The 55,419-nt window shown below is 66.3% G+C and carries 50 protein-coding genes, 2 tRNA genes and 1 other RNA gene (1 of these 53 only partly in view); 32 read left to right on the top strand and 21 right to left on the bottom strand.

Annotated features, from left to right (window positions below):
- The 6 genes from P8X75_08555 to P8X75_08530 all read right to left on the bottom strand — a co-directional run.
- Window positions 1-670: the beginning of a monovalent cation/H+ antiporter subunit D gene (locus P8X75_08555; protein MEJ1995252.1), read on the bottom strand. It extends 881 nt beyond the left edge of the window; the window shows 670 of its 1,551 coding nt (coding positions 1-670); the start codon lies at window positions 668-670; its stop codon lies beyond the left edge, outside the window.
- Window positions 670-1,032 (bottom strand): Na+/H+ antiporter subunit C, encoded by a 363-nt coding sequence (locus P8X75_08550; GenBank protein MEJ1995251.1) that lies wholly within the window; start codon window positions 1,030-1,032, stop codon window positions 670-672. The genes P8X75_08555 and P8X75_08550 overlap by 1 nt, the downstream gene beginning before the upstream one ends.
- 1 nt (window position 1,033) lies before the next feature.
- Window positions 1,034-3,904 (bottom strand): monovalent cation/H+ antiporter subunit A, encoded by a 2,871-nt coding sequence (locus P8X75_08545; protein MEJ1995250.1) that lies wholly within the window; start codon window positions 3,902-3,904, stop codon window positions 1,034-1,036.
- A gap of 236 nt (window positions 3,905-4,140) precedes the next feature.
- Window positions 4,141-5,379 carry a threonine synthase gene (locus tag P8X75_08540; GenBank protein ID MEJ1995249.1) on the bottom strand — a complete coding sequence of 413 codons (1,239 nt, stop codon included), beginning with the start codon at window positions 5,377-5,379 and terminating at the stop codon, window positions 4,141-4,143.
- A 35-nt stretch (window positions 5,380-5,414) separates the two neighbouring features.
- Window positions 5,415-6,401 (bottom strand): dipeptide epimerase, encoded by a 987-nt coding sequence (locus tag P8X75_08535; protein MEJ1995248.1) that lies wholly within the window; start codon window positions 6,399-6,401, stop codon window positions 5,415-5,417.
- Between the two features lie 10 nt (window positions 6,402-6,411).
- Window positions 6,412-7,410, bottom strand: coding sequence for a DUF1611 domain-containing protein (locus tag P8X75_08530; GenBank protein MEJ1995247.1), 999 nt, complete (start codon window positions 7,408-7,410; stop codon window positions 6,412-6,414).
- Window positions 7,411-7,552: 142 nt separating this feature from the next.
- Here P8X75_08530 and P8X75_08525 point away from each other — a divergent pair, with 142 nt between their 5' ends.
- The gene (locus P8X75_08525) at window positions 7,553-9,337 is read left to right on the top strand and encodes a gamma-glutamyltransferase family protein (protein ID MEJ1995246.1); all 1,785 of its coding nucleotides are present in this window, start codon (window positions 7,553-7,555) and stop codon (window positions 9,335-9,337) included.
- 104 nt (window positions 9,338-9,441) lie between these two features.
- The gene (locus P8X75_08520) at window positions 9,442-9,717 is read left to right on the top strand and encodes a hypothetical protein (GenBank protein MEJ1995245.1); all 276 of its coding nucleotides are present in this window, start codon (window positions 9,442-9,444) and stop codon (window positions 9,715-9,717) included.
- Window positions 9,718-9,744: 27 nt separating this feature from the next.
- Here the strand turns inward: P8X75_08520 and P8X75_08515 are convergent, their stop codons facing one another.
- The 3 genes from P8X75_08515 to P8X75_08505 are packed head-to-tail and all read right to left on the bottom strand — an operon-like array spanning window position 9,745 to window position 11,871.
- Window positions 9,745-10,059, bottom strand: a complete 315-nt coding sequence (locus tag P8X75_08515) for a hypothetical protein (GenBank protein MEJ1995244.1) — start codon at window positions 10,057-10,059, stop codon at window positions 9,745-9,747.
- Entirely contained in the window at window positions 10,056-10,769 is a 714-nt protein-coding gene (locus P8X75_08510; protein MEJ1995243.1) for a methyltransferase domain-containing protein, read from the bottom strand. The genes P8X75_08515 and P8X75_08510 overlap by 4 nt, the downstream gene beginning before the upstream one ends.
- Window positions 10,770-10,773: 4 nt before the next feature.
- Window positions 10,774-11,871: an aminotransferase class I/II-fold pyridoxal phosphate-dependent enzyme gene (locus P8X75_08505; GenBank protein MEJ1995242.1), complete on the bottom strand. Its 1,098-nt coding sequence runs from the start codon at window positions 11,869-11,871 to the stop codon at window positions 10,774-10,776.
- A gap of 109 nt (window positions 11,872-11,980) precedes the next feature.
- Between P8X75_08505 and P8X75_08500 the strand changes: the two genes are divergently transcribed.
- The 4 genes from P8X75_08500 (at window position 11,981) to P8X75_08485 (ending at window position 16,628) form a co-directional block, all read left to right on the top strand.
- The gene (locus tag P8X75_08500) at window positions 11,981-13,135 is read left to right on the top strand and encodes an acyl-CoA/acyl-ACP dehydrogenase (GenBank protein MEJ1995241.1); all 1,155 of its coding nucleotides are present in this window, start codon (window positions 11,981-11,983) and stop codon (window positions 13,133-13,135) included.
- An 18-nt stretch (window positions 13,136-13,153) separates the two neighbouring features.
- The gene (locus P8X75_08495) at window positions 13,154-13,981 is read left to right on the top strand and encodes a MaoC family dehydratase N-terminal domain-containing protein (GenBank protein MEJ1995240.1); all 828 of its coding nucleotides are present in this window, start codon (window positions 13,154-13,156) and stop codon (window positions 13,979-13,981) included.
- Window positions 13,982-14,125: 144 nt separating this feature from the next.
- On the top strand, window positions 14,126-15,148 hold the full coding sequence (locus P8X75_08490; GenBank protein MEJ1995239.1) for a lipid A deacylase LpxR family protein: 1,023 nt from the start codon (window positions 14,126-14,128) through the stop codon (window positions 15,146-15,148).
- A gap of 85 nt (window positions 15,149-15,233) precedes the next feature.
- Window positions 15,234-16,628 (top strand): FAD-linked oxidase C-terminal domain-containing protein, encoded by a 1,395-nt coding sequence (locus P8X75_08485; protein MEJ1995238.1) that lies wholly within the window; start codon window positions 15,234-15,236, stop codon window positions 16,626-16,628.
- Between the two features lie 81 nt (window positions 16,629-16,709).
- Here P8X75_08485 and P8X75_08480 read toward each other — a convergent pair whose 3' ends face one another.
- Entirely contained in the window at window positions 16,710-17,315 is a 606-nt protein-coding gene (locus tag P8X75_08480) for a cell wall hydrolase (GenBank protein MEJ1995237.1), read from the bottom strand.
- A 545-nt stretch (window positions 17,316-17,860) separates the two neighbouring features.
- Here P8X75_08480 and P8X75_08475 point away from each other — a divergent pair.
- Window positions 17,861-21,676, top strand: a complete 3,816-nt coding sequence (locus tag P8X75_08475; GenBank protein MEJ1995236.1) for an AsmA family protein — start codon at window positions 17,861-17,863, stop codon at window positions 21,674-21,676.
- On the opposite strand, the gene P8X75_08470 is transcribed toward P8X75_08475, so the two are convergent.
- The 5 genes from P8X75_08470 to ssrA all read right to left on the bottom strand — a co-directional run bounded on the left by P8X75_08470 (window position 21,666) and on the right by ssrA (window position 25,087).
- Window positions 21,666-21,923 carry a ribbon-helix-helix domain-containing protein gene (locus tag P8X75_08470; GenBank protein MEJ1995235.1) on the bottom strand — a complete coding sequence of 86 codons (258 nt, stop codon included), beginning with the start codon at window positions 21,921-21,923 and terminating at the stop codon, window positions 21,666-21,668. The genes P8X75_08475 and P8X75_08470 overlap by 11 nt on opposite strands.
- Window positions 21,924-21,927: 4 nt before the next feature.
- Window positions 21,928-23,349: a class II fumarate hydratase gene (gene fumC, locus P8X75_08465; protein ID MEJ1995234.1), complete on the bottom strand. Its 1,422-nt coding sequence runs from the start codon at window positions 23,347-23,349 to the stop codon at window positions 21,928-21,930.
- A 33-nt stretch (window positions 23,350-23,382) separates the two neighbouring features.
- Window positions 23,383-23,976, bottom strand: coding sequence for an alpha/beta fold hydrolase (locus P8X75_08460; protein MEJ1995233.1), 594 nt, complete (start codon window positions 23,974-23,976; stop codon window positions 23,383-23,385).
- Between the two features lie 29 nt (window positions 23,977-24,005).
- Window positions 24,006-24,560, bottom strand: coding sequence for a ClpXP protease specificity-enhancing factor SspB (locus P8X75_08455; protein MEJ1995232.1), 555 nt, complete (start codon window positions 24,558-24,560; stop codon window positions 24,006-24,008).
- A gap of 137 nt (window positions 24,561-24,697) precedes the next feature.
- Window positions 24,698-25,087: a transfer-messenger RNA gene (ssrA, locus tag P8X75_08450) on the bottom strand.
- A 157-nt stretch (window positions 25,088-25,244) separates the two neighbouring features.
- On the opposite strand from ssrA, the gene thyX reads away from it, so the two are divergent.
- A complete protein-coding gene (gene thyX / locus P8X75_08445; protein ID MEJ1995231.1) occupies window positions 25,245-26,180 on the top strand; it encodes an FAD-dependent thymidylate synthase in 936 nt (311 codons plus the stop codon).
- 4 nt (window positions 26,181-26,184) lie between these two features.
- On the opposite strand, the gene apbC is transcribed toward thyX, so the two are convergent.
- Window positions 26,185-27,375 (bottom strand): iron-sulfur cluster carrier protein ApbC, encoded by a 1,191-nt coding sequence (gene apbC, locus P8X75_08440; protein ID MEJ1995230.1) that lies wholly within the window; start codon window positions 27,373-27,375, stop codon window positions 26,185-26,187.
- Window positions 27,376-27,541: 166 nt separating this feature from the next.
- Here apbC and hflK point away from each other — a divergent pair, with 166 nt between their 5' ends.
- The 4 genes from hflK (at window position 27,542) to P8X75_08420 (ending at window position 31,593) form a co-directional block, all read left to right on the top strand.
- The gene (gene hflK / locus P8X75_08435) at window positions 27,542-28,750 is read left to right on the top strand and encodes an FtsH protease activity modulator HflK (GenBank protein ID MEJ1995229.1); all 1,209 of its coding nucleotides are present in this window, start codon (window positions 27,542-27,544) and stop codon (window positions 28,748-28,750) included.
- A 22-nt stretch (window positions 28,751-28,772) separates the two neighbouring features.
- Window positions 28,773-29,663 carry a protease modulator HflC gene (locus P8X75_08430; GenBank protein MEJ1995228.1) on the top strand — a complete coding sequence of 297 codons (891 nt, stop codon included), beginning with the start codon at window positions 28,773-28,775 and terminating at the stop codon, window positions 29,661-29,663.
- 44 nt (window positions 29,664-29,707) lie between these two features.
- The gene (locus P8X75_08425) at window positions 29,708-29,890 is read left to right on the top strand and encodes a DUF2065 domain-containing protein (protein MEJ1995227.1); all 183 of its coding nucleotides are present in this window, start codon (window positions 29,708-29,710) and stop codon (window positions 29,888-29,890) included.
- 242 nt (window positions 29,891-30,132) lie between these two features.
- Window positions 30,133-31,593, top strand: coding sequence for a DegQ family serine endoprotease (locus P8X75_08420; protein ID MEJ1995226.1), 1,461 nt, complete (start codon window positions 30,133-30,135; stop codon window positions 31,591-31,593).
- 81 nt (window positions 31,594-31,674) lie between these two features.
- Here the strand turns inward: P8X75_08420 and P8X75_08415 are convergent, their stop codons facing one another.
- Window positions 31,675-32,190: an adenine phosphoribosyltransferase gene (locus tag P8X75_08415; protein MEJ1995225.1), complete on the bottom strand. Its 516-nt coding sequence runs from the start codon at window positions 32,188-32,190 to the stop codon at window positions 31,675-31,677.
- 160 nt (window positions 32,191-32,350) lie between these two features.
- Here P8X75_08415 and P8X75_08410 point away from each other — a divergent pair, with 160 nt between their 5' ends.
- From P8X75_08410 to P8X75_08380, 7 genes are all read left to right on the top strand, one after another.
- A complete protein-coding gene (locus P8X75_08410) occupies window positions 32,351-33,706 on the top strand; it encodes an aspartate aminotransferase family protein (protein MEJ1995224.1) in 1,356 nt (451 codons plus the stop codon).
- Window positions 33,706-34,533 carry a 3-keto-5-aminohexanoate cleavage protein gene (locus P8X75_08405; protein ID MEJ1995223.1) on the top strand — a complete coding sequence of 276 codons (828 nt, stop codon included), beginning with the start codon at window positions 33,706-33,708 and terminating at the stop codon, window positions 34,531-34,533. The genes P8X75_08410 and P8X75_08405 overlap by 1 nt, the downstream gene beginning before the upstream one ends.
- Window positions 34,534-34,946: 413 nt before the next feature.
- Window positions 34,947-35,924, top strand: a complete 978-nt coding sequence (locus P8X75_08400) for a TAXI family TRAP transporter solute-binding subunit (protein ID MEJ1995222.1) — start codon at window positions 34,947-34,949, stop codon at window positions 35,922-35,924.
- 204 nt (window positions 35,925-36,128) lie between these two features.
- Window positions 36,129-38,777: a TRAP transporter permease gene (locus P8X75_08395; protein MEJ1995221.1), complete on the top strand. Its 2,649-nt coding sequence runs from the start codon at window positions 36,129-36,131 to the stop codon at window positions 38,775-38,777.
- Window positions 38,778-38,796: 19 nt separating this feature from the next.
- The gene (locus tag P8X75_08390; GenBank protein ID MEJ1995220.1) at window positions 38,797-39,222 is read left to right on the top strand and encodes a universal stress protein; all 426 of its coding nucleotides are present in this window, start codon (window positions 38,797-38,799) and stop codon (window positions 39,220-39,222) included.
- 6 nt (window positions 39,223-39,228) lie between these two features.
- Window positions 39,229-40,065 carry an SUMF1/EgtB/PvdO family nonheme iron enzyme gene (locus P8X75_08385; GenBank protein ID MEJ1995219.1) on the top strand — a complete coding sequence of 279 codons (837 nt, stop codon included), beginning with the start codon at window positions 39,229-39,231 and terminating at the stop codon, window positions 40,063-40,065.
- Window positions 40,066-40,187: 122 nt separating this feature from the next.
- On the top strand, window positions 40,188-40,940 hold the full coding sequence (locus tag P8X75_08380) for a hypothetical protein (protein MEJ1995218.1): 753 nt from the start codon (window positions 40,188-40,190) through the stop codon (window positions 40,938-40,940).
- A 4-nt stretch (window positions 40,941-40,944) separates the two neighbouring features.
- Here P8X75_08380 and P8X75_08375 read toward each other — a convergent pair whose 3' ends face one another.
- On the bottom strand, window positions 40,945-41,457 hold the full coding sequence (locus P8X75_08375; protein MEJ1995217.1) for a rhodanese-like domain-containing protein: 513 nt from the start codon (window positions 41,455-41,457) through the stop codon (window positions 40,945-40,947).
- A gap of 141 nt (window positions 41,458-41,598) precedes the next feature.
- On the opposite strand from P8X75_08375, the gene P8X75_08370 reads away from it, so the two are divergent.
- Window positions 41,599-41,675, top strand: a tRNA-Pro gene (locus tag P8X75_08370).
- A 69-nt stretch (window positions 41,676-41,744) separates the two neighbouring features.
- Here P8X75_08370 and P8X75_08365 read toward each other — a convergent pair.
- A complete protein-coding gene (locus P8X75_08365; GenBank protein MEJ1995216.1) occupies window positions 41,745-42,764 on the bottom strand; it encodes a polyprenyl synthetase family protein in 1,020 nt (339 codons plus the stop codon).
- Window positions 42,765-42,943: 179 nt separating this feature from the next.
- On the opposite strand from P8X75_08365, the gene P8X75_08360 reads away from it, so the two are divergent.
- The 6 genes from P8X75_08360 to ppdK all read left to right on the top strand — a co-directional run bounded on the left by P8X75_08360 (window position 42,944) and on the right by ppdK (window position 50,129).
- Window positions 42,944-43,165, top strand: a complete 222-nt coding sequence (locus tag P8X75_08360; GenBank protein MEJ1995215.1) for a DUF2007 domain-containing protein — start codon at window positions 42,944-42,946, stop codon at window positions 43,163-43,165.
- Window positions 43,162-43,926, top strand: coding sequence for a methyltransferase (locus P8X75_08355; protein MEJ1995214.1), 765 nt, complete (start codon window positions 43,162-43,164; stop codon window positions 43,924-43,926). The genes P8X75_08360 and P8X75_08355 overlap by 4 nt, the downstream gene beginning before the upstream one ends.
- Window positions 43,927-43,959: 33 nt before the next feature.
- The gene (locus P8X75_08350; protein MEJ1995213.1) at window positions 43,960-44,280 is read left to right on the top strand and encodes a hypothetical protein; all 321 of its coding nucleotides are present in this window, start codon (window positions 43,960-43,962) and stop codon (window positions 44,278-44,280) included.
- Between the two features lie 101 nt (window positions 44,281-44,381).
- Window positions 44,382-45,338 carry a glycine--tRNA ligase subunit alpha gene (locus P8X75_08345; GenBank protein MEJ1995212.1) on the top strand — a complete coding sequence of 319 codons (957 nt, stop codon included), beginning with the start codon at window positions 44,382-44,384 and terminating at the stop codon, window positions 45,336-45,338.
- Complete coding sequence (gene glyS / locus P8X75_08340; protein MEJ1995211.1) at window positions 45,338-47,434, top strand: glycine--tRNA ligase subunit beta; 2,097 nt, start codon at window positions 45,338-45,340, stop codon at window positions 47,432-47,434. Before P8X75_08345 ends, glyS begins: the two co-directional genes overlap by 1 nt.
- Window positions 47,435-47,453: 19 nt before the next feature.
- A complete protein-coding gene (ppdK, locus tag P8X75_08335) occupies window positions 47,454-50,129 on the top strand; it encodes a pyruvate, phosphate dikinase (GenBank protein MEJ1995210.1) in 2,676 nt (891 codons plus the stop codon).
- Between the two features lie 33 nt (window positions 50,130-50,162).
- Here the strand turns inward: ppdK and P8X75_08330 are convergent, their stop codons facing one another.
- Window positions 50,163-50,447 (bottom strand): hypothetical protein, encoded by a 285-nt coding sequence (locus P8X75_08330; GenBank protein ID MEJ1995209.1) that lies wholly within the window; start codon window positions 50,445-50,447, stop codon window positions 50,163-50,165.
- Between the two features lie 168 nt (window positions 50,448-50,615).
- Between P8X75_08330 and P8X75_08325 the strand changes: the two genes are divergently transcribed.
- From P8X75_08325 to P8X75_08305, 5 genes are all read left to right on the top strand, one after another.
- Window positions 50,616-50,870, top strand: coding sequence for a hypothetical protein (locus P8X75_08325; protein ID MEJ1995208.1), 255 nt, complete (start codon window positions 50,616-50,618; stop codon window positions 50,868-50,870).
- Window positions 50,860-51,648: a trypsin-like serine protease gene (locus P8X75_08320; protein ID MEJ1995207.1), complete on the top strand. Its 789-nt coding sequence runs from the start codon at window positions 50,860-50,862 to the stop codon at window positions 51,646-51,648. The genes P8X75_08325 and P8X75_08320 overlap by 11 nt, the downstream gene beginning before the upstream one ends.
- Window positions 51,649-52,267: 619 nt before the next feature.
- Window positions 52,268-52,699, top strand: coding sequence for a hypothetical protein (locus P8X75_08315; GenBank protein MEJ1995206.1), 432 nt, complete (start codon window positions 52,268-52,270; stop codon window positions 52,697-52,699).
- A 121-nt stretch (window positions 52,700-52,820) separates the two neighbouring features.
- Window positions 52,821-53,636 carry an aspartate dehydrogenase gene (locus P8X75_08310; protein ID MEJ1995205.1) on the top strand — a complete coding sequence of 272 codons (816 nt, stop codon included), beginning with the start codon at window positions 52,821-52,823 and terminating at the stop codon, window positions 53,634-53,636.
- A gap of 151 nt (window positions 53,637-53,787) precedes the next feature.
- A complete protein-coding gene (locus tag P8X75_08305; protein MEJ1995204.1) occupies window positions 53,788-54,939 on the top strand; it encodes a fatty acid desaturase in 1,152 nt (383 codons plus the stop codon).
- 35 nt (window positions 54,940-54,974) lie between these two features.
- On the opposite strand, the gene P8X75_08300 is transcribed toward P8X75_08305, so the two are convergent.
- A tRNA-Thr gene (locus tag P8X75_08300) sits at window positions 54,975-55,049 on the bottom strand.
- A gap of 142 nt (window positions 55,050-55,191) precedes the next feature.
- On the opposite strand from P8X75_08300, the gene P8X75_08295 reads away from it, so the two are divergent.
- Window positions 55,192-55,344, top strand: coding sequence for a hypothetical protein (locus P8X75_08295; GenBank protein MEJ1995203.1), 153 nt, complete (start codon window positions 55,192-55,194; stop codon window positions 55,342-55,344).
- Window positions 55,345-55,419 lie beyond the last annotated feature (75 nt).

Below are 55,419 nucleotides of genomic sequence, written 5' to 3'. Positions count from 1 at the left end.
AGAGCGCCGCCTTCACGGCGAAGACGATCATCAGCAGCATGGCGGCGACCCGGACCAGGGCCGCGTCTTCGACCGCGATCTCCTGCATGCGCAGGGTGAGATCGGCGAGGTTGAGGGTGCCGGTCGTGGCGTAAAGGACGCCGAGCGCGAACAGGAAGAGGGTCGAGCCCGCTAGGTTGATCACGATGTACTGCAGCCCGGCGCCGAGACGCTGCTGCCCGCCGCCGTGGATCATCAACCCGTAGGAGGCGATCAGCAGCACCTCGAAGAAGACGAAGAGGTTGAAGACGTCCCCGGTCAGAAAGGCGCCCGCCACGCCCATCAACTGGAACTGGAAGAGGGCGTGGAAGTGCCGTCCGCGCGAGTCCCAGCCGGTCGCGGCCGCATGCCAGAGCACGATCAGCGCGAGCACCGAGGTGAGGAGCACCATCAGCGCCGACAGCCGGTCCAGGACCAGCACGATGCCGAAGGGCGGCTGCCAGTCGCCCAGGCGGTATACGAAGGTCTCCCCACCCAGGGTCATGGACAGCAAGTAGGCCGAGATGCCGACGAGGCAGGCCGTGCCCGCGAAGGAGGCGGCGCGCGCCAGCACGATGTCGTGGCGCATGACGAAACCGATCATGGGGGCGAGCAGGGCCGGCAGCAGCACCGGTGCGATGATCCAATGCATTACGACCGCGCCTCCCCATCGCCGGGGTCGGAGGCTTCCTCGTCTATGTTCACTCTGTCGTTGCCCCGCTCGAGGTAGGCCGCCAGCGCCACCAACACCAGGACCGCCGTCATGCCGAAGGAGATCACGATGGCCGTCAGGACCAGGGCCTGGGGCAGCGGGTCGGTATAGGCCGCGCCCTCGTACTTGGAGAGGATCGGCGGCAGGTTGATCGCGAGCCTGCCGGAGGAGAACAGGAAGACGTTCACGGCATAGGACAGCAGCGCCAGCCCCAGAATCACGGGAAAGGCCCTCAGGCGCAGAAGGAGGTAGACCCCGCTTGCGGTCAGCACGCCGACGGAACTTGCGACCAGCAATTCCATATCAGGCCTCTTCCTTCGCGTGGTGGATCCGGTTCTTCGGGTCGTAGTCCATGGGGTCCACGTTGACCGTCTCGCCCGCGTAGCGCGCGATCCGCGACAGGCTGTAGAGCATCAGCATCACCGCGCCCAGGACCGTCAGGAACACGCCCAGGTCGAACAGCGCCGCCGTCGCCAGCTCGAACTCCTCGATGGGCGGGAGGTGCACGTAGCCGAAATCGCTGGTCAGGAAGGGCGTGCCCGCCACCATCGCGCCCGCGCCCGTCAGGCCCGCGATCACGACGCCCCAGCCGATCATGGCGTGGTATTCGATCCGCTTGCGGGCCTGCGTCCAGGCAAAGCCCGACGCCATGTACTGCATCAGCAGCGCGATCGAGATGACCAGGCCCGCGACGAAGCCGCCGCCCGGCTGATTGTGCCCGCGCAGGAAGATGTAGATGCCCACCATCACCGCGATCGGCATCATGACCCGTGTCGCGATAACCATCATCAGCGGGTGGCGGTCCGGCGAGCGGTCCTGGGAATAGTCGGTGTTCCGGAGCCGCCGGGCGGCCGGCCCGTTCAAGAGCGTCTCCATCAGGGCGAAGATCAGCAAACCGGCGATCCCCAGCACGATGATCTCGCCGTAGGTGTCGTAGCCACGGAAGTCGACCAGGATCACGTTGACCACATTGGTGCCGCCGCCGCCTTTGTAGGAATTGGCCAGGTGATAGTCGGAGATCGTGCTGATGTCGCGGACCATGAAGGCGTAGGCCAAGGCCCCGATGCCGAGACCGGCGGCCCCGGCGATCCCGGCATCGCGCAGGCGCAGCGCAGTGCTGCTTTCCGCCGGCGTCTCCTTCGGCAGGAAGTGCAGCGCCAGCAGCAGCAGCATGATGGTCACCGTCTCGACCGAGATCTGGGTGAGCGCCAGATCGGGCGCTGAGAGGTAGATGAAGCCCGCGGAGAGCATCAAGCCGATGATCCCGATCAGCACCAGGGCGCGGAAGCGGCGGCGGTGCATCACCACCAGCGAGAGCGAGGCCACCATCAGCAGGATCCAGCCCGCCAGGACGACCGGCGGGACGGGCAGGAGATCGCGCGTCGGCTCGGTCATGCCGCCGCCTGACCAGGCCGCGTAGCCCAGGAACACGCTGGCCAGGACGAAGATCGCGAGATAGCGGCTGATGGCGCCGTTGTGCGTTGCCTCGCTCACCCAGCGCGCCGCGCCGACGCAACCGGCGATCAGGCGGTCGAAGATGACCTTGGCCTCGGGGCGCGGCAGGGCGTTCCAGACGCCGTCGAGCGGACGGTGCAGGCTCAGCAGGCCGAGGCCGCCGAGCACCGCTGCGATCGACATGAAGAGCGCCGGCGTGATGCCGTGCCAGATCTTGAGCGAGTAGTAGGGCAGCTCCGGGCTGCCGATCACGGCCCCGCCCGCGACCGCGACCAGCGGGCCGACGATGAGCGCGGGCAGGATACCGATCACCACCACCAGCACGGCCAGCAGACCGGGTGCCGCCCACATGCCGAAGGGCGGATCGTGCGGCTTGTGCGGATAGTCGTCGCGGACCGGGCCCAGGAAGACATGGGCGATGAAGCGGAAGGAATAGGCGACCGAGAGCAGCGCGCCCAGCGTGGCCAGCACCGGCACCGCCAGGTGGCTCCCCGCCCAGGCGGTGTGCGCCGCCTCCTCCAGCATCATCTCCTTGGAGAGGAAGCCGTTGAACAGCGGGATTCCGGCCATGGAGAGCGCCGCCACGGTGCCGATCACGAAGGTGACGGGCATCAGGTGCCTCAAGCCGCCCAAGCGCTTGATGTCGCGGGTGTGCGTCTCGTGGTCGACGATGCCGGCGACCATGAAGAGCGAGGCCTTGAAGGTCAGGTGGTTGATGATGTGGAACACCGCCACGACCGCCGCCAGAGGGCTGCCGAAGCCCAGCAGCATGGTCAGCAGGCCCAGGTGACTGACCGTGGAGAAGGCCAGCAACGCCTTCAGGTCGTCCTTGAACAGCGCGATCAAGGCGCCCAGCACCATCGTGATCAGCCCCGTGGTGGCGACGATGTAGAACCAGGCGTCGGTCCCGGAAAGCACGGGCCACATCCGGGCCATCAGGAAGACGCCGGCCTTCACCATGGTGGCCGAGTGCAGGTAGGCCGAAACCGGGGTCGGCGCCGCCATGGCGTGCGGCAGCCAGAAATGGAACGGGAACTGCGCGGACTTCGTAAAGGCGCCCAAGAGGATCAGGATCAGCGCTGGCAAGTACCACTCGGAGGCGCGGATCTGCTCCCCCGCGGTCAGGATGTCGGTCAGGTTGTAGCTGCCCACGATGTCGCCCAGGATCAGCATGCCGCCGATCATCGCGAGCCCGCCCGCGCCGGTCACCGCCAGCGCCATGCGCGCGCCCTGCCGTCCCTCCGGCAGGTGCTTCCAGTAGCCGATCAACAGGAAGGAGGAGAGGCTCGTCAGCTCCCAGAAGATCAGCAGCAACAGGATGTTGTCGGAGACGACGATACCCAGCATCGCGCCCTGGAACAGAAGCAGATAGGTGTAGAACTGCCCCATCGGGTCGTCGCCCGACAGGTAGTAGCGCGCATAGAGGGTGATCAGCAGGCCGACGCCCAGGATCATCCCCGCGAACAGCAGACCCAGTCCGTCCAGGAAGAAAGTGGCCGACAAGCCCAGTTGCGGCAGCCAGGCGAGCTCCGCCTGGATCACCTTGCCCTGCATCACCTCGGGCGCCAGAACGCACAGCATCACCAGCGCCAGGGCCGTGGGCGCCGCCGTGAACCAGGCGCAGGCCGTCCGCCCCGCGCGGATCATGAGCCCCGGCACCAGCGCGCCCAGGAACGGCAGCGCTGCGATGATCAGAAGGAGGTTGCTCTCAACGGCCATTGCTACCTAGTCCGCCAGATCCTGGACAGCGAGAGCGGGCACGCGACGGTCCCGCGCGAACACCTCTCTCTTGAAAACTGATAGGTGAATTGGCTCCAAAGCTCCCCCCGGTCCAGTACCTGCACCCCGGTTCTCCCCCTGATCCGGCGCCCTTTTCAAGGATGGCGGACCCGACCCCCGGAACAAGTCCCGGACATCAAAATGGTTCGGAAACTTATTTGGTTCTCGCCGCTGGCTCAAGCGCCAAGCGTCCCGCCGAAGCGCGAGAAGTCTATCGGCTTGCTGCGGTCGAGGGTCTGGTGAGTCTCCGGCATGGGATATTTCAGGCCGCTTGCGCAGTTGTAGAGCACGGCCTTGTCGCTGGGCTTTATGAGCCCCTCGGCCAGCGCCCTTTCATAGGCGGCCAGGGTGGCGGCGCCCTCGGGGCAGAGCAGCAGGCCCTCCTCGCGCGCGCAGCGGTCGCGGGCCTCCATGATCGCCGCGTCGTCGAGCGCCATGGCGAAGCCGTTCGATTCCCGCACCGCCCGCAGAATCAGGAAGTCCCCGACCGCCACCGGCACGCGGATGCCGGCTGCCACCGTGTGGGCGTTCTCCCAGAGAGGGGCGTGCTCTTCGCCGTCCTCCCAGGCCTTGACGATGGGCGCGCAGCCGCTGGCCTGCACCGCCACCATCTTCGGGCGCTTGGAGCCGATCCAGCCCATGTCGGCCAGTTCCTGGAAGGCCTTCCACATGCCGATCAGGCCGGTGCCGCCGCCGGTCGGGTAGAAGATCACGTCGGGCAGACGCCAGCCCAGTTGCTCGGCCAGTTCCAGCCCCATGGTCTTCTTGCCTTCGATCCGGTAGGGCTCCTTCAGGGTCGAGAGGTCGAACCAGCCGGCCTTCTCCTTGCCTTCCCCGACGATCTTGCCGCAGTCGTTGATCAGGCCGTTGACCTTGTAGACGTCCGCGCCCTGCAGCGCGATCTCGCGCAGGTTGATCTCCGGCGTGTCCTCCGGCGCCAGCACGGTCGCCTTGATGCCCGCCTTGGCCGCATAGGCCGCCATGGCCGCGCCCGCGTTGCCGTTGGTCGGCATGGCGAGGTGCTTGATGCCCAGCTCCTTGGCCATGGAGACCGCCAGCGCCAGGCCACGCGCCTTGAAGGACCCGGTCGGAAGGCGCCCCTCGTCCTTGACCAGCAGCTTGCCGTTCGACGGGCCGAGACGGTCGAGCGGGATGAGCGGCGTCATGACCTCGCCGAGCGATAGGCAGTTCTTGGTCTCGCGCACCGGCAGGAACTCCCGGTAGCGCCAGAATCCCATGCCCTTGCGCTCCTTCAGGGCGCGCTTGGAGATGGCCGCGGCCAGCGCCGGCAGGTCGTAGCGCACCAGAAGCGGCCGTCCGGCCTTGGAGAGACCCTGGACCTGATCGGCCTCATAGGTCTCTCCCGTCAGGGAGCATTCCAGATGGGTGACGAAGGTCTCGACGTTCAGATCCATGGGCCCGCGGCTCCCTCGGGGTCGGTTATCGGCGATCAGCCCCAGAGGGCGGCTTCGGGCGGCGCCATGACGCTGCCGGAAAAGGCGATCGCCGGCTGATTGTCCTCGGCGATCCAGAGCGGCCCGTCCAGGTCGGTGTAGTCCGCGCCCTGAGCCAGCAGCATGGCGGGGGCCATGGCGAGCGAGGTCGCCATCATGCAGCCGATCATGATGCCGTAACCCTCGGCCAGCGCCGCCTCCTTCAGGGCCAACGCCTCGGTCAGGCCGCCGGCCTTGTCGAGCTTGATGTTGGCGATGTCGTACTTGCCCTTCAGCTTGGGCAGGCTGGCCCGGTCGTGACAGGACTCGTCCGCGCAGAGCGGCACGGGCCGGTCTTCGCCCAGAAGCGCATCGTCCATATCGGCGTGCAGGGGCTGCTCGATGAGGGCGACGCCCAGCTCTGCCAGCTTCGGCGCCAGATCCCTGTACTGTAGCAGGCTCCAGCCCTCGTTGGCGTCCACGATAACCGTGGAGTCCGGGGCGTTCGCACGTACGGCACGTACACGGTCCAGGTCTTCCGGCCCCGCCAGCTTCAGCTTCAGGAGCGGGCGCTGGGCGTTGGCCTTGGCGGCCTCGCCCATCTTCTCCGGCGTGTCGAGGGAAAGGGTGTAGGCGCTGACCACGCCCTCCGGCGCGGGGATGCCCGCAAGCTCCCAGGCCCGCTTGCCGCTGCGCTTGGCCTCGAGGTCCCAGAGCGCGCAATCCAGGCCGTTCCGGGCCGCTCCGGCGGGCAGTAACTCCTGCAGGGCCTCCCGGTCGAGCCCGGCGGACAGCGAGCCGCGCAGCGACTCGATCTCCGCCATGACGCTCTCGAAGCTCTCGCCGTAGCGCTTGTAGGGAACGCATTCGCCGCGCCCCTGGAAGCTGCCGTCATCGAGCCGGACCATTAGGACTTCCTGCTCCGTACGCGAGCCGCGCGAGATGGTGAAGACCCCGCGCATGGGCCAGGACTGACGCTCCAGTTTCAGGTTGACGGCGGGCATGATCCGCCGCTCAGCCGAGGTTCGCGGCAATGCGCGCGACGCCGTCGCGCACCGGGTCGACGCTGGGCAGGCCGTACTGCGCCTCAAGCTCGGCGAGGTAGCCCTTGGCCTCTTCCGCCTCCAGCCCCGAAGTGTTGACGCAGATGCCGACGAAGCGGCAGTCCGGGTTCACCATGCGGGCCATGGTTAGGTTGACCTCCATGCACTCGCCCAGGTCGGGCAGCTTGTAGTCCGGCAGGCCGCGCATGTGGGCGCGCGTCGGCTCGTGGCAGAGGATCAGCGCATCAGGCTGGGAGCCGTGGATCAGGCCCAGCGACACGCCGGCGAAGGAGGCGTGGAAGAGAGAGCCCTGCCCCTCGACCACGTCCCAGTGGTCCTCGTCGTTCGCGGGACAGAGCCACTCGACGCAGCCGGAGATGAAGTCGGCCACCACGGCATCCACGGAGACCCCATCGCCGGCGATGAAGATGCCGGTCTGGCCGGTGGCGCGGAAGCTGGCCTTCATGCCTTGCGCCTTCATCTCCTTTTCCATGGCGAGGGCTGTGTACATCTTGCCGACCGAGCAGTCGGTGCCGACCGCCAGCAGGCGCTTGCCGGGCCGCTTGGTTCCGGCGGCCACGTCGAAGCTGCGGGTCGGGTGACGCACGTCGAAGAGCTTGCGGCCGTTGCGCTTGGCTGCCTCGGCGATCTCGGGCACGTCGGCGACCTTGTTGTGGAGCCCGGCGGCCACGTCCATGCCGAGGTCGAGCGCCTTGACCAGCTGCTCCACCCAGGTCTTGCCGATCACGCCGCCCCGGTTGGCGACACCCACCACGACGGTCTTGATGCCGGCCTCGGCGGCCTCTTCGATGGTCATGTCGGGCAGTTTCAGGTCGGCCTTGCAGCCTTCCAGCCGGAACTGGCCCTTGCACCACTCGGGACGCCAGTGCGCGACGCCGCCTGCCACCTTCGCGGCCAATTGGTCGGGGGCATCGCCCAGGAACATGAGATAGGGGTGTTCGATCGCCATGACGTCAAAAAATCCTTCCGCTTTTGGAAAGCCTGTCAGAGGGAGCTATCTGTAGCTCCAGATGTTGCAAAGTCGCTGGAAGGGCGGCTTTATAGCGCCTATCAAGCGACGGGACGCGAGATTTAGCAGGGAGCAACCGGACTTGTCCACTTTCACCACTCGGCCCGAGATCAAGGGCACCTTCGGCGTCGTCGGCAGCACCCACTGGCTGGCGAGCGCCGCCGGCATGGGGATCCTGGAAAAGGGCGGGAACGCCTTCGATGCGGCGGTCGCCATGGGCTTTGCGCTGCAGGTGGTGGAGCCGCACCTGAACGGCCCCGGCGGCGAGGTGCCGATCATCTTCCATTCGGCCAAGACCGGAAAGGGCGAGGTTCTCTGCGGCCAGGGCACGGCCCCGGCGGGCGCCACCATCGAGCATTACCGGCGCGAGGGGCTGGACCTGGTCCCCGGCACGGGCCTTTTGGCGACCGTGATCCCCGGCGCCTTCGACGCCTGGATGCAGTTGTTGCGCGACCACGGCACCATGAAGCCGGCGGAGGTCCTGAGCTACGCCATCGGCTACGCCGAGAAGGGCTATGCGCTGGTGCCGCTGATCTGCGCGACCATCGAACGGGTCGAGGATCTCTTCCTGACCGAATGGGAGGGCTCGCGCGCCCTTTACATGGCCGACGGAAAGGTGCCGGAGCCCGGCACGCTGTTCCGCAACCGCCAGCTCGCCGAAACCTATAAGCGCATCGTCGCCGAGGCCGAGGCCGCGGGCGGCGACCGCGAAGCGCAGATCGAGGCGGCCCGCCGCACCTGGTCCCAGGGCTTCATCGCCGAGGCGATCGACCGCTTCGCCTCCTCCACGCCGACCATGGATTCCTCCGGCGAGCGTCATCTGGGCGTCATCACCGGCCAGGACATGGCGGACTGGCAGGCGCACTACGAAGAGCCAACCTCGGTCGACTACCACGGTTATCGCTTCTGCAAGGGCGGCTTCTGGAGCCAGGGGCCGGTGTTCCTGCAACAGATGCGACTGCTGGAAGGCTTCGACCTCGCCTCGCTCGACCCAAAGGGCCCGGAGTTCGTGCACCTCATCACCGAGGCCTGCAAGCTCGCCATGGCCGACCGGGAGGGCTACTACGGCGACCCGAAGTTCGTCGACGTGCCCGAAGCGACGCTGCTTTCGCGGGCCTATGCCGAAGAGCGCCGCAAGCTGATCGGCGATACCGCCTCGCTGGAGATCATTCCCGGCAGCATCGAGGGCTACGAGCCCAGGGTGATCTACGGCCTGGACGAAGACGACGACGATTTCGACGCCACCGGCGCGGGCGAGCCCACGGTGCAGACCGATGGCCAGACCAAGGGCGACACCTGCCACATCGACGTGATCGACCGTTGGGGCAACATGGTCTCCGCCACGCCCTCCGGCGGCTGGCTGCAGTCCTCTCCGGTGATCCCGGAGCTGGGCTTCTGCCTCAACAGCCGCGCGCAGATGTTCTGGCTGGAGGAGGACGTGCCCGCCGCGCTGGCCCCCGGCAAGCGCCCGCGCACCACGCTGTCCGTCAATCTGGTCTACCGGGAGGAAGAGCCCTACATGGTCTTCGGCACGCCCGGCGGCGACCGTCAGGATCAGTGGACGGTCGGCTTCCTGCTGCGCCACCTCCATCACGGCATGAACCTTCAGGAATCCATCGACTGCCCCATGTGGCAGACCGACCACTTCCCCTCTTCCTTCTGGCCCCGGAACGCCGATCTGGGCTCGCTGACGCTCGAAGACCGCTTTCCCAAGGCGACGGTCGAGGGCCTGAAGGAGCGGGGTCATAAGGTGACGCTGGTCGACGGTTGGTCCCTGGGGCGCATCTCGGCGGCCACCAAGGAAGGCGATCTGCTGAAGGCAGCGGCCAATCCCCGGTTCAACCAAGGCTACGCCATCGGGCGCTGAGCCTCTTCGGCTCGCGGGCGATGTCCTTAAAATGTCCTATTAAAAATGGTTAAAGAAGCGTTAATATAATTGGACGTTTTCTCATGGCTGCTTAGGATTTCGCCATGATTGAGGTTAAGTCACGAGACCAGGAAGCACAGCCTCTGACCCGCGCGCTCGAGCATATCGACGGTGCGGGGCTGGCCGATTCCGTCTTGAAGGGCATGATCCGGCGGGGGGCCCGCCGTCAAGAGGTGGTCGCCCGGCTGCGCCGTCTGGCCGACGCTCTGCACGGTCTGGCCAATGAGTTCGAAAGCAGCTCCTCGGGTGAGGAGTATTTCGAAAGCCGACGCCGCCAGATACTGGCGCGCATGACCCGCTTCGGCGGCGGACTTTACTAGACCGGACTCTTCGATAACCCTTGGGCGCTATTGCTGGCGTCGGCGTCCCGCTGGGCCGCCGCGCCGTTTGGCTTGGATGCGCCGTCCTTCCGCCGCTTCCTTCAAGAGCGCAATGAGTCTGGCGTGTTGGTCGTTGGCGGCCTTCATCTCCGCAACCGCGTAGTCCTCGATCAAGCGCTTCGCGGCGGCGGCTACGTCCGCGTCGACGCCCAGCCTCAGGGTCCAGGCGAGAAACACGTCCTCGGCCGGGCCGGGGAACTCCTCGCCCATTTCCAGGGACATCTTGATGATCCCTTGCGGGTCTTCCGGGCTGTCGAAGCTGCTTTGGTATCGAATGATCATCGGGCGGCGGCTTTCCTGCGGCGCAAGACGGTGAAGCGGTAGGGCAGCCAAAAGAGACAGCCGCCCGTCTCCGGACGCTCGTCCACAACAGCGTCGAAATCTCGCCTGATGGCGTCCTCCGCCGCTTCCAGAGCGTCGCGCCGGGCGGGATCGATGCGCAGCAGCTCCGCCAGCAGGCTGTCCACGCCGGCGACCTTCCAGGCGCCCAGATACTCGCCGCGCGCCAGCAGTTCCCAGTCCGGCAGGGCGGCGGCGCGCTGCAACGCCTCCTCCGCCTTGGCGCGCACGAAGGTCTCGTCATCGACCGGCGCCAGCAGGTCGTGCAAAGCGCCCTCGGCGATGGGCTCCAGCACGTAGAGCGGCGCGCCCGGCTTCAGGACCCGTGCGGCCTCCGCCAGTCCGGCGTCCATGAGATCCAGCGGCAGGTGATGCAACGCATTGAAGAAGATTGCACCGTCCAGGCTGCCGCTTTCCAGCGGCAGGCTCTGAGCGCCCGCCTGAAGGTAGCGCTCACTGCCCACTGGCCCCGCCGCCTCGGCCTTCTCAAGCTGTGCGCCGTTCGGGTCGATGCCGATAACCCTGGCGCCGCGCTTGGTGAGCGAGCGCACGAGCGAGCCCTCGCCGCAGCCGATGTCGGCCAAGAGGTGCCCCTCGATGGGAACGAAAGCGGCGAGCCGCTCCATGTGGCGTGCCTTCGGTCGCCCGGTCATGGCGCTAGAGGCTTGCATAGGCATCGGCAAAGCGCTCGGCCAGCAGCGCGCGTTCGGCCTGCGTGCCGACGCTGACCCGTACGTGGCGGCCCAGGCGCGGCACGCCGGGACGGCGCACGAAGACGCCGGCCTCGTGCAGCAGCCGCACCATGGTCTGGGAGCGGTCCTCGCTGCCGACGTCGATCGCCACGAAGTTGGTGTGGCTGGGGATGAAGGGGAGGGAGAGGCTCGCCGCCAGGGCCTCGTAGTCCTTGCGCGCGGCCGCCACCTCCGCGATCACGCCGGAGACGAAGCCTTCGTCGCCGAGCGAGGCCGCCGCCGCGAGCTGGGAGAGCCGCCCCACGCCGAAATGCATGCGGATCTTGTCCAGCGCCGCGCCGACCTCTGCGGTCGCGAGGGCATAGCCGATGCGCAAGCCCGCCAGGCCGTGCGCCTTGGAGAAGGTGCGAAGCCGGATCAGGCGCGGGTCTTCCGCCTGAAGCGGCAGCAGCGCCTCCTGCGGCATGAACTCGTAGTAGGCCTCGTCCAGCAGCAGCAGGCAGCCTTCGGGCAAGCGCTCCAGCAGATCGGCGATGGCCTCGCGGCCCAGGAGGGTGCCGGTGGGATTGTCGGGATTCGCGAGGTAGAGCAGCTTTGCCTTTTCCTCCCGCGCGGCGGCCAAGAGCCCGTCCAGGTCGTTGTGGAAGTCCTCCCGGTAGGGCACCTCGATCAGCCGCCCGCCGTAGCCCCGGACGTGGTAGTTGAAGGTGGGATAGCCGCCGAGCGAGGTCACGATGGCGTCGCCCGGATCGACATAGGCGCGGACCAGGAGCCCCAGCAGGCCGTCGATGCCCTCTCCCACCACGATGTTGGCGGGCTCGCAGCCGAGGGCGGCGCAGAGCGCCTGCTTCAGCTCGAAGTGCTCGGCATCGCAGTACCAGCTTGCGCGGGCGGCCTCTTGCTGAAGGACCGCAACGGCGTCCGGCGAGACGCCGAAGTTGCTCTCGTTCGCGCCGAGCCGCAGCTCATAGGGGCGCCCCAACTGCCTTTGCAGCGTCTCGGGTCCGACGAAGGGGGTCGAGGCAGGCAGCCCGGCTAGGATGCTGGCGTAGGCGGCGGTCATGGTGCTGTTGCCTCCTTCCGGGGCTTTGCTTTTCCTCCCGGCACCCTTGCCGGGTGCGCGTCTTCTCGTCTAGACCAGAGAGCAGCTCAGGCCAAGGGAGGAGTGGAGTATGACGCAGGAGAGCTTTCAGGACATCCGCGATGCCGTGCGTCAGCTTTGCGAGGAGTATCCCGCGGACTACTGGCGCAAGCTCGATCGGGAGAAGGCCTACCCCAGCGCCTTCGTGAACGCGCTGACCGAGGCGGGTTATCTCGCCTGCCTGATCCCCGAGGAGTACGGCGGCTCCGGCCTGCCGCTGGCCGCGGGCACCGCGATCCTGGAGGAGATCCAGGCGAGCGGCGCCAACGCGGCGGCCTGCCATGCCCAGATGTACACCATGGGCACGGTGCTGAAGCACGGCTCGGACGCGCAGAAGAAGACCTGGCTGCCCAAGATCGCCAGCGGCGAGTTGCGGCTCCAGGCCTTCGGCGTCACCGAGCCGACCTCGGGCACGGATACGCTTTCCCTGCGGACCACGGCGGTCCGGAAGGGCGAGCGCTATGTGGTGAACGGGCAGAAGGTCTGGACCAGCCGCGCCGAGCACAGCGACCTTATGCTTTTGCTGGCGCGCACCACGCCCAAGGAGGAGGTGGAAAGGAAAGGCGAGGGGCTCTCCGTCTTCCTGGTCGACCTGCGCGAGGTTCTGGGCAAGGGCGTCGAGATCCGGCCCCTGCGCGCCATGATCAACCACTCCTCCACCGAGGTCTTCTTCGACGATCTGGAGATCCCGGCCGAGAACCTGATCGGCGAGGAGGGCAAGGGCTTCCGCTACATCCTGGACGGCATGAACGCCGAGCGCATCCTGATCGCCTCGGAATGTATCGGCGATGCCCGCTGGTTCATCGAGAAAGCCAGCGCCTATGCCGGAGAGCGCCGGGTTTTCAACCGCCCGATCGGGCAGAACCAGGGCGTCCAGTTTCCCATCGCCCGCGCCTTCGCCCAGAAGGAGGCCGCCGCCCTGATGGTGCAGCGCGCCGCCGCGCTCTTCGACGGCGGTGAGAAGTGCGGGCCCGAGGCCAACATGGCCAAGCTGCTGGCCTCCGAGGCCTCCTGGGCGGCGGCGGAGGCCTGCCTGCAGACCCACGGCGGATTCGGTTTCGCCGAGGAGTACGACGTGGAGCGCAAGTGGCGCGAGACGCGGCTCTATCAGATCGCGCCGATTTCAACCAATATGATCCTCTCCTATCTGGCCGAGCATGTGCTGGGCCTGCCGCGCAGCTACTGACCGGAGCCGCAGACGCCCATGAGCAGCCCCGCCCTCACCGACTGGATCGGCAGGCAGGAGGTGGTGGACGACCGCCTGGACCTGACCCGCGCCCGGGCCATGCAGGCGACCCTGGACCTGAGCGAGCGGCCGCTGGAGCTGGGCGACACCCTGCCGCCGCTCTGGCATTGGCTCTACTTTTGGCAGATCGCGCCGCTTTCCGGTCTGGGTCCCGACGGTCACCCGGCACGCGGCGGCTTCCTACCGCCGGTGCCCTTGCAGCGCCGCATGTGGGCCGGGGGGCGACTGGAGTTTCCGGGCCGCCTGCCGCTCGGCCAGCGCGCGACCCGCCGCTCGACCATCAAGGACGTGCAGGAAAAGGAAGGCAAGAGCGGCAGGCTGGTCTTCGTCACCGTCCGTCACGAGTTGGCCGCCAGCGGCGATCCCGCGGTGATAGAGGAGCAGGACATCGTCTACCGCGACGCACCGGAAGGCCCCTTCGCGCCGCCGCCCGGCAAGGCCTGCGAGCTGGAGGCCGACTGGCGCGCCGAGGTCGAGGCGACGCCGACGCAGCTGTTCCGCTATTCGGCCCTGACCTTCAACGGCCATCGCATCCACTACGACCCCGACTACGCGCGGGAGGTCGAAGGCTACCCCGGCCTGATCGTGCACGGACCGCTCCTGGCGACCCTGCTGCTGGGGCGCTACCTGAAGGAGCGCCGCGGGCGCGCGCTGACGCGCTACAGCTTCCGGGCCTTGCGGCCCATCTTCGACATCGCGCCCTTCAAGGTCTGCGGGCGCGCCGATGGGCAGCTCTGGATCGAAGACCCCGAAGGCATGATGGCCATGCGGGCCGAGGCCGGTTAGAAATCTGTCACAGGAAAAACACGGCGGTCCCGGCTTGAAGCCTCTGGCCGCCGACCCCTAGTTCTTGAAGGCTTCGCCGTCCAATGGCCCGACGGGCCCGGTCTTACCCGCCAACAAAAGGAGCGCGGTCTCTTGCGCCATGCGATGAAACCTTTTGCGTCCCTGGGCTTTCTCTGCGCCGTCTTCCTCTGCGCCGTCCCTCTGGCCGCCAGGATGGCGCTGGCGGAGGATGAGATGCCGACCCCCGACGACCGCTGGGCTGTTTCCGGCGTCCTGGAGAACGATCTCTTCGCCGGGACCGACCGCCACTACACCAATGGCGTGCTGGCCAGCGCCCTCTCGCCGCAGGACGAGACCCTGGGGCTCCCCGCCGACTGGTGGAACGTCCTTCCCGGTCACCGGGGCGGGGCGAGCAAGGCGCGGATCGGCTTTCACCTCGGCCAGTCCATGTTCACGCCCGAGGACATCGGCGTTTCGGCGCCGCAGCCCGACGACCGTCCCTATGGCGCCTGGCTTCATGGCGGGGTCTCGATGGTCTCGGAGAGCGCCCACGAGTTGCGCGCGCTGACCCTCGATCTTGGCGTGGTCGGGCCGGCGGCCTTTGGGGAGGAGGCGCAGTCCTTCGTCCACGACGTGATCGGGTCGGACGAACCCCAGGGCTGGGACAACCAGATCCGCAACGAGCCGACCATCACGCTGGCTTATGACCACAGGTGGCAGAACGTCTTCGAGTTGAGGCCGGAGAACGGCATCGGGGTCGATCTGATGCCGCATGTCTCCGGCGCGCTGGGCAACGCCTACACCTATGCGGGCGCGGGCGCGACGCTGCGCTTCGGCCAGAATTTGCCCGATGATTTCGGGCCCCTGTCGATCCGTCCCGGGTCGATTGGTTCGCCGCTCTACCGGCCTTCGGGCGGCTTTTCCTGGTACCTCTTCGCGGGCGCCGAGGGCCGCGCGGTGGCGCGCAACATCTTCCTGGACGGCAATAGCTTCAAGGACAGCGCCTCGGTCTCCAAGAAACCGCTGGTCGGGGATCTGGTGCTGGGCGCCTCGATGGCCTACGAGCGCGTGCGCCTGACCTACAGCTTCGTGATGCGCTCCAAGGAGTTCGACGGGCAGGACGCGCCCGACAGGTTCGCCTCCCTGACCCTGACCCTGAAGTTCTAGGGGCTTGCGCGGCTGGCCTTCGCGCCCAGATTCTCTATTCTAAGGCGGCCAATCGAAGGCAGCCGAACGAACGCAAGGAGGTTCGATGTCCCTGCCCGCCCTGAAACACCGAGACGCCGCACCGGCGCTGGACGCGCTGCGCCAGCTTCTGGGCGACCGCCTTTCCACGGCTGCGGCGGTGCGCGAGCATCATGGCAAGGACGTTTCCTATCATGAGGGCGCCGCGCCGGATGCCGTGGCCTTCGCCGCCTCCAACGAGGAGGTGGCGGAGATCGTCCGGATCTGCGCCGCTCACAAGGTGCCTGTCGTACCCTTCGGCACCGGCACCTCGCTGGAGGGGCACATCGCCGCCCTGGCGGGCGGCGTCTGCCTCGACCTTTCACAGATGAACCAGATTCTTGAGGTCAATGCCGCCGACCTCGATTGCCGGGTTCAGGCTGGAGTGACCCGCAAGCAGCTCAACGAATACCTGCGCGACCAGGGACTGATGTTTCCGATCGATCCCGGGGCGGACGCCTCGCTGGGCGGCATGACGGCGACCCGCGCCTCCGGCACCAACGCCGTGCGCTACGGCACCATGCGCGAGAACGTGCTGGGCCTGACGGTGGTGACGGCGGACGGCCGGGTGGTGAAGACGGGCGGGCGCGCCCGCAAGTCCTCGGCCGGCTACGACCTGACCCGGCTTTTCGTCGGTTCCGAGGGCACGCTCGGCGTGATCACCGAGGTGCAGTTGCGCCTGCACGGCATCCCCGAGACCATCGCCTCGGCGGTCTGTTCCTTCGAGACCCTGGCAGGCGCGGTCGACAGCGTGATCGCGACCATCCAGATGGGCATTCCGGTGGCCCGCATCGAGCTGCTGGACGAGGTGCAGATGGCGGCCAGCAACCGCTACTCCGACCTCGACTACCCGGAGCAGCCGACGCTGTTCTTCGAGTTTCACGGCTCCGAGGCCTCCGCCAAGGAGCAGGCCGAGAGCGTCGCCGCGATCGCCGAGGAGAACGGCGGCGGAGCCTTCCGCTGGGCGACCCTGGCCGAGGAGCGCAACAAGCTTTGGCAGGCCCGCCATGACGCCTACTACGCCGCGCTGGCCTTGCGCCCGGGCGCGGGCGGCTGGGCGACGGACGTCTGCGTGCCCATCTCCCGGCTCGCCGAGTGCATCGCCGAGACCAGGCGCGACATCGACGAGAGCGGCCTGACCGCCCCCATCGTGGGGCACGTGGGGGACGGCAACTTCCACCTGATCTACCTGCTCGATAAGGACGACCCGGAAGAGATCAAGCGGGCCGAGGCCCATAACGACCGCATGGTGATGCGGGCGCTTGCGCTCGGCGGCACCTGCACCGGCGAACACGGCATCGGCTACGGCAAAATGGAATTCCTGAAGGCCGAGCAGGGCGAGGCCGTGTCCTTGATGCGCAGCGTCAAGCAGGCGCTCGACCCGGACAACATCATGAACCCTGGAAAGATATTCAGCAGCTAAGAGGCTCTTTTAAATCAGCGCTGAAGCAGAAAGGGCCGGCTACGAAAGCCGGCCCTGTTTCATGCTTGCCTTGAATGCCGGTCAGCGGCGGACGGTCTGTGCGCCCGGCTGCGCCCCTGCGTTCTTTTCCGAACGGCGGATGCCGTCGACGGGGTGATAGAAGATGTGACGGCCGATCTGCGGCCCGCGCACCAGCCGGGGACCCCAGTTCGGGTCGACATAATCGGCGTGGTAGCTGAGCGCGCCTTCGGTCGGGTCCTGGCTGTAGCCCCAATAGATCGCGCGGGCGATCGCTTCGGAACGGGACCAGGCCTCCGGATTGGCGGGGTTGTCGCTGACGCCGTCGCACCAGAAGGAGAACTGGCAGCGGTGGAGCGTTTCGGCCCCGCCCTGCTTCATCACGCCGCAAACGGTGTCGGGATAGCGCTCGTCGGCAACGCGGTTCATCACGACGTGGCCGACCGCGACTTTGCCCTCGTCGGGCTCCCCGCGCGCCTCGTGATAGAGCGTCATGGCCAGGCAGTTCAGTTCCTCGGTGGCGATAATGCCTTCCTCGGAGTTGTTCTTGTTGTTGGCGGTCGCGCCCGAAAAGGTGACGCAGATACCCAGGGCCAGGATCGCGGCGGCGAGCGCGATCGGACCGGCCTTGGCCGAATGAGTCAGGGCGAAGAATGGCGATGTCGTCATCTGTCGCAGTCCTACGTAAGGGGTCGTGGAATCATCTTCAAAAAAACGCCCACCTCTCGGATCATGGGAGAGGAGGACGTCCGTTAACTGATCTTTAATCTAATCACGCCGGCCAAATGGTCAAGCCGATGGGGCGCGATGCATGCCAGTCATGCGCAAGGATAGAGACAAAGAATTGGAGCAGAAATAAGACAGAGTGGGCCGCGGAAATGCCACATTTTATACTTTGTACTGCCGTTCGCAGGCATTACTCAGAGTGTAGTTCCTAAGTATTGGTATTGTGACATATCGGCCACAGACAGCTCCGTGCAGACCAGAGCTTAACGAAAGGTTAAAAATTCCCATGGGATTCCAAGGGATAATCCTGGAAGACGAATATGTCACATTACGCACAATTTTACGTAATTGCCTGATTTTTCAGATGACTTTTCAAGAAGAGACCTGAGAACTCGCCAGCAATCTATTATGCTGGCAAAAATTCACCTGCGAGCAGAGGCTGACCGCAGACTCGACCAATAGGCGAACAAGGGAATCGCAAGCAAAAAATGAAACGGCTTTTTCTGGGCTTGATCATCCTTCTGCTGCTCATCGTGGCGGCGATCTTCCTGTTGCCCGGGGTCATCGACTGGAATGATCACCGCGATCGGCTGGCGGCCGAGCTTGAGCGCGCGACGGGCCGTTCCGTCTCGATCCAGGGCGATCTCAGCCTCTCCCTCCTGCCCACGACGGCCTTTTCGATCCAAGGCGTGACCCTGGCGAATCTGGAGGGCGGCTCGGACAGCCCCCTTCTGGACCTGGAGAGTTTGCGGGTGCGCTTGCGCCCCCTGGCGCTGTTGCAGGGCAAGGTCGAGGTGGCCCGCGTCGAGTTGCTCCGCCCCAATGTCCTGTTGGAGCGTTTGCCGGATGGGCGCGTGAACTGGTCCTTCGCGGCATCCGGTGGAGGCTCCGCTGATGGCGGCGCTGCGAGCGGCGTCCAGGAGCCCGGGGGAGGAGGCTTCATACAGGAGGTCTCGCTGGAGGCGTTGCGCATTCAGGACGGGACGCTGACCTACCGCGACCTCGCGACCGGCAGGGAACAGCGTCTCGAGAAGATCAACGGGGAGCTTTCGGCCCCGAGCTTGAAGGGACCCTTCGACCTCCAGGGCGGTTTCTCCTACCAGGGCCGCGCCCTGGCGGTGGAGGTCAAGAGCGGTCAGATGGGCGGCGAGCGCCTTGCGCTGTCGCTGGACCTCGGTCTGCCGGAGGCCGGTGGCGAGGCTGCGCTTCGCGGGCACCTCGAGGGGTTGGAGAGCGGGGAGATCGGCTTCAGCGGCAGCGTCGCCCTGCAAGCCGGGCGTCTGGCCCGCGTCACCCGTCTTCTGGGCGGTCCCGGCGAGGAGATCGCCGTTCTGGACCAGTCCTTCGAGCTGGAGGGCCGCATCGAGGCCGGTCCGCAAGCCGTGAGCCTGACCAGCGAGCGTGTTCTGTTGGGCGGCCAAAGCGCCGAGATCACGGCGCTGGCCGAGTTCGATGGCGGCGAGCCTTTCTACCGCGCGGAGCTTTTGCTGCCGCGCCTTGACCTGGACGAACTCCTGGCGCAACTGGCGCCGCCGCAGAGCGGGGGGGAGAGCGCCGGAAGCGGGTCCCAGAGCGGCATGCCCCTGCCCGACAGCGATTTCAGCTTGCCGGAGGGCCTGACCGCCGAGCTGCGCCTTTCCGTCGGCGCGCTGCTATACCGGGGCCAAGTGGTCCGCGAGGTTGGGCTCGACAGCCGCCTGTCGGATGGCGCCCTGGAGATTTCCCGCGCCGTGGCGCTTCTGCCCGGCGGCTCCGATCTCGGCGTGACCGGCAGCCTGCGCTCCGAAGCGGGGCAGCCGCGCTTCGACGCACGCATCGAGGGAGCCTCCGATAACCTGAGAGGTCTGCTGGCTTGGCTGGGCGTGGAGCTTGACCGCGTGCCGCGCGACCGCCTGCGGCAGGCCAGCGTCACGGCGGCGCTCTCCGGCACGCCTGCCTCCTTTTCCGTCACGGACCTCGACCTGCGGCTCGACCTTTCCCGGCTGACCGGCGGGATCGCGGTGGTGCCCGGCCCGCGTCCGGGTCTGGGCGTCGGCGTCACGCTCGACCGGCTCGACCTTGACGCCTATTTGCCGGAAGCAGAGGCGGCCCCGACCGGGGGGTCCGGCGCCCCTGAGAGCTCGGGCGAGCCGGGCCCCGGCGGCCTGGCCGCGCTGATGACCAGCATCAACGCCAATATGGACGTCCGGGTCGATAGCCTCACCTATCGCGGCGTCACGGCTGAGCAGGTCTATCTGGACGCCTCGCTTGCCGAGGGCGCCTTGGACCTGCGGCGTCTCGTGGTGGGCGACCTGGCGGAGAGCTATCTGGAACTGTCCGGCGCGCTCAGCGCGGCGACGGGAGCGCCCGAGGCCGATCTCACCCTGCAGGTCACGGCCCCCGACCCGGCGGCGCTGGCCCGCGCGCTGGGGCAGGAGCAGCCGGTTCTGGAGCGTGTCGGGCCCAGTGTCCTGGCAGGTAAGGTCAAGGGAGGGCTCTCCGCGCTCGACCTCGACCTGCAATTGAGTGCGCTTTCGGGGACGCTGGAAGCCGCGGGCTCTCTGCAGCCGCTTGCCGATCCGCTGGCCTTCGACATGACGCTGGCCGCGCGGCACGGGCAACTGGGCGGACTCGCCCGCGCCCTGGACCTGCCGGGGTTCGAGCGGGCGACCCCCGGCGCTCTTGACCTTTCCGGCGCGGTTGCCGGCGACCTTTCGCGCTTCGATCTGGATCTGGCCGCGACGCTGGGCGATGGCCGCTACTCCGCCAAGGGCAGCGTGACGCCGGCGGCGGAGGGGCCGGAGCTGGCGCTCGCTCTGAGCGCGTCCCACCCGGAAGCCCGCGCCTTGCTGCGCAGTTTCGGTGGCGAGGCGGGGCCGGATTTGGGCGCGCTGAACCTCGAAACCGCTTTCAGCGGCCGGCCCCAGCGCTTTGCGCTGAGCGATCTTGCGGCGGCGCTGGGCGACATGACTCTGGCGGGGAGCCTATCCTACGACGGCGAGGGAGCGCGCCCTCGCGTCGAGGCCGATCTCAGCGCGCCCGAGTTGGACCTTGCCGCCCTCGAAGCGCTGTCGGGTAGCCGTCCGCCTCCGGCAGGTGGGGGGCAGAGCGAAGGCGCTGCTTCGGCCCCGAAGGCGGCAGGAGAGGGCGGCGCACGCTGGTCGCGCAAGGCGATCGACTTGAGCGGGTTGCAAGCTCTGGATGGCCGCCTGGACCTTTCGCTCGACCGTCTAAAGGCCGACCGGATCGTGATGAACAAGGTCGAGCTGGCCGCGATCCTGGACGCAGGGCTGCTGACGCTTGAGCGCTTTGAGGGCCGCTATGCCGGCGGAGTGGTGACGGCGGAGGGCGCGCTGGATGCCCGCGCACGGCCCAACGCCAGCCTTTCCTTCGATGCAACGCAGCTTTCCAGCAAGCCGATCCTGCGCCGCTTCTTCGATTTCGACCGGGTGTCCGGCCCGGTGACGCTGAGCGGCACGCTGAACAGCACCGGGCGGAGCGAAGCCGAACTGGTCGAGAATCTGAGCGGCCTCGGCAAGGTCGGCGGCACGCTCACCTTCGAAGTGAAGGAGGAGGAGCGGCTGGGCAACCTCGCGCTCACGATCCTGGGTCAGAAGGTCAAGGAGCTTCAAGGCGTCACGGCCTCGGCGAACAGTTTCTTCAACGCCTTCGCCGGGCGGCCCGCCGAGCTCAGCGGCAGCTACCGCATCGACGCCGGGATCCTCACCTCCAACGATCTGAAGCTGGAGAGCGACCGCGCGCGGCTGGAGGACCGCTTGCGTGTCGATCTGCCGGGTTGGACGCTGGAGACCACCGCCGACCTCTACCGCAACGAGGACGCGCCCGGCCAGCCGCCCTACCTGACGCTTGAGGCCAAGGGACCGCTGGACGAGCCCAACTACCGCGTCGCCGGCCGGGCCTTCACAACGCCGGGCGCCGCCACCTCGGGCAGCGGCCAAAAGGACGGCGGCCAGCAGGACGGCGGCACGGATTCCCAGGAAAGCGGCGCTTCAACCGGTAATCCCCTGATGGATCAATTGCAAAAGGTGGTGCCGGGACTGGTCCCTCAAAGCCAGCAACAGGAAGCGCCGGCGCCTCAGGGACAGCAGGCCGCGCCTTCGCCCGAACCTGAGCCGCAACCCGAGCCGCAACCGGAGCCGGAGGCCTCTCCTGAGCCCGAAGCCGCGCCCCAGGAGACGGAGCAGGCGGCCCCGGTGATCCCGGTGATCCCGGAGCCCAAGCCCGCGCCGCCGCCCCAGCCCAAACGGCAGGAGCCGGACCCGGACGCCTTGATCAAGGGGATCCTGGAGAAACTCACGCAGTAGGCAAGCGCTTCGCCTTGGCCTCCTGCTCGGCCAGCCGGTCTTGAAGGCGCCGCAGCACGGCGACCCTGAGGCAGCTTGAGAGGTTGGTCTGTCGTCCTTCGTCCAGTTGCGAGACCAGGGCGTTGAGGGACAGGTTCTCTTCCGCGGCCCAGGCCTTTAATTCCTCCCAGAAGATATCTTCCAGCGACAGGCTGGTGCGGTGTCCGGCAACGGTGACGGATCGCTTGGTCTGGGAGCTGCCCGGCATGGCGTCAGCTATTCTTGCCAGTGGGGCCGAGCATCGCCTCGGGATCGACCCAGGCGTCGAACTGCTCTTCGGTCAGGAGGCCCAGCGCCACGCCCGCTTCCTTGAGGGTCGTGCCTTCGCTGTGGGCCTTCTTCGCGATCTGGGCGGCCTTGTCGTAGCCGATGTGCGGATTGAGCGCGGTCACCAGCATCAAGGATTGTTCCATCAACTCGGCGATGCGCGCCTCGTTCGCCTCGATCCCAACGACACAGTTGCTGCGGAAGGACTCGCAGGCGTCGCCGATCAGGCGCGCGGACTGGAGCAGGTTGTAGATCAGCACCGGCTTGAAGACGTTCAGCTCGAAATGGCCGTTGGAGCCCGCCACCGTGATGGTGACGTGGTTGCCCATCACCTGCGCTGCGACCTGGGTCAGGGCCTCGCACTGGGTCGGATTGACCTTGCCCGGCATGATGGAGGAGCCGGGTTCGTTGGCGGGCAGCAGCAGCTCGCCCAGGCCCGAGCGCGGGCCGGAGCCCAGGAGCCGGATGTCGTTGGCGATCTTCATCAGCGAGGCCGCCAGGGTGTTGAGCGCGCCAGAGGTCTCGACGATGGCGTCGTGGGCGGCCAGTGCCTCGAACTTGTTGGGGGCCGTGGTGAAGCGCAGGCCCGTGATCTTCGCGACCTCCGCGGCGAAGGCCTCGTCGAAGCCCTCGCGGGCGTTGAGTCCGGTGCCCACCGCCGTCCCGCCCTGCGCCAACTGACCCAGGCGCGGCAGGCAGGCTTCGATGCGCTCGACGCCGTAGCGGACCTGCTGGGCGTAGCCGGAGAACTCCTGTCCGAGGGTCAGCGGCGTTGCGTCCATCATGTGGGTGCGGCCGATCTTCACGACCCCGGCGAAGGCCTCGGCCTTGGCGGCGAGCGCGTCGCCCAGGGCTGAGACCGCCGGCAGTGTGCCGTTGACGATCTGCCGCAGCGCTGCGATGTGCATGGCGGTCGGGAAGGTGTCGTTGGAGGACTGACCCCGGTTGCAGTGATCGTTGGGGTGGACGGGCGACTTGCCGCCCTTCTTTCCGGTCAGGATCTCGTTGGCCCGCCCGGCGATGACCTCGTTGGCGTTCATGTTGGATTGCGTGCCGGAGCCGGTCTGCCAGACGACCAGCGGGAACTCCTCCAGCAGCTTGCCCTCCGCCACCTCCAAGGCAGCCTGCTCGATCGCCCCGGCGATCTCGTCGGGCAGTTCGCCCAGGCGCTTGTTGACCCTCGCGGCGGCCAGCTTCTGGATGCCCAGCGCCTCGATCAAGGCGGGCGGCATGCGCTCTCCGCCGATCTTGAAGTTCTGGAGAGACCGCTGGGTCTGGGCGCCCCAATAGTGGGCCGCCGGGACCTCGATCTCGCCCAGTGAATCGCTTTCTTTCCGGGTCTCCCGGCTCACGCTTCCTCGGTTCATGTCAGGCCCTCGCTCGGCTGGTTGCGGGTCGATCTAGGGCGTCCGAGTCGTGATATGGGGTCTCATAGCCCCCGGAGGAAGGTGTCGATCCGCCCGCTTCAGGTCATGGTTTCCGTCGCGGACCCAAACCACGTCGATTGAGGGAGAAAGCCGATAGCCGGGTACTTCCTCCGCCGTGCCGAAGGGGTCGCGCTCGCCTTGCAGGATGAGGGCGGGGGTCTTGAGGGTTTCCAGGTGCGCCGTGCGCAGCTTCTCCGGCTTGCCCGGCGGATGGAACGGGTAGCCAAGGCAGATCAGGCCCGCGGCGCCCACCTCGTCGGCGACCAGGCTCGCCATGCGCCCGCCCATGGACTTGCCGCCCAGGACCAGCGGGCCGGGGCCCGCCGCCTCTGCCGCCTGCCGGAATGCGGCCTGAAGCTTGTCGGCGGGGTCCGGCGGCCGCTTTCGCCCCTCTTCGCGCCGCTTGACCATGTAAGGGAACTCAAAACGCAGCACGCGCCAGCCCTTTGCGCCGAGCTGCGCTGCGATCTCGGTCATGAAGGGGCTGTCCATGGGCGCGCCCGCGCCGTGCGCCAGAAGGAGCGTGAGCGGGGCCTTTTTTGGGCCGTCTTGCAGAAAAGCTGTCATGGCCGGCGAAGGGCGCTCTGGCCTCTTGGTTATTTCTTGCGGAAGGAGTCCAGGGTCACGACCTTGTCGTTGCCCTTGGCGTCCTTGCTGTCGTCCTCGACGGCCTGCTCGGCTGCGGGTCCCTTGGGCGCCGCTTCCTCGCCGTCGCCGAGACTGTCGTTGCCGGCGCCCAGGTCCTGAAGGGTGCTTTCGCCCTCCTCGTCGTCTTCGCTGCTGAACAGGGATTCGAACTGCAGGCCGAAGCGCACCGCCGGATCGGCGAAGGCGGTCACCGACTCATAGGGCACGACGAGCCGTTCCGGGCGGCCGGAGAAACTGAGCGTGATCGCGAAGTAGTCCTCGGCCACCGCAAGGTCCCAGAACTGGTGCTGGATGACGATGGTCATCTCGTCGTTGTAGCGGCTGCGCAGGGTCTCGCTGATCTCCACCCCGGGAAAGTCCGTGCGGAAAGTGATGTAGAAGTGGTGGTCGCCCGGCAGACCCTCTTCCGCCGCGACCTCCAGGGAATCGCGGACCACCGCGCGAAGCGCGCGTTCAACCATCAGGTCATAGCGAAGGATGTCTTCGTCTTCTTCGTCGGACATTGAAACCTCGATGTCCCATTCTTTAGCCGCAGCGTCCCGGCTTCCGAGACGCGATTTTTACTGGGTAGCACGTGCGGGCGGCGCTGGCGAGGGCGAAGCGGCGAAAAAGCGGACGCTGGGTTTGACGGAGATAGTAAGGTGCCGGGCTTCTGTTGCTAGGTGCCCGGCAGACCCCACCTGGCGGGGCTAGCCGCCAGGGATTGAGTTCAGGTCGTTAAGCTGCTTTACGCAGCCGCACGAGCCTCAGCAAAGTTGTCGTTGGCAACTATTGCAATGGCCCGATAACGGTGGTGCCATGCCGGGCAAAAACCGTGCCTTTCAACAGACGTCGATCCTGTTTCGCCCCCGTCGGGCGCGAGAGGCGCAAAGGCTGATCCAGCCTCGATGAAGCGCTCTCTCGCGATAAACTGGTGGAGGCGCCGGGTACTGCCCCCGGGTCCGTACTGTCTATTACACACGGCGTTTATCGCCATAGTCCCTTGCGGGACGCCTTCTATATAAGGCTCCCGAAGGCGGAACGAAAGGGTGGAGTCGCGCCAGGGGCTGCGATTGCGGGCCTTTTCCTTCAACGGCTTGGGGCAGGCACTTTCCTAGCGGCGCGGCAAAAGCTAACGTCGAAATCCACTCTGCGAGACCGGAGAGCCAGCACCAGGGGACCAGCATCAGGGGAGAGGACGCCCGCCCATGCCCATCAACGACGACCAGAAGCAGGAAATCGAAGAGCTGCGCGCCCAGCAGCAGCCGACCCGCCGCGCCGTCGTGCCGGAGCTGGAGGAGATCCTTTACGAACCGATCCCGGTGCTCGACCACGGCTTCGTGCGCGTGGTCGACTACATGGGCGACGATTCCGCCGTGGTGCAGGCCGCGCGCGTCTCCTACGGCCGTGGCACCAAGAAGGTGAGCGAGGACCGGGGCCTGATCCGCTACCTGCTGCGTCACCGCCACACCACGCCCTTCGAGATGTGCGAGATCAAGTATCACGTGAAGCTGCCGGTCTTCGTCGCCCGTCAGTGGATCCGCCACAGGACCGCGAACGTCAACGAGTACTCGGCGCGCTATTCGATCCTGGACCGCGAGTTCTATATCCCGGCGCCCGAGAACCTGGCCGCCCAGTCGCAATCGAACCGTCAGGGGCGCGGCGACGTGCTGCAAGGCGAGGAGGCGGCGGAGGCTTTGCGTCTTCTAAAAGAGGATGCGGCCGCCTGCTACGACCACTACGAACGGCTTTTGAACGAGGGGCCGGACGGCGAACCGCGCGATCCGAACCGCCAGGGCCTTGCGCGCGAACTGGCGCGCATGAACCTGCCGCTGAACATCTATACTCAATGGTACTGGAAGGCGGACCTGCACAATCTGCTGCACTTCCTCTCGCTGCGCGCCGATCCGCATGCGCAGTACGAGATCCGCGTCTACGCGGAAGCCATGCTGGAGACCCTGCGCCGCTGGGTCCCGCTGACCTACGAGGCGTTCCAGGACTACGCAACTGGCTCAGTCTCGCTCTCCAAGGGCGCGCTCGCCGTGGTCCAGCGCCTGCTGGACGGCGAAGCGGTCGATCCCGAAAGCAGCGGCCTGTCGCTGCGCGAGTGGCGCGAGCTGATGCAGTCGCTGGGACGCGAGTAGGCGCTTACTGCATCGTGATGGTGGGCGCCTTGCGCGCGCCGCCGGCTTCGATCAGGGGCGTGGCCTTTTCCCAGATGCGCTTGGCGATCGCCTGGTAGGCCTTGGCCTGCGGTGATTCCGGATCGGAGACCACGATCGGCTTGCCGCTGTCCGAAGTCTCCCGGATGGCAATGTGCAGCGGCATCTCGCCCAGGAACTCCATGCCCAGGCGCTCGGCTTCCTTCTTGGCGCCGCCGTGGCTGAAGATGTGAGACTCATGGCCGCAGTTGGGGCAGACGAAAACGCTCATGTTCTCGACGATCCCCAGCACGGGCACATCCACCTTGCGGAACATGTTGAGGCCCTTCTTCGCATCGATCAGGGCGATGTCCTGGGGCGTTGAGACGATCACGGCGCCGGTCAGAGGAACCTGCTGGGCCATGGTGAGCTGCGCATCGCCGGTGCCCGGCGGCATGTCGACGACGATCACGTCCAGCTCGCCCCATTCGACGTCGCGCAGCATCTGCTGCAAGGCCGACTGAACCATGGGGCCGCGCCAGATCATCGGCGTGTCCTCGGCCACCAGGAAGCCCATGGACATGCATTTCACGCCATAGTTCTCAAGCGGCGTCAGGACCTTTCCGTCGGGCGAGTTGGGCCGTCCGGAGATGCCCAGCATGCGCGGCTGGCTGGGGCCGTAGATGTCGGCGTCCAGCATGCCCACCTTCAGACCCTGACTGGCCAGCGCGAGGGCGAGGTTGGTGGCGGTGGTCGACTTGCCGACGCCGCCCTTGCCCGAGGCGACGGCGATGATCGAGCGCACGCCCGGCACCAGCGCCCGGGCCGCGCCTGCGCCTTGGGCCTGCTTCTGGGCAGGGCTGGGACCGCCTTCGGTCTGCTTTTGCGGCTGCTTCGGCTGCGCGCCGGAAGGGGCGCCGCCGGAGGGTTCGCCGCCAGAGGATCCGCCACTGTGCGCGGTCAGCACCGCCGTGACCGATAGGACGCCGGGAATCGCCTCCACCGCTTTCTCCGCGGATTTGCGCAGCGGCTCTAGCTGTGGGCCGCGCTTTGGGTCCACCTCGATCGCGAAGCCGACATTGCCCTCCTTGACGATCACGCCGGAGACCATTCCGGCGGAGACGATGTCCTTGCCGCTGTCAGGGTCCTGCACGCCTTTGAGCGCCTGCATGATTTGTTCTTCGCCAATTGAGGCCATCCTTGAAAACTCCGCTTGCTTGCCGATATCCCGGTGGGAAGGTTTTACCGCCGACTGTTGTGCAGTCGACGGGCCCTATATAGGGTTTCGGCCCTGGATTGTGTACCACCAGCGTGCGCCGGTTTGCGCGCACGCGCGGTTTATTAAGGAAGCGGAGAAAAAATATATGCCCTGGCAATCGCAAGGCGGTGGCGGCGGCGGCCCCTGGGGAGGCGGCGGCGGTTCTAATGGAGGCGGCCCGTGGGGCGGCGGCAGCGGCGGCGGAGACGACCGTGGCGGCGGCAACAACCCCTGGGGCGGCGGCAACCGCGGCGGTGGCCGAGGAGGCCAGCAACCCCCCGACTTCGAGGAGATCATCCGCAAGGGTCAGGATCGTGTTAAGCGCATGATCCCCGGCGGCATGGGCTCGGGCTTCCTGATCATCCTGCTGGTCGCAGGCGCGCTTTTGGTCTGGGGCGTCTCGGGTTTCTACCGGGTGCTTCCCGACCAGCAGGGCGTCGAGCTGAAGTTCGGCGAGTGGGACGGCCAGATCACGCCCCCGGGCCTGAACTGGAACCTGCCCTATCCGCTGGGCCAGACCTTCACCCCGGCGGTGGAGCGAATCAACGCCATCGAGATCGGCTTCCAACCGGCCGGCAGCGGCGTGCGCGACATCGCGGAAGAATCGCTGATGCTGACGGGCGACCAGAACATCATCGACATCGACTTCACGGTTCAGTGGCGCATCGCCAACGCGGGTGAGTATCTCTTCAACCTGCGCGACCCGGAATCGACGGTGAAGATCGCGGGCGAATCGGCCATGCGTGAGGTGATCGGTCAGACCGACATTCAGCCCGCCCTGACCGAAGCGCGTCAGGACATCGAGCAGCGCACCCGTACCCTGCTTCAGGAGTTGCTGAACGAGTATCAGGCCGGCGTGCTGGTGACCGAGGTCAAGCTGCAGAACGTGCAGCCGCCCCAGCAGGTCATCGACGCCTTCAACGATGTGCAGCGCGCCCTGCAGGACAGGGACCGCCAGCGAAACGAGGCCGAGGCTTACCGCAACGACATCCTGCCCCGCGCCCGAGGCGAGGCGCAGCGCATGCTGCAGGAGGCCGAAGCCTACCGCGAACGGGTGATCAACGAGGCTGAAGGTGAAGCCGAGCGCTTCCTGGAGGTCTACAAGTCCTTCGCCAAGGCGCCCGAGGTGACCCGCCAGCGCATCTACATCGAGACCATGCAGGAGGTGCTGACCAGCACCGACAAGGTCCTGCTGGGTGAGGGCGCGGGCGGCCAGGGCGCCGTCCAGTACCTGCCTCTCGATCAGCTGCGCAACCGGCCGAACGGCACGCGCGGCACCAACAACAACGGCGGCCTATCCGCCGGTGGCAACTAGGAAAAGGGGAGGAGAAAAGATCATGAAAGGCAAATTGCCCCTCATCCTGGGTGTGCTGATCATCATCCTGGGTTTCGTCGGCTCCAACGCGCTCTTCGTCGTGGACGAACGCCAGCAGGCCATCGTGCTGCAGTTCGGTGATCCGGTTCACACCATCACCGAGCCCGGCCTCAACGTGAAGGTTCCCTTGATCCAGAACGTGGTCTTCTACGACAAGCGGGTCTTGAACTTCGACCCGCCGGTGGAAAGCCTGATCCTGGCGGACCAGAAGCCCTTGCAGGTGGACAGCTACGTCCGCTACCGCATCACCGACCCGTTGCAGTTCTACAAGACCGTGACGACGGAAACCGGCCTGGCGCGTAACCTGGGACCCATCGTCAGTTCTTCGACCCGAAGCATCCTGGGTAACGTCAATCTGGCCAGCGTGCTCTCCGATGAGCGGACCGGCATCATGACCGACATCCGCAGCCGGGTTAACGACCAGACCGAACGCTTCGGCATCGAAGTCGTGGACGTCCGACTGCGCCGCGCCGATCTGCCCGAGGCGACCTCTCAGGCGGTCTACCAGCGCATGCAGTCCGAACGTGAACGCGAAGCGGCCGAGTTCCGCGCCCAGGGTTTCGAGGCTGGCCAGCGCATCCGCGCCGCCGCCGACCGCGAAGCCACGGTCATCCGGGCCGAGGCCAAGCGGGAAGCCGACATCACGCGCGGTGTTGGCGATGCGCGCAAGACCACGATCCTGGCCGACGCCTATAGCCGGGACGAGGATTTCTTCCGCTTCTTCCGCACCATGGAGGCCTACCGGGGCTCCGTCTCGGAATCCAACAGCTATCTGGTGCTGGATCCCGCGCAGATGGAGTTCTTCGACTTCTTTGGCCGCAGCGGCACGGTTCCGGTCGCGCCGAACAAGTGATCGCCGAGGCGATCCTGCGACAAGAAAAGCCGTGAGGCGGTCCGATGCAGGACCTCCTCACGGCCCTTGGGCTCGTCTTCGTGCTGGAGGGATTGGTCCTGGCGCTCTTCCCGCGCTACGTCGAGCGCATGACCGAGATGCTGTCGCAGATACCGCCCGACACGCGGCGCTGGATCGGCCTCCTGGCGATTGCCAGTGGGGTCGCGCTGGTCTGGGCCGTCCGGTGATCGACGCGGCGATGCCGGCCACGCCGAAAGACCGTCACAATTCCGCCTACTTGACGCCCAAGGCTGGCGGTAAGAGTTCAGGCTATGCAACAGGCTGCGTGGATGTTCGTCCTTTTTTATCCGAATCACCTGCTTGTGGATATGAGAGGGCGGCTGCTGCGCGCTTTTGACTGTTTTGCGAAGCGGCCGGTGCGGCCCATATTGGGGTATCGGCCTTTCCATGCGAAGGAGTGAACAAACCCATGTCTAGTCTTGCGGGAACCAGGGGCAGAGCCTCGCTGTTGCGGCGCCCCTTTGTGTTCATGCTGGCGGTGCTGTTGGTTCCGTTGGCTGCGGTGAAAGTGGAGGCGCGCGGCGCCCCCGACAGCTTTGCCGATCTGGCCGAGGCCTTGCTGCCGTCGGTCGTCAACATCTCCACCACCCAATCCATGCCCGAGCGCGATCAGGCCGAGAATTTCGATGAGTTCTTCAAGGACTTCTTCGAGCGGCGCGGACGCCCGGCGCCGGAACAGCCCCGCCGCGCGCCCTCCGCGCTCGGCTCCGGCTTCATCATCGATTCCAGCGGTTATGTGGTGACCAACAACCACGTCATCGAAGGCGCCGACGAGATCAAGGTCATCCTGCAGGACGACCGCAGCTACGACGCCGAGTTGATCGGCACCGACGACAAGACCGATCTGGCGCTTTTGAAGATCGAGCCGGACGAGGAACTGCCCGCGGTCGGTTGGGGCGATTCCGACGCCATGCGCATCGGTGACTGGGTGCTTGCGATCGGCAACCCCTTCGGTCTCGGCGGGACGGTCACGGCGGGCATCATCTCCGCGCGTGCCCGCGACATCAACGCCGGACCCTACGACGACTTCATCCAGTCCGACGCCTCCATCAACCGCGGTAACTCCGGCGGTCCCATGTTCAACATGGAAGGTGAGGTGATCGGCGTGAACACCGCGATTTTCTCGCCCTCGGGCGGGTCTGTCGGCATCGGTTTTGCGATCCCCTCCCAGCTGGCCCGCAACGTGATCGCGCAGCTGCGTGACAGCGGCGAGGTCAAGCGGGGCTGGTTGGGCGTGCGCATCCAGTCGGTCACCGACGAGCTGGCCGAGGGCCTGGGGCTCGACGAGGCCAAGGGCGCCCTGGTCGCCTCCGTCACGCCGGACGGCCCGGCTGAGAACGCCGGGATCAAGCAGGGCGACGTCATCATCGAGTTCGATGGTCGCGAGGTCCCCGACATGCGCCGTCTGCCGCGCATGGTGGCCGAGACCCGCATCGGCAAGGCGGTGTCGGTCGAGGTCTGGCGCAACAAGAGCGAGCGGGTCGAACTGGAAGTCACGCTCGGCGAACTGCCCGACGACGAGCAACTGGCGTCCCTGACCCAGGAAGCACCGGAGGCCGGCGATGCCGGTTCGGTAGAGGAGCTGGGCCTAACGCTTTCCACAATCACCCCGGACCTTCGCGAGAAGTTCGGCATCACCGACGATGTCGAAGGCGTCGTGGTGACCGAGGTGGAGCCTTCGGGCAATGCCGCCGAGAAAGGTCTTCAGCTCGGTGATGTGATCATCGAGGTCGACCAGGATCCGGTCTCCACGCCGGGCGAGGTCGCCCAGCGCGTCACTCAGTCCAAGAACGAAGGCTACAGGGTCGTCACCCTGCTCGTGATCCGCAACGGCGATCCGAGCTGGGTCGCGGTGCGCCTGTCCGAGTAAGCGGCGGCGGCTACACCCGGGCCTTGAGAAAATGCGGCGCCCGCTCCTCACCAAAAGGCGCGGGCGCCGTTTTCTTTGTTCTCAGCTGTCGTAGGAAATCAGGGTGTCGATAGGGATATCCAGCTTGTCCCTTCCGTTCAGGAAGGTCAGCTCGATGATGCAGGCAGCGCCCCGAAGGTCGGCTCCGACGCCCCGCAGAAGCTTGCCGGCCGCGGCCATGGTGCCGCCGGTCGCCAGCAGATCGTCGAGCAGGACCACCCGGTCGCCCTCGGCGATCGCGCCCTCCTGAATCTCGATGGTGTCCTGGCCGTATTCCAGGTCATAGGTGTAGGGCACCGTCTTGCCCGGCAGCTTGCCCTTCTTGCGCAGCATCACGAAACCGAGGCCCATGTGGAGCGCCAGCGGGGCGGCGACCAGGAAGCCGCGCGACTCGATCCCGGCCAGGACCTGCGGTTTATGGCGCGCGATCCGGTCGGCCATCTGCTCGACCGTCGTGCGCCAGGCCGCCGGATGGGCCAACAGGGGAGAGATGTCGTAGAAGAGGATGCCGGGCTTGGGGAAGTCCGGGATCGGGGCGATGTGGTCTTTCAGGTTCATGGCTTCCCGCGCTTCTTGTTTTCGGTGATCGGCTTCTCCCGGAGGGGATGGCCCGCGGGGTGAGACTAAACAGGGCTTGCTCTTGATACAATCGCGCAGGGGTCTAAGCTGACCCGGCACGCGGCGCCGAGAGCCCCGTGAATTCTAAAGGGAGCATCCCATGACCGACAGCAGCCAGTCCTTCGTGTTTCACCGCCACTCGCGGGCAAGCTATCCCACGGCGGTCGCCGGTGACGGCCCCTACGTCATCGATTCAGAGGGCAAGCGCTATCTGGACGCATCGGGCGGCGCCGCCGTTTCCTGTCTGGGCCACAGCCGCAAGGACGTGGTGGAGGCGATCAAGGGCCAGCTCGATAAGCTGCCCTACGCGCACACCTCCTTCTTCACGAACGAACCCTCCGAAGAGCTGGCAGCGACCTTGATCAAGAAGGCGCCCGGCCGCCTCTCCAAGGTCTATTTCCTGTCCGGCGGGTCCGAAGCGAACGAGACCGCGCTGAAGGTGGCGCGCCAGTATGTGGTCGAAAAGGGCGAGCCCGAACGGCGTTTCTTCATCGCCCGCAATCAGAGCTACCACGGCAACACCCTGGGCGCGCTGGCCGTTGGCGGCAATCCCGGGCGGCGCGCGCTGTTCCAGCCGCTTCTGATCGACACCACCCACATCGACCCCTGCTACAGCTACCGCTACAAGCAGGAGGGCGAGAGCGAGGAGGACTATGGCCGCCGCTCCGCCGACGAGCTGGAGGCGGCGATCCTGCGACTGGGCGCGGAGAACGTGATCGGTTTCGTGGCCGAGACGGTGGTGGGCGCCACCCTTGGGGCGGTGCCGCCCGCGCCCGGCTACTTCAAGCGCATCCGGGAGATCTGCGACAAGTACGGCGTGCTGCTGATCCTGGACGAGGTGATGTGCGGCATGGGCAGGACAGGCACGCTCTACGCCTGCGAGCAGGACGGCATCGCGCCCGACATCCTGACCTGCGCCAAGGGCCTGGGCGCTGGCTATCAGGCCATCGGCGCCTGTCTGGTCAGCGACTTCATCTTCGACACCATCCGGGAGGGCAGCGGCTTCTTCCATCACGGCTTCACCTACATCGGCCACCCGACCGCCTGCGCGGGCGGCCTGGCCGTGCAGCGCGCCATCGAGAAGGACGGCCTTCTGGAGAAGGTCTCCAAGAACGGTGAGGTGCTGCGCGCGAAGCTGGACGCGGCCTTCGGACAGCGCCCCTACATCGGGGATATCCGGGGCCGGGGCTACTTCCTCGGGCTGGAACTCGTGGCCGAGCGCGAGAGCAAGAAGCCTTTCGATCCCGGCTTGAAGTTGAATGCGCGAATCAAGGCCAAGGCCATGCAACGCGGGCTCATGTGCTATCCCAACGGCGGCACGGTCGACGGCCTGTCAGGCGATCATGTTCTGCTCGCCCCGCCCTTCATCTGGGAGGAGGAGCAGATGGACGAGCTTATCGAAAAGCTGTCGGGGGCGATGGAAGACGCCTTCTCCGAGGCGGGAGTGAGCGCCTGATGTCCTTCGAGGAACCCCTGATCCTGACGGTCGCGCCAAACGGCGCGCGCAAAACGAAGAACGATCATCCGGCACTGCCCATCGCACCGGCGGAACTGGCCGCCGAGGCCGAGGCCTGCCGGAACGCCGGTGCGGCGATGATCCATCTGCACGTGCGCGACGACAAGGAGGGGCACAGCCTCGACGCCGGGCGCTACGGCGAAGCCATTGATGCGATCCGGGAGCGGGTCGGCGACGGCATCATCATCCAGATGACCACCGAGGCGGTGGGTATCTACACGCCCGAAGAACAGATGGCCGCTGTGCGCGCGGTCGAGCCCGAGGCCGCCAGCCTCGCGGTGCGCGAGCTGTTCAGCGATCCCGCCCTGGAGCAGGAGGCTTCGCGCTTCTGCCACGAGCTGGCCGAGCGCGGCTGCATGGCCCAGTACATCGTCTATTCCGACGAGGATCTGGCAAACTTCGACAGGCTGGTCGAGCGGGGTCTGCTGCCGCGCGGCGAGCATTTCATGCTCTTCGTCCTGGGGCGCTACACGGCCGGGCAGAAGTCCGACCCCACCGACCTGCTGCCCTTCGTCAACCGCAACATCAAGGGCCACCGCTGGGCGGTCTGCGCCTTCGGCGCGAAGGAGGCGGCCTGTGGCGGGGCTGCGCTCTGCCTCGGCGGACACGTGCGTGTCGGGTTCGAGAACAACCTTCTGCTGGGCGACGGCTCCCAGGCGCCCAGCAACGCCGCGCTGGTGGGACAGGCGACTGCCGCGGCGAAAGCGGTCGGCAGGCCGCTCGCCAACGCCATCAAGGCCCGCGCGATTCTACGCGGCGAGGGCTGAGGGCGGCGTGCTTCGTGAGACTTGAGCGCCATCGCCCGTCATGGCCCGATTTCGATTTTGGGCTAGAAACAAAGGAATAGATGGGCTTGAATGCTCCCAAGCAAGACGCGGCAGATAAGCGTCAGCTAGGAGAGAACGGGGAGAACTGGCATTACGTGCCACCTATTCAAGAAGGGGCTTGTCGCCTCACCTTTCCGCGTTTCTCGCCGCTCGTCGGCGCAGCGTCCGGTCTTGCTTGTCGGGCGGTATCCTCCGCCTTTTCGCATGGGGCAAAGCATCTCCTCCCTTCCGGGAGCGGGCTTGCGGGCGCTCCGGTGCGGTTCGGGTCCCTCCAAGGCCCCGTTAGAGCGGGCCTTTGCGCCCCTAGAGTTCTTTTCGCTAAAGATTGGTATCAATCGGGAGGTAAGACAGACATGAAACGCTTTACCATCGCCACTGCGGCCCTGGCTCTCGCCGCGGGCGCTTGGCTGGCCGCTCCGGCCCCCAGCGCCGCTCAGCAGCAGTTCATCTCCATCGGCACGGGCGGCGTCACCGGCGTCTACTATCCGACCGGTGGCGCGATCTGCCGTCTGGTCAACAAGGACCGCCGCGATCACGGCATCCGCTGCTCGGTCGAGTCCACCGGCGGCTCGGTCTACAACGTGAACACCATCCGCTCCGGCGAGCTGGAGTTCGGTGTCGCTCAGTCCGACGTGCAGGCCGCCGCCTACAATGGCGATGGCAAGTTCGCCGATCAGGGCGCTTTTGAGGGACTGCGCTCGGTCTTTTCCGTGCATCCCGAGCCCTTCACCATCGTCGTGCGCGCCGATTCCGGCATCACCGACTTCGAAGGTCTGAAGGGTAAGCGCGTCAACGTCGGCAACCCCGGTTCGGGTCAGCGCGACACCATGGAGATCGTCATGGCCGGCTTCGGCATGACCATGGATGACTTCGCGCTCGCCACCGAGCTGAAGGGCTCCGAGATGTCCCAGGCGCTCTGTGACAACAAGATCGACGTCATGATGTACACCGTGGGTCACCCGGCCGCCGCCATCCAGGAAGCCGCCTCGACCTGCGACACCCGCCTGATCTCCGTCACCGGCGCGCCGATCGACAAGCTGGTGTCCGAGAACTCCTACTACCGGAAGGCCACCATCCCTGCCGGCATGTACAAGGGCACGGACGAGGACGTCACCACCTTCGGTGTCGGCGCGACCTTCGTGACTTCTGCGGACGTTTCCGAGGACGTGGTCTACGTGGTGGCCAAGGCCGTCATGTCCAACATCGAGGACTTCAAGAAGCTGCATCCGGCTTTCTCGAACCTCGATCCCAAGGAGATGATCACCGACGGTCTGACCGCGCCCCTGCATCCGGGCGCCGTGAAGGCCTACAAGGAACTGGGCCTGATGTAATCGGGTCCCGGTCGACTTAAGGACCGACAGGGTTAGGGGGCGGCGCGCTCGTGCTTAGGAGACGCCGCCCCCGATCCCGCGAAGAAACGCGAGAACAATAAGAAAATTAGGGACTGTGGGGGCACACGGTCCCAAGCGAAAGAGGCGGGCAGAAAGTCCACGCCAACGCCTTCGAGAAGGGGGCCTTCCAGCAGGGGAAAGCAGATGAGCGAACAGACCCAAGCCGACAAGGAAAAGCCGGGCGTCGATCTTGAAGATTTGGTCGCCTCCGCCGATACCGGCAACCGCCAACCCGGGGGCGTCATCGCGATCCTCATGACGGCCATCGCGCTGCTCTGGTCGCTCTTCCAGCTTTATTACGCATCCAACGTACCCGGGCTCATCAACGAGTACCTGGGCATCAACCTGGTTTTCAGCCTCAGTGAAGCGCGCGCGGTGCATGTCGCCTTCGCGCTGCTCCTGGCGGCCATGTCCTATCCGCTATTCAAGTCATCGCCCCGCAACTACATTCCCTGGTACGACTGGATCCTGGGGCTGCTCGGCGTGGCGGCCTGCTTCTATCTGCTGGTTTTCCAGGACCAGATCGCGCTGCGCGCGGGCCTGCCGACCACCGCCGATCTGGTGATGTCCACCATCGGCATCGTGGTCCTGATGATCGCGGCCTACAGGGCGCTCGGCCTGCCCTTGGTGATCGTCGCATCGGTCTTCCTGGTCTACGTCTTCTTCGGGTCGCAACCCTTCATCCCCGAGGTGATCCAGTGGAAGGGCGCATCCTACGGCAAGGCCATGTGGCACTTCTGGATGCAGACCGAGGGCGTGTTCGGCATCGCCGTCGACGTCTCGACCTCGATGATCTTCCTCTTCGTGCTGTTCGGCTCCTTGCTCGACAAGGGGGGAGCGGGCAACTACCTGATCAAGGTGGCTTTCGCGCTGCTCGGCCACCTGCGGGGCGGTCCGGCCAAGGCGGCCGTGGTCTCCTCGGCCATGACCGGTCTGATCTCGGGTTCTTCGATCGCCAACACCGTGACCACCGGCACCTTCACCATTCCCTTGATGAAGCGCGTCGGCTTCACGCCGGAAAAGGCGGGTGCTACCGAAGTCGCCTCCTCGGTCAACGGTCAGATCATGCCGCCTGTCATGGGCGCCGCCGCCTTCTTGATGATCGAGTACGCCAACGTCACCTATCTTGAGGTGGTGCGCCACGCGGTGCTGCCGGCCTCGATCTCCTACATCGCGCTGCTCTACATCGTTCACCTGGAAGCGCTGAAGGCCAACATGAAGGGCCTGCCCAAGCCCGGCGCGGCGCAGACCGTCTTGCGCAAGCTGACCGGCATGGTCGGCGGCTTCGCGGGCATCGGCATCCTGGCGGCCATCACCTACTACGGCCTGGGCTGGATCAAGGATCTGGCGGGCGACAGCACGGTCTACGTGGTCTCCCTGCTTTTCGCGGCTGTCTACGTGGCGCTGGTGGCGGTTTCCGCGCGGGTTCCCGACCTGGAGGTCGACGATCCCAACTCGCCCGTGGTCAGCCTGCCGGAAGTCAAGCCGACGGTGCTCTCGGGCCTTTACTACCTTCTGCCCATCGTCACGCTGGTCTGGTGCCTGATGATCGAGCGTCTCTCGCCCGGCCTCTCGGCCTATTGGGCGACGGTCGCGATGATCTTCATCCTGCTGACCCAGCACCCCATCAAGGGGCTGTTCCGCGGCCGCGCGGGTGAAATCGCGCTCGGCGTCAAGAAGGGCTTCTGGGAGATGTTCGAAGGCTTGATCGCCGGCGCCCGGAACATGATCGGCATCGCGGTCGCAACGGCCATCGCCGGCATCATCGTCGGCACCATCTCTCTGACCGGCGCGCACCAGGTGATCGGGACCTTCATCGAGTTCCTGTCCGGCGGCAGCCTGATGCTGATGCTGGTGCTGGTCGCGATCTTCAGCCTGATCCTTGGCATGGGCTTGCCGACCACGGCCAACTACATCGTGGTCTCCTCGCTCATGGCCGGCGTCGTGGTCGAGGTGGGCGCGCAGAACGGCCTGATCGTGCCGCTGATCGCCGTGCACCTCTTCGTCTTCTACTTCGGCATCATGGCCGACGTGACCCCGCCCGTGGGTCTCGCCTCCTTCGCGGCGGCGGCGATCTCCGGCGGTGATCCCATCAAGACGGGCTTCACGGCCTTCTACTATTCGCTGAGGACCGTGGCGCTGCCCTTCCTCTTCATCTTCAACACCGACCTGCTGCTGATCGACGTGACCTTCCTGGAGGGCGTCTTCGTCTTCGCCATCGCGACCTTCGCCATGTTGTTGTTCGCGGCAGGGACACAAGGCTACTTCTTCGCCCGCAACAAGGTTTGGGAGGCGGTCGCGCTGCTCTTGATCGCCTTCACGCTCTTCCGGCCTGGGTTCTGGCTCGACATGATCGACCCGCCCTATGAAATCCTGCCGCCGACGGCGGTGGTGGAACGCGCCGCCCAGGCGCCCGCCGACGGGGAGTTGCGGGTCGTGATCGAAGGGCCGGACTACAACAACCCGGACAAGATCGGCTCCATGCACCTCATGCTGCCGCTGGGTCCGCCCGAATCGGATGGCGTGGCGCGCCTGCAGCGCGAAGACCTTCAGGTCGTGGTGGAAGGCGATCAGGTGATCCTGGAAGAGCCCTTCCGTCCCGGTGAGGTCGGTTCGGTTCCGGGCAGGAAGCTGATCGGCTTCGACTTCTATGCCGACGAGCCCGTCCAAGTCACCGCGGTTGAGGTCGAGAAGGACCGTATCTTCAAGGAGATCTTCTACCTTCCGGCGCTCCTGCTGCTGGCCTTGGTGATCTTCCTGCAACGCCGCCGCACCGACGTGCCGGCCTTCTGAGGAAAAAGGGGAGAGAGCGATGTACAAGGACATCCTTCTGGCCGTCGACCTGGGGCATCTCAAAAGCCAGGCCAAGGCCGTCACCACCGCCGTGGAGTACGCCAAGTCCTTCGGGGCGACCCTGCACCTCGTAACCGTCGTGCCGGACTACAAGATGTCGATCGTCGGCAGCTTCTTTCCCGCGGACTTCGAGGAGAAGGCGCTGGATAAGGCCCGCGAGGACCTCCACGCCTGGTCGGCGGAGACCATCCCGGCGGAGGTCGCGACGCAGCACATCGTCGGGCACGGGTCGATCTCGCGGGAGATTCTGCAGGCGGCGAAGGAGACCGGCTGCGGCCTGATCGTCATGGCCTCCCACCGTCCGGAGTTCGAGGACCATCTCCTGGGCTCCAACGCCTCCAAGGTGGTCAGCCACGCGGCCTGCTCGGTGCTGGTGGTCCGCTAGGGCGAAATGGCTCTGCGTCTCCTGGCCGCGCTGCCGGCCGGGATCGGGACGGTCTCGGGCAGAGGCAAGTCCGGGGCCGCCTTCCCGTCCGGCCCTTTCATCGAGGGCTCCGACGCTGCGGAACGAGAGACGGCTTACCGCCTGGACGAGGCTGCTTACGGCCATTCCGTCACCCGCAGGCAGGGCTGGTACGAGGATGAGCCGCCCCGGCAGGAGGCGCAAACCGGCGCCTACCTCATCACCCGCACGCCGATCACCAACCGTCAATACGCCGCCTTCATCGCTGACACCGGCCATCGCGCGCCCGGGGTCGATCCCGAGACCTGGCGTGGCTATGGCCTGATCCACCCCTATGAACGCACCCGCCGCCACGCCTGGAAGGAGGGCGCGCCGCCCGAGGGCCGCCTGGAGCATCCCGTGGTGCTGGTCAGCCACGGCGACGCCCAGGCCTACGCGCGCTGGCTGAGCGGGAAGACGGGGCAGCGCTGGCGCTTGCCGAGCGGCCGGGAATGGGAGAAGGCGGTGCGCGGCACCGATGGCCGGCTCTTTCCCTGGGGCGGCGCCTGGGACCCCTCGAAGCTCAACAGCCACGACGCCGGACCCTTCGACACGCTTCCGGTCGGCAGCTTTCCGGACGGCGCGAGCCCCTTCGGACTGCTCGATCCCGCAGGACAGGTCTTCGAGTGGACAGCCGACCCGGCGGGCGAGGGGCGCTATCTGGTGCGCGGCGGTTCATGGGACGATTCGGGGTGCGGTGTCTGCCGTCCGGCCTCCCGGCACGGGCGGCCCGAAGACATAAAGCACATCCTGATCGGCTTCCGGCTGCTGCGCGAGGCTCCCTGAAGCGCGCTCGCTCACTTGATCATCACAAGCGCGCGACGGCCTTCAAGGGATGCTTGTAAGCGGACGGCGAATCGCTAGGTTTTAGGGGAAGATAAGTTTCCCTCGGAGTTGCAAGCACCGCCATGAGAACCGAAGAAGTCGTCAACAAGGCGCTCATCACCTCCAGCGTCGATTTCGCAAAGCTGCCGAAAAAGGAGCTGGAGACGATGGCCGAGGCCGGGCACGAGGTGGTGGAGATTCACCGCATCCTGGCCAAGACCGGCGACAACGTGGTGGGCGAGCTGCTGCGCGACGCCGGCACCTTCTACGAGTGGGACCACTATCCCTCCGGCGACGTCTACGACCGGGAAACCCATTCGCAGTACTACTACCACGCCCATCCCTTCGATGAGCGCTTGAGCAACGAGCACGGCCACTTCCACACCTTCCTGCGGCCCAAGGGCATGCCGCGCGGGATCAAGCCGGCGAAGGTGCCGGGCTCGACCCTGCCGGAGGACCCCAACGACCATCTGAGCCACCTGATCGCGGTGACCATGGACTCCGCGGGCTTTCCCTTCGGTCTCTTCACCACCAACCGCTGGGTCACCGGAGAGGTCTGGTACAAGGCCGAGGACGTGATCGCCATGCTCGACCGATTCGAGATCGACCACGCGCGGCCCTCCTGGCCGGTCAACCGCTGGATCGGGGCGCTGCTGGTGCTGTTCCGCCCGCAGGTCCGCGAACTGATCCTGGCGCGCGACCGCTTCGTGGAGGACTGGGCCAAGGACAGCCCCAGCGACGAGGTCTTCGAAGACCGCTCCCTGGAGATCACCTCCATGATGCGCATCGACCTGCAGGACCAGATCCAGAAGGTCGGCCGCGCGCTGGGCGCGTGAGGCGCTAGCAATCCGGGCAGGGTTCGGTCGGCAGGCCGCGTTTCAGCCAGCCGGGGCCATGGCGCGGGTTGCCCAGCATCCCTTCGGTGATGTTGTAGAGCTCAGAAAAGCCCGCTTCCTTCAAGAGGCTGTAGGCATAGGCCGAGCGCACGCCGGTCGCGCAGATGAAGGCGATGGGCCGGTCGCGCTCGCCGCCTGCGGCCTCGCTCACCTTCATGACGAAGTATCCGACGCCTCGCGGCTCGTGAATGGTGATCGCTTCAGCGCCTTTTGGGATGCCGGTCTCCGCCCATTCGAGCTTTGAGCGCACATCGATCAGGAGCAGGCCGTCTTCCTGCATCCGGGCTTCGGCCTCGGGCGCGGAGAGGTCGGGGACCGGCTGCTGAGCGGCGGCCCGCTGGTAGGGACCGTTTGCGGGGCCGACGAGCACCAGCAGCGTAAAGGCGAAGAGCGCCGAAGCCAGACGGCGCGGCGAGATCCAGCCGGTTCTGCGTCGGTCCTTGTTCGACTGTTCCATGACGCCTTTGAAAATAGGCCTGCTGCGCCGGCGTCAACAAGCCTGCGCGCGCCGCTATCGCGCAGAAGTGAAGCCGGGCTCTCTGTAAGGAAACGCCGCTTGCACCGACCGCCGTGGTTGGCTATAAACCCGCTCGCCTGACGGGGAGTAGCTCAGCCTGGTAGAGCACTACGTTCGGGACGTAGGGGCCGGAGGTTCGAATCCTCTCTCCCCGACCATCAGCAAAGACAAAAGCCGCGGCGAGAACCGGAACGACGGTCTCTTCCGCGGCTTTTTCTTGTCCGGGATCAGTAGGCGCGGGAGACCGCGAACTCGGCCAGGAGGTCGAGCGCCTCCTTCTCCGGCCGGTCGGGGAAGATCGAGAGCGCGCGCCGCGCGGCGGCGGCATGCTCTTGCGCGCGCGCCATGGTTTCCTCCAGCGTGCCGTGCTTCTTCATCAGCGCCTGCGCCTTGGCGAGATCGGCGTCCTCCTGCTCGACCTCCTCGATGCAGCGCCGCCAGAAGGCCTTCTCTTCCTCGTCGCCGCGCTGGAAGGCCAGGACGACCGGCAGCGTCACCTTGCCTTCGCGGAAGTCGTCGCCGACCGACTTGCCGAGGGCCGCCTGTTCGGCGGAGTAGTCCAGAACGTCGTCGACGAGCTGGAAGGCGATGCCCAGGGACATGCCGTATTCGCGCAAGGCGGCTTCCTCGGCCTCGGGCCGTTCGGCCACGACCGCGCCCACCTCGGCGGCGGCGGCGAAGAGCACCGCCGTCTTGGCGCAGATAACGTCCATGTATTCCTTCTCGCCGGTCGCCGTGTTGTTGGCGGTCATCAACTGGCCCACCTCGCCCTCGGCGATGTCCGCAGAGGCGTCGGAGAGGATCTTCAGGACCTTCAAGGAGCCGTCGGCCACCATCAACTGGAAGGCGCGCGAGAAGAGGAAGTCGCCGACCAGCACGCTGGCCTTGTTGCCCCAGACGGCGTTGGCGGTCTTGAGGCCGCGGCGCAGGTCGCTCTCATCGACCACGTCGTCGTGCAGCAGCGTGGCGGTGTGGATGAACTCGACACAGGCGGCCAGCGCCACGTGGCGCTCGCCCTCGTAGCCGCAGAGACGGGCCGAGGCCAGCGTCAGGACCGGGCGCAGGCGCTTGCCGCCCGCCGCCACGATGTGCCCCGCAAGCTGCGGGATCAGCGCGACCGGCGACTGCATGCGCTCGACGATGGTGCTGTTGACGCGCTTCAGGTCGTCTTCGACCAGCGCACGGAGCAGGGCGAGCGGCTCGCTCCTATCCTTGTTCAGGTTGGTGGCTCCGGCGACGACGGCCAAGTTTCTAGTCTCCCGACGGGTCTCTTGCATGCGGCCGGATGGCTATGCCTTCTTCTCCGGCTTGGCGCAAGCTGCTTATTGCTGGCAGCATAGGCGGACGCGGGGAAGCGTCAAGCCCAGCCATGGTCAGGCGCCGCCTCCCCGCGGAGGCACGCGCTGAAAGGGGGGTGGGGGACGCCATGAAGGAACTGGTACGCAGCAACGATCCGGTCAAGCTGTCCTGGCTTCAGGCTCTCTTGAGCGATGCCGGGATCGAGAGCTATCTGCTCGACAATCACATGTCGGTGCTGGAAGGCAGCCTGCCCCTGCTGCAACGCCGCCTGGCCGTGCTGAACGAAGACTACGACGACGCCCGCCGGGTCCTTCAGGAAGCGGGCGAAGAGCTGCCGGGCGTGTCATGACGGAAGGAAGCGCCGGTCTGGAGGTCAGCGAGGACCGTCTCTTGGGCGGGCGTCTGCTGTTGCGCCAGCCGCGCGCGGGATTCCGGATCGCCATCGACAGCGTGTTCCTGGCCGCCGCCGTTCCCGCCGGTCCGGGAGAGAGCCTGCTGGACCTCGGCTGCGGCGTCGGCGGGGCGGCCCTCTGTCTTCTGGCGCGCCAGCCCGAGGCGCGGGTCACGGGGATCGATATCCAGCGTCCGCTGGTCGCCTTGGCGGCGGAGAACGCCCGGATCAACGGCCTGGAGAAGCGCTTCGCCCCGGTCGTCGGCGACCTGCGGCAGCCGCCGCCGCGCATTGCGCCCGCCGGCTTCGATCACGTCATGGCCAACCCGCCCTACCTGGAGGAAGGCAAGGCCACGGCCTCGCCCAAGGAGACCCGCCGTCTGGCCGACATGGAGGGGGAGGTCCGGCTGGCGGACTGGATCCGCGCGGCGCTCACCCACGTAAAGGACGGCGGCAGCGTGACCTTCATCCAGCGCGCGGACCGGCTCTCCGCCCTGCTCGCCGGGTTGGAGGGCAGGGCGGGCGCTCTTGTCGTCTATCCGCTCTGGGCGGGGCCGGAGAAACCGGCGCGGCGCGTGCTCGTGCAGGGAATAAAACAGAGCAAGGCGCCCTTCACCCTCGCGCGCGGGCTGACGCTCCACGCCGCGGGGGGCGGTTACAGCGCAGAGGCCGAGCGAGTCCTGCGCGATGCGGGCGCGCTCGATCTTACGGGTTCTTGACCGAAACCCGCGCGGCGGTCATAAGACAGGCCCATGTTGTTCTCCTTCCAGAAGATACTTGTCCTCATCGGCATCGTCGGCGCCGTCTGGTACGCCTTCCGCATGGTCGGGCGCTGGCAGAAGGAGCGCGAGCGCCAGGGCGAGTTCGACAAGCGCAAGGATCAGCGCCGGGCCGAGCAGCGGGCCGCGGAACAGGCGGCCGCGAAAAGCGACCCCAAGGGCGGCAAGTGGCGCGCGCCCTGGTCCAAGAAGGCCGCCGCCGAGGCCGAGGAGATGGTGGAGTGCAAGGTCTGCGGAGCCTACGTGCCCTCCTCCAAGCCGAGCAACTGCGGACGGGGCGACTGTCCTTACTGATTGCCCCTACTGATTGGCGTTTGATTCCCCGAGGAGCGCTGGCTAATCTGCCGCACCTTTTTGCAGCGCAACAGAGGCGATAGAGGACGGTCCGGCGAGAGATGAGCGCCCAGGAAGCCCAGAACGGAAACAAAACGGCGAGCCCCGCGCGCGGTCCCAAGAAACTGGTCGACCGCGAGCGCTGCTTTCAACGCCTGATCCTGACACTTCAGAGCTACTGGGCCGACAAGGGCTGCGTCATCCTCCAGCCCTACGACATGGAGGTGGGGGCCGGCACTTTCCATCCCGCGACCACGCTCAGGAGTCTCGGGCCGGACCACCACTGGAACTGCGCTTACGTGCAGCCCTCGCGCCGCCCGACCGACGGGCGCTATGGCGAGAACCCCAATCGCTTGCAGCACTACTACCAGTATCAGGTGCTGATGAAGCCCTCGCCGGAGAACATCCAGCAGCTCTACCTGGGCAGCCTGGAGGCCATCGGCATCCGCGCCGAGGAGCACGACATCCGCTTCGTCGAGGACGACTGGGAAAGCCCGACTCTGGGCGCCTGGGGCCTCGGCTGGGAGGTCTGGTGCGACGGCATGGAGGTGACGCAGTTCACCTATTTCCAGCAGGTCGGCGGCATCGACTGCCACCCGGTCCCGGTCGAGCTGACCTACGGGCTTGAGCGTCTGGCCATGTATGTCCAGGGCATCGAGAACGTCTACGACCTGGATTGGGACGGGATCGAGGACGCGCAGGGCGGCAAGACCTACGGCGATGTCTTCCTGCGGGCGGAAAAGGAGTTCTCCGCCTACAACTTCGAGCAGGCCGACACCGAGGCGCTGTTCCGCCACTTCGCGGACGCGGAGGCCGAGTGCAAGAACGCGCTCGCCGCCGGACTGGCGCTGCCCGCCTACGACCAGTGCATGAAGGCCAGCCACCTCTTCAACCTCCTGGATGCGCGCGGCGTGATCTCGGTCACCGAGCGCCAGGCCTACATCGGCCGGGTGCGCGCGCTGGCCAAGGGCTCCTGCGAGGCCTGGGTCGGTAAAGGCAACGGCGGGGAGGCGTCCTGATGGCCGAGCTCGTCGTCGAGTTGCGCTCCGAGGAGATACCCGCGCGCATGCAGGCGGGGGCGGCGCGCGATCTCCAGCGCCTGATGGAAGAGGCCCTGAAGAAGGCCGGGCTGGACTACGAGAGCGCGGCCTGCTTCGTGACGCCGCGCCGCCTCGCGCTCACCGTTGCAGGCTTGCCCGAGCGGCAGCCGGACGTGGAGGAGGAAAAGCGCGGCCCCCGCGAGGGCGCGCCCGATCAGGCGATCCAGGGCTTCCTCAAGGGCAACGGCCTGGAAAGCCTGGAGCAGGCCGAGCTGCGCGACACCGGCAAGGGCAACTTCTGGTTCGCCGTGAAGAAGATTGAAGGCAGGCCGACGAAAGAGGTGCTGCCCGGCCTGCTGGAAGGCGTGATCCGCGCCATGCCCTGGCCCAAGTCCATGCGCTGGGCGGAGGGCGAGTTCCGCTGGGTGCGCCCCTTGCGCTCCATCCTCGCGGTCTTCGACGGCAAGGTTCTGGACGGCGGGCTCGACCTGGGCGGCGGCGCGCAGCTGAGCTTCGGCGCGACGGCCAGCGGCCATCCCTTCATGGGGCAGGGCGCTTTCACCGTCACGGACTTCGAGAGCTACAGGAAAGGGCTGCTGGGGCAGGGGGTCGTGCTGGACCCCAAGCAGCGCCGCAACTCCATCGAGAGCCGCGCCGACGTGGCGGCCATGAACCTGGGCGTCCGGGTCAAGAAGGACGAAGGGCTGCTGGACGAGGTCGTGGGGCTGGTGGAATGGCCGACGGTCCTGGTCGGCGCCATCGACGAGAGCTTCATGGACCTGCCGGCCGAGGTGCTCAGCACCTCCATGCGCAGCCATCAGAAGTACTTCTCGCTGACCCAGCGCGACGGCTCGCTGGCCCCGCACTTCCTTCTGGTGGCCGACTGCGAGGTCGAAACGGGCTCGCCGTTGGAGAAGAACATCGTCGCGGGCAACGAGCGTGTCCTGCGCGCGCGCCTCTCCGACGCGCGCTTCTTCTGGGACCAGGACAGGAAGCGCACGCTGCAATCGCGGGTCTCCGATCTGAAGCAGGTGGTCTTCCACGCCAAGCTCGGCACGGTCGAGGACAAGGTGGACCGGATCACCAGCCTAGCCGTGGCGCTGGCGAAGGATATCGAGGGCGCCGAGGTGGACCGTGTGCGCTCCGCCGCGCGCCTCGCCAAGGCCGACCTCACGACCGGCATGGTGGGGGAGTTCCCTGAACTTCAGGGCATCATGGGCCGCTACTATGCCAAGGCAGACAATGAGCACGACGAAGTCGCCGAGGCCATCGCCGAGCACTATTCGCCCCTGGGTCCCAATGACGCCTGCCCCTCCGCGCCGACCTCGGTGGCCGTCGCGCTGGCCGACAAGCTGGACACGCTGGTCGGCTTCTGGGCGATCAATGAGCTGCCGACCGGCTCGAAGGACCCTTATGCGTTGCGCCGCGCGGCCCTGGGCGTGATCCGTCTCATTCTTGAGAACAATCTGCGGCTGGAACTGCTCAGCGTGTTCAACAAGGCCTATGATTGCTACGGCTCCGCGTTCAAGAGGGAGCATCGCTTCAACGAAGGGCACCTTCTCTCCTTCTTCTCCGATCGCTTGAAGGTGGCCTTGAAGGATCAAGGAGTCCGCTTCGACCTGATCGCCGCCGTTCTTGAGGGCGGTGGCATCGACGATCTGGTGAGCGCGATTTCGAAGGTGCAGGCGCTCCAGGCGCTGGTGGAGAGCGAGGCGGGCTCCAACCTGCTCACGGCCTACCGGCGTGCGGCGAACATCGTACAGATCGAAGAGAAGAAGGACGGCGCGCGCTATGCGGAGACGCCGGACGCCAGCCTGTTCGACGCTCCTGAGGAGAAGGCCTTGGCCGATGCCTTGGGCGCGGCCCAGGACAAGGTGCAGGAGGCGCTCAAGGCCGAGGACTTCGCAGCCGCCATGGACGCCCTGGCGGCTTTGCGCGGGCCGGTGGACGCCTTTTTCGACAAGGTGACGGTGAATGCGGAGGAGGCGTCGCTCAGGGCCAATCGCCTGCGGCTCTTGAACGCCATCAAGGCGACGCTCGAAGGTGTCGCGGACTTCTCGAAGATCGAAGGTTAGAAAGGAAGACGGAAAAGCCATGACCAAGTGGGTCTACTCTTTCGGCGGAGGCACGGCGGACGGCCGGGCCGAGATGCGCAACCTTCTGGGCGGCAAGGGCGCCAACCTGGCGGAGATGTCTTCGCTGGGCCTGCCGGTGCCCTCCGGCTTCACCATCACGACCGAGGTCTGCACCCACTACACCGACTCCAAGGGCGGCTATCCCGATGAGCTGAAAGCGCAGCTGGCCGAGGCGCTGGCCAAGGTCGAGCGCGAGGTCGGCGCCAAGTTCGGCGATCCGGAGAACCCGCTGCTGGTCTCCGTCCGCTCGGGCGCGCGCGCCTCCATGCCCGGCATGATGGACACGGTGCTGAACCTGGGCCTCAACGACGAGACCGTGGCGGGCCTCGCCAAGCGCTCGGGCGATGCGCGCTTCGCCTACGACAGCTACCGCCGTTTCATCCAGATGTTCTCCAACGTGGTGCTGGACGTGGATCACCACAACTTCGAGGAGATCCTGGAGTTGGCCAAGGAGGACCGGGGCCTCTCGCTCGACACCGAACTTTCGGCCGAGGACTGGCAGGCCGTCATCAAGCAGTACAAGGAGAGTGTGGAGCAGGAAACCGGCGAGCCCTTTCCGCAGGACCCCGAAGCGCAGCTCTGGGCCGCCATCGCCGCCGTCTTCGGTTCCTGGATGAACCAGCGCGCGATCACCTACAGGAAGCTGCACGACATTCCCGAGAGCTGGGGCACGGCGGTCAACGTCCAGGCCATGGTCTTCGGCAACATGGGCGACGACTGCGCGACCGGCGTCGCCTTCACCCGCAACCCCTCGACCGGCGAGCACCGCTTCTATGGCGAGTTCCTGGTCAACGCCCAGGGCGAGGACGTGGTGGCGGGCATCCGCACGCCCCAGTCCCTGACCAAGATCGCCCGCGAGGAGAGCCATTCGGACCTGCCCTCCATGGAAGAGGCCATGCCCGAGGTCTTCAAGCAGCTGGACGAGGTGCGCGCGCGGCTGGAGGGTCACTACCGCGACATGCAGGACCTGGAGTTCACGGTCCAGGGCGGCAAGCTCTACATGCTCCAGACCCGCAGCGGCAAGCGCACCACGCCCGCCGCGCTCAAGATCGCCTGTGACATGGTCGAAGAAGGCCTCATCACCAAGGAAGAGGCCATCACCCGCATCGACCCGCAGCAGCTCGACCAGCTTTTGCACCCGACCCTCGATCCCGACGCGCAGCGCGAGATGATCGCGCGCGGCCTGCCGGCCTCTCCCGGCGCTGCTTCCGGCATCATCGTCTTTTCCGCCGAGGAGGCGGAGAAGCGGGCCGGGCAGGGCGACGCCGTGATCCTCTGCCGGGTCGAGACCAGCCCGGAGGACATCCACGGCATGCACGCCGCCAAGGGCATCCTGACCACGCGCGGCGGCATGACCAGCCACGCCGCCGTGGTGGCGCGCGGCATGGGCCGGGCCTGCGTGGCGGGCGCCGGAGAACTACGCATCGACTACCGCGCCGGGGTGATCCGTGTGCGTGACGTGGAGCTGAAGGGCGGCGAGGTCATCACCATCGACGGCTCCTCGGGCGAGATCTACAAGGGCAAGGTGCCGACCATCCAGCCCGAGCTTTCCGGCGACTTCGCCGTGCTGATGGGCTGGGCCGACGACATCCGCCGCCTCAAGGTGCGCACCAACGCCGAGACCCCGCTGGACTGCCGCACGGCGGTCAATTTCGGGGCGGAGGGCATCGGTCTTTGCCGTACCGAGCACATGTTCTTCGACGCCGACCGCATCATCTCCGTGCGCGAGATGATCCTGGCCGACAGCACCAGCGGCCGGGAGAAGGCGCTCGCCAAGCTGCTGCCCATGCAGCGCGCCGACTTCGAGGAGATCTTCAAGATCATGGCCGGGCTGCCGGTCACCATCCGCCTGCTCGATCCGCCGCTGCACGAATTCCTGCCGCATCAGGAAGAGGAATACGCCGAGGTGGCCGAGGCCGCGGGCGTCTCCGTCGAGATGCTGCGCGACCGGGTCGCCAAGCTCTCCGAGACCAATCCCATGCTGGGGCACCGCGGCTGCCGTCTCGCCATCACCTATCCCGAGATCTACCAGATGCAGGCCCGCGCCATCTTCGAGGCGGCCTGCAAGGTCCAGAAGGACAGCGGGCAAGCGCCTCTGGTCGAGGTGATGATCCCGCTGGTCTCTCTGGAATCCGAGCTGGAGCGACTGACCGCGCAGGTGAGGGAGGTGGCCGAGGCCGTCTTCGCGGAGACCGGCACCAAGATCGACTATCTTGTCGGCACCATGATCGAGCTGCCGCGCGCCTGCCTCCTGGCCGACCGCATCGCCGAGGAGGCGGAGTTCTTCTCCTTTGGCACCAACGACCTCACGCAGACGGTCTACGGCCTGTCGCGCGACGACGCCGGGAACTTCCTGCCCGCCTATGAGGCGCAGGGCCTCCTGGAGCAGGACCCCTTCGTCTCCCTGGATCAGGAGGGCGTCGGCCAGCTGGTCGCCATGGCCGTGGAGCGGGGCCAGAAGACGCGCCCCGGCATCAAGCTCGGCATCTGCGGAGAGCATGGCGGCGATCCCGCCTCGGTGCGTTTCTGCCACCACACCGGCCTGGACTACGTCTCCTGCTCGCCCTACCGCGTGCCGATCGCGCGTCTGGCGGCGGCCCAGGCCGCGCTTCAGGAAACCGAGCGCGACGTCTGAGCCGCGACGTCTGAGGCCGGCCGGCTCCAGGCGCTATTGGGGCGGCTGAGCGTCGCAGGCGCAGCCGGCGGGCTTTCCGCAAGTCTTTTCCCGCGCGATGCAGCTATCGCCGCAGGCTTTGCCCTTGCGGCAGGTCTTGCAGCAGCGCTGGGACAGCTGCGTCGTCGGATCCCCGGCCTCGGCGCCGCCTCTTTCCAGCAAGCGCTCCAGCAGCAGCGATGGACTCTCCTCGGAAGGCTGCGCCGTCACCGGGCCGGACAAGAGGAGAGCCGCGGCCAGCACCAAGGCGTAGATCAGTGGAAGCCTGCCAGGTCTCATCAGGGACCTTCTCCCGAAAGCGGTATCGTAGATACCTATTACCCGCCAAAAAGCACCCTGCGGCAAGCCTTCAGCGAAACAGGGACAAAAACCCGCTATTTGTGTAACTATTACTGATTGCGACAATCAGCCGGGGTTCGCCGCATGAGGTATGAAAGTGAACAGCATATGGACCGAGTCTCCCGCCTGGTCCGGGTCAAGCTGACGGACGGATCGGAGGTCAAGGGGCGCATCTTCCTGCGCCAGGGCGACCGGGTGTTGGACCTGCTGAACGACGAGCGGATGTTCATTCCCTTCGAGAACGACGAGACCTCGATCATCGTGCTGAACAAGACGGCGATCATGGGGATCTTCGACGACCTGAACCAGAGCACCGGGGTTCGCGAACAACGGAAAGATCCTCGGGCCGAAGATGATTGGTAGAGCGCGGTCGTTCGCAAAGCAGCGTCGCATCTTCTCGCGCCTTGCCTCCTTGCCGGTCTGCGCCGCCGCGCTCCTGGCGCTCGCGATCCTCTTTACCGGCCGGTGGTCGGCGGCCTCTCCCGTCAGCAAGGGCATCATCGGGGAAGACGACCGGGTGATGCTGGACGCCACCGCCGCGCCCTGGCGCTCGCTCGGCAAGGTCAATGTGGCCGGGGAGGTCTTCTGCACGGGAACCCTGATCGCGCCGGACTTGGTCGTGACGGCGGCGCACTGTCTGGTCTGGCCGGGCAGCGGCCGCTTGCGCGCGCTTTCGGACATCCACTTCGTCGCCGGGCGGCACCTGGACGGCTACCTGGGCCACGCCAAGGCGCGCGAGGTTCTCTTGCATCCGGGTTTCGAGTTGAGCGCGCAGCGGGACCTGGCCGAGCGGCACCGCGACATCGCCCTCATCCGCCTGGACCGGGCGTTGGAGCAGGAGCCGCTTGAGCCTCTTTCCGTGGTTCCCGAACAGGGCACGCGGATCGACTACGCCTTCTACGCCAAGGACCGGCGCTACCGCCTGTCCCGCCATGCCGGATGCAGCTTCCGGGAAGCGCGGCTCAAAATCTGGTTGCTGGACTGCGATACCGTGGAAGGCGGATCGGGCGGGCCGGTGTTCATGGAAACGGCGGGGGGCTACCGCCCCGTCGCCATCGTCGTCGGATTCATGATCGCCGATCAGGGGACCTTCAGCCTGGCCGTGCCGTTCTCTCAGTTGACGGCGATGGGCGCGCGCTGAGAGCGCCTTCAGACAGGAAAAAGGGCCGGCGACCCCGCCGTTGTCCGGGTCGCCGGCCCTTCCTCTCCCCCACCAATCGGAAGACTGTAACTGTTAGGCCGTTGCGCCGCGCAGCCGCCGGTTGACGGCGCGAAGACACATGAAGTTGTTGTAGAGCCTGTACGGCGCCGTGACGATCGTCACTACTTGGCGTGCCATGATCCGTTCCTCCCCTTTTGGGTCTCGACAAAAGTGGCGCGGCATTTCGCCCGGAGGCTCCGGGCGGCTGGCCCCCCGTCCCTTGGCGGCCAGCGCAATGATTCTTTCTAACAGATTTCTCTCAAATTGTAATTAAAAAATGTCCATTAAATATCTGAAATCGTTAGATTATTTGTTAATCTATCGTTAAGGATTATGAAGTCATGGCCAAAAAGCAGAAGCCCGCTGTGCGTGACTTCTGGGCAACAGGCACAAGATATGGTTGTCCAAAGAGAAGTGCCGCCAAATATCTCGCTGAAAAAATTAGGGTTTATTAACAAAGTCCTAATGGCTGAAGCTCTGCTTACGCATGAAGCGTCGATCTTTCGATAAAGTTTGAGATAAAATCTCGCCACTGCTGAAACAGGGCGGGAATCTGGCGATGAGTAACGACCGCAATATCAAAGGGGAGGAGGCGGCCCATTCGGTCCTTCGGGAACAGGACCTGGATTGGCTGACCCATGTGGCGAAGGACGAAGCGGGACTGCTGATCCTGGCTGACGCCAAGGGCGATCCGATCGACGCGCAGACTTTGCGCCGCTGTCTGGCGCTGGGCGTGATCGAGCCGATGTCTAGTGAAGAGGGGATCGGCTTCCGGCGGACTGAGCGCGCGCTCGCCTTCCTTCAGTCCGCGCCGCCGAGCGTGAAGCGCGACATGGCGCAGCTGCGTACGCTGCTGGACGCGCCCAACAGCCCCTTCCGGCTGGCGCAGACCGGCGGCGGCGCCGCGCTGCAACGCCGCATGCAGATCGCCGGAAGCTCGGTGCTGCTGCTGACGGCGGCGGGCTTTGCCGCCTGGGTGGCCAGCTACTGATCGATCCACTGGAAGCGCCGTAGCGCCCTTCTACTTTCAAAAGCTGTTGCAGTCGCGCGGCCGCCGGGCTCTCCTTGGCGGCCAGAGCCATGACCGATTCCAGACGAGGGGACCCGTGACCATGACCACCAAACCGCTTCGCGTCGCCCTGGGCGGCTTCGGCGCCATCGGCCAGGCCGTTGGCCGCCGCCTGGACCAGGGGATCGAGGGCTTGGAGCTGGTCGCCGTTTCCGCGCGCGACCACGAAAAGGCCAAGGCGAACATGGCCGACTTCAAGAAACCCGTTCCGGTCCTGGACCTGGAGGCGCTCGCCGGGCAGGCGGACGTGGTGGTGGAGTGCGCGCCCGCCAAGGTCTTCGACCAACTGGCCGGCAGCGCCATCGAGCAGGGCCGCATCTTCGTTCCCATTTCCGTGGGCGCGCTCTTGCCGCGCATGGCGCTGATCGACCGCGCCAAGGAGACCGGCGCGAAGATCCTGGTGCCGACCGGCGCTCTGCTCGGGCTGGACGCCGTCAGGGCGGCGGCGGAGGGAGAGATCGAGAGCGTGCGGCTGGTGACGCGCAAGCCGCCGGGCGGCCTCGCGGGCGCGCCGCATCTTCTGGAGAACGACATCTCGGTCGAGGGCTTGACCGAGGCCAAGCTGGTCTTCAAGGGCAGCGCGCGCGACGGCGCCATCGGCTTTCCCGCGAACGTCAACGTGGCCGCGGCGCTGAGCCTCGCCGGCATCGGCCCGGACGAGACCACCCTGGAAATCTGGGCCGACCCCTCGGTCACGCGCAACACCCACACCATCACGCTCGAATCGGACAGCGCGCGGCTCACCATGACCATCGAGAACATTCCCTCGGCTGAGAATCCGCGCACGGGCAAGATCACCGCGCTGTCGGTGATCGCGGCCCTGCGCCGGCTCACCGCCACCCTTCAGGTGGGCAGCTGAGTTTCTGTCCAATTTAAAGAAATTTTTAATTAATGAGCTGTTTAATCATTCTGGCTTATCAAAGGAGCCCTTGAAGGTTCCTGACGAACAAGACGTGAGTTGAGATTTGGCGACCAGAGCGATTCCAGGATCCCAGCAATGGCGTGAGGCGGTGGCGCGTGACGGCGTCGGCGCGACCGCCGGGACCGTCCGCGGCCATGATGTGGACTATTCCGAGGTGCGCAGCGAAATGGCGCGCTTCAAGCGTCCCAATACCCTGTTGGGCGTCGCCCTCTTCCTGTTCGACTACGGGCTCTGGGTCGCGGCGATCGCCGGGGTGCTGTTCCTGCCCGATCTCTGGATGAAGGTGGCGGCGGGCGTCGCCGCGGGCTTCAAGCAGGCGACCCTCATGGTCATCGCCCATGACGCGGGCCACGGCAACACCACCACCTCGAAGAAGCTCAACCGCTTGATTTCGATCCTGGGGTTCATGCCGACCCTGTTCAACTACCGGCTCTGGCTCTACGACCACAACAAGTCGCACCACTATGCGACCAACGACCCGCACCGCGATCTCTACAAGCCCTTCTCGAAGGCGGAGTTCGACGCGCTGCCGCGCTGGCGCCAGGTGCTGGAGAAGGTCTACCGCACCCCGCTGGGCATGGGGCTCTACTACCTCCTGGAGCGCTTTCCCCTCTTCAAGCTCTTCCCGACCCGCTATTTCCCGGAGCGGCTACATAAGAGGGCCTGGTTCCACTTCGGGCTCTTGATGGTCTACACGGTGGGTTTCGTCGGCCTGCTGGCCGCCGCCCCCATCTACTCAGGGACCGGGAGCCTGACGGCGGTGCTGCTGGGTTTCCTTCTGCCCTTCTACGTGGCGGTGCACCTCTTCAGCTTCACCACCTACATGCAGCACAGCCACCCTGAGATTCCCTGGTTCGACAGTGCGCCGGACCGCCATCTCTTCCGTCAGGAAGACATCTCCGCCCACATCGTCTTTCCCAAGTGGTATCAGGCGCTCAGCTATCACATCCACGAGCACCCGGCCCACCACGTGAACCCCAACATCCCCTTCTACCGGGCGGGCAAGGCCCAGGCCCGGCTGAACGAGATCATGGGGGAGCAGGCCGTCTCGACCCGCTGGACGCCGGGCTGGTACCTGCACTGCATGCGCACCTGCCGCCTCTACGACTACGAGAACCACCGCTGGCTCGACTGGGACGGCACGCCGCTCACCGGCTGCCTGCTGCGCCCGCACCTGCAAGAGCGCCTGGCGGAGAAGGCAGAAGCGCAAGCCAGCCGGACAGCCGGCGCGGTCGCGTGAGCGGCTCTTGATCCAAAGGAAATTCTGAAAGAAGCTGGTGCCGCCGGACAGATTTGAACTGTCGACCTCTCCCTTACCAAGGGAGTGCTCTACCCCTGAGCTACGGCGGCGATGCGATGGGGGCGCGGCCAGCGGCCCGCCCCGGAAAAGCGGGCGCAAGATGCCACCGGCCCCTCGCAAAGGCAAGTCCCGAATTCGGCTTTCAGGCAGGCCTGTCTTGACGCTTCGCGCGGCAGGGCGCAGATAGAGCCCATGAGCGAGAAGAAGACCGAAAAGGACACCGCCGCCCAGCAAAGGGAGCGCAGTGGGAAAGACGCCAAGACGACCCGCGAGGCGCGTCTCGCCGCCGCCCTGCGCGACAACCTGAAGCGCCGCAAGCAGCAGGCCCATGCGCGCAAGTCCTGATACGCAAAGCTCATCGAATCGCCGCGAATCGCCGCGCAGCTACCCCACTCCGGCCTGCTTTGCCCGGCAAAAGAG

Origin of the sequence: Limibacillus sp., from assembly GCA_037379885.1 — a bacterium.
GTDB lineage: Bacteria > Pseudomonadota > Alphaproteobacteria > Kiloniellales > CECT-8803 > JARRJC01.
This window is presented reverse-complemented; position numbering and strand designations above follow the sequence as displayed.

Excerpts from the sequence above, each read along its gene's own strand:
- P8X75_08550 (MEJ1995251.1), bottom strand. The coding sequence starts at position 1,032 with ATGGAATTGCTGGTCGCAAGTTCCGTCGGCGTGCTGACCGCAAGCGGG.
- P8X75_08545 (MEJ1995250.1), bottom strand. The coding sequence starts at position 3,904 with ATGGCCGTTGAGAGCAACCTCCTTCTGATCATCGCAGCGCTGCCGTTC.
- P8X75_08540 (MEJ1995249.1), bottom strand. The coding sequence starts at position 5,379 with ATGGATCTGAACGTCGAGACCTTCGTCACCCATCTGGAATGCTCCCTG.
- P8X75_08535 (MEJ1995248.1), bottom strand. The coding sequence starts at position 6,401 with ATGCCCGCCGTCAACCTGAAACTGGAGCGTCAGTCCTGGCCCATGCGC.
- P8X75_08530 (MEJ1995247.1), bottom strand. The coding sequence starts at position 7,410 with ATGGCGATCGAACACCCCTATCTCATGTTCCTGGGCGATGCCCCCGAC.
- P8X75_08520 (MEJ1995245.1), top strand. The coding sequence starts at position 9,442 with ATGATTGAGGTTAAGTCACGAGACCAGGAAGCACAGCCTCTGACCCGC.
- P8X75_08515 (MEJ1995244.1), bottom strand. The coding sequence starts at position 10,059 with ATGATCATTCGATACCAAAGCAGCTTCGACAGCCCGGAAGACCCGCAA.
- P8X75_08510 (MEJ1995243.1), bottom strand. The coding sequence starts at position 10,769 with ATGACCGGGCGACCGAAGGCACGCCACATGGAGCGGCTCGCCGCTTTC.
- P8X75_08505 (MEJ1995242.1), bottom strand. The coding sequence starts at position 11,871 with ATGACCGCCGCCTACGCCAGCATCCTAGCCGGGCTGCCTGCCTCGACC.
- P8X75_08500 (MEJ1995241.1), top strand. The coding sequence starts at position 11,981 with ATGACGCAGGAGAGCTTTCAGGACATCCGCGATGCCGTGCGTCAGCTT.
- P8X75_08495 (MEJ1995240.1), top strand. The coding sequence starts at position 13,154 with ATGAGCAGCCCCGCCCTCACCGACTGGATCGGCAGGCAGGAGGTGGTG.
- P8X75_08490 (MEJ1995239.1), top strand. The coding sequence starts at position 14,126 with ATGAAACCTTTTGCGTCCCTGGGCTTTCTCTGCGCCGTCTTCCTCTGC.
- P8X75_08485 (MEJ1995238.1), top strand. The coding sequence starts at position 15,234 with ATGTCCCTGCCCGCCCTGAAACACCGAGACGCCGCACCGGCGCTGGAC.
- P8X75_08480 (MEJ1995237.1), bottom strand. The coding sequence starts at position 17,315 with ATGACGACATCGCCATTCTTCGCCCTGACTCATTCGGCCAAGGCCGGT.
- P8X75_08475 (MEJ1995236.1), top strand. The coding sequence starts at position 17,861 with ATGAAACGGCTTTTTCTGGGCTTGATCATCCTTCTGCTGCTCATCGTG.
- P8X75_08470 (MEJ1995235.1), bottom strand. The coding sequence starts at position 21,923 with ATGCCGGGCAGCTCCCAGACCAAGCGATCCGTCACCGTTGCCGGACAC.
- fumC (MEJ1995234.1), bottom strand. The coding sequence starts at position 23,349 with ATGAACCGAGGAAGCGTGAGCCGGGAGACCCGGAAAGAAAGCGATTCA.
- P8X75_08460 (MEJ1995233.1), bottom strand. The coding sequence starts at position 23,976 with ATGACAGCTTTTCTGCAAGACGGCCCAAAAAAGGCCCCGCTCACGCTC.
- P8X75_08455 (MEJ1995232.1), bottom strand. The coding sequence starts at position 24,560 with ATGTCCGACGAAGAAGACGAAGACATCCTTCGCTATGACCTGATGGTT.
- thyX (MEJ1995231.1), top strand. The coding sequence starts at position 25,245 with ATGCCCATCAACGACGACCAGAAGCAGGAAATCGAAGAGCTGCGCGCC.
- apbC (MEJ1995230.1), bottom strand. The coding sequence starts at position 27,375 with ATGGCCTCAATTGGCGAAGAACAAATCATGCAGGCGCTCAAAGGCGTG.
- hflK (MEJ1995229.1), top strand. The coding sequence starts at position 27,542 with ATGCCCTGGCAATCGCAAGGCGGTGGCGGCGGCGGCCCCTGGGGAGGC.
- P8X75_08430 (MEJ1995228.1), top strand. The coding sequence starts at position 28,773 with ATGAAAGGCAAATTGCCCCTCATCCTGGGTGTGCTGATCATCATCCTG.
- P8X75_08425 (MEJ1995227.1), top strand. The coding sequence starts at position 29,708 with ATGCAGGACCTCCTCACGGCCCTTGGGCTCGTCTTCGTGCTGGAGGGA.
- P8X75_08420 (MEJ1995226.1), top strand. The coding sequence starts at position 30,133 with ATGTCTAGTCTTGCGGGAACCAGGGGCAGAGCCTCGCTGTTGCGGCGC.
- P8X75_08415 (MEJ1995225.1), bottom strand. The coding sequence starts at position 32,190 with ATGAACCTGAAAGACCACATCGCCCCGATCCCGGACTTCCCCAAGCCC.
- P8X75_08410 (MEJ1995224.1), top strand. The coding sequence starts at position 32,351 with ATGACCGACAGCAGCCAGTCCTTCGTGTTTCACCGCCACTCGCGGGCA.
- P8X75_08405 (MEJ1995223.1), top strand. The coding sequence starts at position 33,706 with ATGTCCTTCGAGGAACCCCTGATCCTGACGGTCGCGCCAAACGGCGCG.
- P8X75_08400 (MEJ1995222.1), top strand. The coding sequence starts at position 34,947 with ATGAAACGCTTTACCATCGCCACTGCGGCCCTGGCTCTCGCCGCGGGC.
- P8X75_08395 (MEJ1995221.1), top strand. The coding sequence starts at position 36,129 with ATGAGCGAACAGACCCAAGCCGACAAGGAAAAGCCGGGCGTCGATCTT.
- P8X75_08390 (MEJ1995220.1), top strand. The coding sequence starts at position 38,797 with ATGTACAAGGACATCCTTCTGGCCGTCGACCTGGGGCATCTCAAAAGC.
- P8X75_08385 (MEJ1995219.1), top strand. The coding sequence starts at position 39,229 with ATGGCTCTGCGTCTCCTGGCCGCGCTGCCGGCCGGGATCGGGACGGTC.
- P8X75_08380 (MEJ1995218.1), top strand. The coding sequence starts at position 40,188 with ATGAGAACCGAAGAAGTCGTCAACAAGGCGCTCATCACCTCCAGCGTC.
- P8X75_08375 (MEJ1995217.1), bottom strand. The coding sequence starts at position 41,457 with ATGGAACAGTCGAACAAGGACCGACGCAGAACCGGCTGGATCTCGCCG.
- P8X75_08360 (MEJ1995215.1), top strand. The coding sequence starts at position 42,944 with ATGAAGGAACTGGTACGCAGCAACGATCCGGTCAAGCTGTCCTGGCTT.
- P8X75_08355 (MEJ1995214.1), top strand. The coding sequence starts at position 43,162 with ATGACGGAAGGAAGCGCCGGTCTGGAGGTCAGCGAGGACCGTCTCTTG.
- P8X75_08350 (MEJ1995213.1), top strand. The coding sequence starts at position 43,960 with ATGTTGTTCTCCTTCCAGAAGATACTTGTCCTCATCGGCATCGTCGGC.
- P8X75_08345 (MEJ1995212.1), top strand. The coding sequence starts at position 44,382 with ATGAGCGCCCAGGAAGCCCAGAACGGAAACAAAACGGCGAGCCCCGCG.
- glyS (MEJ1995211.1), top strand. The coding sequence starts at position 45,338 with ATGGCCGAGCTCGTCGTCGAGTTGCGCTCCGAGGAGATACCCGCGCGC.
- ppdK (MEJ1995210.1), top strand. The coding sequence starts at position 47,454 with ATGACCAAGTGGGTCTACTCTTTCGGCGGAGGCACGGCGGACGGCCGG.
- P8X75_08330 (MEJ1995209.1), bottom strand. The coding sequence starts at position 50,447 with ATGAGACCTGGCAGGCTTCCACTGATCTACGCCTTGGTGCTGGCCGCG.
- P8X75_08325 (MEJ1995208.1), top strand. The coding sequence starts at position 50,616 with ATGGACCGAGTCTCCCGCCTGGTCCGGGTCAAGCTGACGGACGGATCG.
- P8X75_08320 (MEJ1995207.1), top strand. The coding sequence starts at position 50,860 with ATGATTGGTAGAGCGCGGTCGTTCGCAAAGCAGCGTCGCATCTTCTCG.
- P8X75_08315 (MEJ1995206.1), top strand. The coding sequence starts at position 52,268 with ATGAGTAACGACCGCAATATCAAAGGGGAGGAGGCGGCCCATTCGGTC.
- P8X75_08310 (MEJ1995205.1), top strand. The coding sequence starts at position 52,821 with ATGACCACCAAACCGCTTCGCGTCGCCCTGGGCGGCTTCGGCGCCATC.
- P8X75_08295 (MEJ1995203.1), top strand. The coding sequence starts at position 55,192 with ATGAGCGAGAAGAAGACCGAAAAGGACACCGCCGCCCAGCAAAGGGAG.